Origin of the sequence: Micromonospora sp. NPDC048835 (assembly GCF_040649995.1) — a bacterium.
Classification (GTDB): domain Bacteria; phylum Actinomycetota; class Actinomycetes; order Mycobacteriales; family Micromonosporaceae; genus Micromonospora.
Genome location: NZ_JBEZGM010000039.1, coordinates 1 through 43547, shown reverse-complemented (window position 1 = coordinate 43547; position 43547 = coordinate 1). Strand labels below are relative to the sequence as shown.

The 43547-nt window shown below is 70.1% G+C and carries 51 protein-coding genes and 1 tRNA gene; 26 read left to right on the top strand and 26 right to left on the bottom strand.

Annotation, left to right across the window (positions count from 1 at the left end):
• Nucleotides 1-46: 46 nt before the first annotated feature.
• Nucleotides 47-601 carry a hypothetical protein gene (locus AB0C15_RS29760; protein WP_357357511.1) on the bottom strand — a complete coding sequence of 185 codons (555 nt, stop codon included), beginning with the start codon at nucleotides 599-601 and terminating at the stop codon, nucleotides 47-49.
• A 130-nt stretch (nucleotides 602-731) separates the two neighbouring features.
• On the opposite strand from AB0C15_RS29760, the gene AB0C15_RS29755 reads away from it, so the two are divergent.
• On the top strand, nucleotides 732-1262 hold the full coding sequence (locus tag AB0C15_RS29755) for a hypothetical protein (RefSeq protein ID WP_357357509.1): 531 nt from the start codon (nucleotides 732-734) through the stop codon (nucleotides 1260-1262).
• A gap of 513 nt (nucleotides 1263-1775) precedes the next feature.
• Here AB0C15_RS29755 and AB0C15_RS29750 read toward each other — a convergent pair.
• Nucleotides 1776-2243 carry an ArsI/CadI family heavy metal resistance metalloenzyme gene (locus AB0C15_RS29750; RefSeq protein WP_357357507.1) on the bottom strand — a complete coding sequence of 156 codons (468 nt, stop codon included), beginning with the start codon at nucleotides 2241-2243 and terminating at the stop codon, nucleotides 1776-1778.
• Nucleotides 2244-2320: 77 nt separating this feature from the next.
• On the opposite strand from AB0C15_RS29750, the gene AB0C15_RS29745 reads away from it, so the two are divergent.
• The 3 genes from AB0C15_RS29745 to AB0C15_RS29735 are packed head-to-tail and all read left to right on the top strand — an operon-like array spanning nucleotide 2321 to nucleotide 3688.
• Nucleotides 2321-2695, top strand: coding sequence for a metalloregulator ArsR/SmtB family transcription factor (locus tag AB0C15_RS29745; RefSeq protein ID WP_357357505.1), 375 nt, complete (start codon nucleotides 2321-2323; stop codon nucleotides 2693-2695).
• Nucleotides 2692-3378, top strand: a complete 687-nt coding sequence (locus AB0C15_RS29740; RefSeq protein WP_357357503.1) for an aquaporin — start codon at nucleotides 2692-2694, stop codon at nucleotides 3376-3378. Before AB0C15_RS29745 ends, AB0C15_RS29740 begins: the two co-directional genes overlap by 4 nt.
• A complete protein-coding gene (locus tag AB0C15_RS29735) occupies nucleotides 3287-3688 on the top strand; it encodes an arsenate reductase ArsC (RefSeq protein WP_357357501.1) in 402 nt (133 codons plus the stop codon). Before AB0C15_RS29740 ends, AB0C15_RS29735 begins: the two co-directional genes overlap by 92 nt.
• A 26-nt stretch (nucleotides 3689-3714) precedes the next feature.
• On the opposite strand, the gene AB0C15_RS29730 is transcribed toward AB0C15_RS29735, so the two are convergent.
• The 4 genes from AB0C15_RS29730 to AB0C15_RS29715 all read right to left on the bottom strand — a co-directional run bounded on the left by AB0C15_RS29730 (nucleotide 3715) and on the right by AB0C15_RS29715 (nucleotide 6467).
• The gene (locus AB0C15_RS29730; RefSeq protein WP_357357499.1) at nucleotides 3715-3888 is read right to left on the bottom strand and encodes a hypothetical protein; all 174 of its coding nucleotides are present in this window, start codon (nucleotides 3886-3888) and stop codon (nucleotides 3715-3717) included.
• A complete protein-coding gene (locus AB0C15_RS29725; protein ID WP_357357496.1) occupies nucleotides 3885-4103 on the bottom strand; it encodes a hypothetical protein in 219 nt (72 codons plus the stop codon). Before AB0C15_RS29725 ends, AB0C15_RS29730 begins: the two co-directional genes overlap by 4 nt.
• A gap of 597 nt (nucleotides 4104-4700) precedes the next feature.
• Nucleotides 4701-5897: a helix-turn-helix transcriptional regulator gene (locus AB0C15_RS29720; protein WP_357357494.1), complete on the bottom strand. Its 1197-nt coding sequence runs from the start codon at nucleotides 5895-5897 to the stop codon at nucleotides 4701-4703.
• Nucleotides 5898-6164: 267 nt separating this feature from the next.
• A complete protein-coding gene (locus AB0C15_RS29715; RefSeq protein ID WP_357357492.1) occupies nucleotides 6165-6467 on the bottom strand; it encodes a hypothetical protein in 303 nt (100 codons plus the stop codon).
• A 228-nt stretch (nucleotides 6468-6695) separates the two neighbouring features.
• On the opposite strand from AB0C15_RS29715, the gene AB0C15_RS29710 reads away from it, so the two are divergent.
• Genes AB0C15_RS29710 through AB0C15_RS29690 form a run of 5 tightly spaced genes read left to right on the top strand, consistent with a single transcriptional unit; the run spans nucleotide 6696 to nucleotide 9076 of the window.
• Nucleotides 6696-7088, top strand: a complete 393-nt coding sequence (locus tag AB0C15_RS29710; protein WP_357357491.1) for a YbaB/EbfC family nucleoid-associated protein — start codon at nucleotides 6696-6698, stop codon at nucleotides 7086-7088.
• Nucleotides 7088-7402 (top strand): hypothetical protein, encoded by a 315-nt coding sequence (locus tag AB0C15_RS29705; RefSeq protein WP_357357489.1) that lies wholly within the window; start codon nucleotides 7088-7090, stop codon nucleotides 7400-7402. The genes AB0C15_RS29710 and AB0C15_RS29705 overlap by 1 nt, the downstream gene beginning before the upstream one ends.
• A 19-nt stretch (nucleotides 7403-7421) precedes the next feature.
• Nucleotides 7422-8147 carry a hypothetical protein gene (locus AB0C15_RS29700; RefSeq protein WP_357357487.1) on the top strand — a complete coding sequence of 242 codons (726 nt, stop codon included), beginning with the start codon at nucleotides 7422-7424 and terminating at the stop codon, nucleotides 8145-8147.
• Nucleotides 8148-8157: 10 nt separating this feature from the next.
• Nucleotides 8158-8796, top strand: a complete 639-nt coding sequence (locus AB0C15_RS29695) for a hypothetical protein (RefSeq protein ID WP_357357485.1) — start codon at nucleotides 8158-8160, stop codon at nucleotides 8794-8796.
• A 22-nt stretch (nucleotides 8797-8818) separates the two neighbouring features.
• Entirely contained in the window at nucleotides 8819-9076 is a 258-nt protein-coding gene (locus AB0C15_RS29690) for a hypothetical protein (protein ID WP_357357483.1), read from the top strand.
• 172 nt (nucleotides 9077-9248) lie between these two features.
• Here the strand turns inward: AB0C15_RS29690 and AB0C15_RS29685 are convergent, their stop codons facing one another.
• Nucleotides 9249-9902, bottom strand: a complete 654-nt coding sequence (locus tag AB0C15_RS29685) for a class I SAM-dependent methyltransferase (protein ID WP_357357481.1) — start codon at nucleotides 9900-9902, stop codon at nucleotides 9249-9251.
• 655 nt (nucleotides 9903-10557) lie between these two features.
• Nucleotides 10558-11169 (bottom strand): nucleotidyltransferase domain-containing protein, encoded by a 612-nt coding sequence (locus AB0C15_RS29680; protein ID WP_357357479.1) that lies wholly within the window; start codon nucleotides 11167-11169, stop codon nucleotides 10558-10560.
• A 290-nt stretch (nucleotides 11170-11459) separates the two neighbouring features.
• Between AB0C15_RS29680 and AB0C15_RS29675 the strand changes: the two genes are divergently transcribed.
• The 6 genes from AB0C15_RS29675 to AB0C15_RS29650 are packed head-to-tail and all read left to right on the top strand — an operon-like array spanning nucleotide 11460 to nucleotide 16033.
• Nucleotides 11460-11591, top strand: a complete 132-nt coding sequence (locus tag AB0C15_RS29675) for a lasso RiPP family leader peptide-containing protein (RefSeq protein WP_357357477.1) — start codon at nucleotides 11460-11462, stop codon at nucleotides 11589-11591.
• A gap of 29 nt (nucleotides 11592-11620) precedes the next feature.
• Complete coding sequence (locus AB0C15_RS29670; protein ID WP_357357475.1) at nucleotides 11621-13549, top strand: asparagine synthase-related protein; 1929 nt, start codon at nucleotides 11621-11623, stop codon at nucleotides 13547-13549.
• Nucleotides 13546-13797, top strand: coding sequence for a lasso peptide biosynthesis PqqD family chaperone (locus tag AB0C15_RS29665; RefSeq protein WP_357357473.1), 252 nt, complete (start codon nucleotides 13546-13548; stop codon nucleotides 13795-13797). Before AB0C15_RS29670 ends, AB0C15_RS29665 begins: the two co-directional genes overlap by 4 nt.
• Complete coding sequence (locus AB0C15_RS29660) at nucleotides 13794-14225, top strand: lasso peptide biosynthesis B2 protein (RefSeq protein ID WP_357357471.1); 432 nt, start codon at nucleotides 13794-13796, stop codon at nucleotides 14223-14225. The genes AB0C15_RS29665 and AB0C15_RS29660 overlap by 4 nt, the downstream gene beginning before the upstream one ends.
• Complete coding sequence (locus AB0C15_RS29655; RefSeq protein WP_357357469.1) at nucleotides 14222-15175, top strand: ATP-binding cassette domain-containing protein; 954 nt, start codon at nucleotides 14222-14224, stop codon at nucleotides 15173-15175. The genes AB0C15_RS29660 and AB0C15_RS29655 overlap by 4 nt, the downstream gene beginning before the upstream one ends.
• 3 nt (nucleotides 15176-15178) lie before the next feature.
• On the top strand, nucleotides 15179-16033 hold the full coding sequence (locus tag AB0C15_RS29650) for an ABC transporter permease (protein WP_357357467.1): 855 nt from the start codon (nucleotides 15179-15181) through the stop codon (nucleotides 16031-16033).
• A gap of 4 nt (nucleotides 16034-16037) precedes the next feature.
• On the opposite strand, the gene AB0C15_RS29645 is transcribed toward AB0C15_RS29650, so the two are convergent.
• Nucleotides 16038-16829, bottom strand: coding sequence for an AfsR/SARP family transcriptional regulator (locus AB0C15_RS29645; RefSeq protein WP_357357465.1), 792 nt, complete (start codon nucleotides 16827-16829; stop codon nucleotides 16038-16040).
• Nucleotides 16830-17241: 412 nt separating this feature from the next.
• Here AB0C15_RS29645 and AB0C15_RS29640 point away from each other — a divergent pair, with 412 nt between their 5' ends.
• The gene (locus AB0C15_RS29640; RefSeq protein WP_357357463.1) at nucleotides 17242-17508 is read left to right on the top strand and encodes a hypothetical protein; all 267 of its coding nucleotides are present in this window, start codon (nucleotides 17242-17244) and stop codon (nucleotides 17506-17508) included.
• Nucleotides 17509-18052: 544 nt separating this feature from the next.
• On the opposite strand, the gene AB0C15_RS29635 is transcribed toward AB0C15_RS29640, so the two are convergent.
• Nucleotides 18053-18124: transfer RNA gene (locus AB0C15_RS29635), tRNA-Val, on the bottom strand.
• A 50-nt stretch (nucleotides 18125-18174) separates the two neighbouring features.
• Complete coding sequence (locus tag AB0C15_RS29630) at nucleotides 18175-18591, bottom strand: TIGR02611 family protein (RefSeq protein WP_357357517.1); 417 nt, start codon at nucleotides 18589-18591, stop codon at nucleotides 18175-18177.
• Nucleotides 18592-19149: 558 nt separating this feature from the next.
• On the opposite strand from AB0C15_RS29630, the gene AB0C15_RS29625 reads away from it, so the two are divergent.
• Nucleotides 19150-19581: an SsgA family sporulation/cell division regulator gene (locus AB0C15_RS29625; protein ID WP_053653619.1), complete on the top strand. Its 432-nt coding sequence runs from the start codon at nucleotides 19150-19152 to the stop codon at nucleotides 19579-19581.
• Between the two features lie 112 nt (nucleotides 19582-19693).
• On the opposite strand, the gene AB0C15_RS29620 is transcribed toward AB0C15_RS29625, so the two are convergent.
• Entirely contained in the window at nucleotides 19694-20470 is a 777-nt protein-coding gene (locus AB0C15_RS29620) for an SDR family oxidoreductase (protein WP_357357461.1), read from the bottom strand.
• Between the two features lie 202 nt (nucleotides 20471-20672).
• On the opposite strand from AB0C15_RS29620, the gene AB0C15_RS29615 reads away from it, so the two are divergent.
• A complete protein-coding gene (locus AB0C15_RS29615) occupies nucleotides 20673-21665 on the top strand; it encodes an AraC family transcriptional regulator (protein WP_357357459.1) in 993 nt (330 codons plus the stop codon).
• 7 nt (nucleotides 21666-21672) lie between these two features.
• Nucleotides 21673-22128 (top strand): Rrf2 family transcriptional regulator, encoded by a 456-nt coding sequence (locus AB0C15_RS29610; RefSeq protein ID WP_357357457.1) that lies wholly within the window; start codon nucleotides 21673-21675, stop codon nucleotides 22126-22128.
• Between the two features lie 12 nt (nucleotides 22129-22140).
• On the opposite strand, the gene AB0C15_RS29605 is transcribed toward AB0C15_RS29610, so the two are convergent.
• The 7 genes from AB0C15_RS29605 to AB0C15_RS29575 all read right to left on the bottom strand — a co-directional run bounded on the left by AB0C15_RS29605 (nucleotide 22141) and on the right by AB0C15_RS29575 (nucleotide 27593).
• Nucleotides 22141-22752, bottom strand: coding sequence for a malonic semialdehyde reductase (locus AB0C15_RS29605; protein ID WP_357357455.1), 612 nt, complete (start codon nucleotides 22750-22752; stop codon nucleotides 22141-22143).
• A complete protein-coding gene (locus AB0C15_RS29600) occupies nucleotides 22749-23309 on the bottom strand; it encodes a flavin reductase family protein (protein WP_357357453.1) in 561 nt (186 codons plus the stop codon). Before AB0C15_RS29600 ends, AB0C15_RS29605 begins: the two co-directional genes overlap by 4 nt.
• Entirely contained in the window at nucleotides 23306-24640 is a 1335-nt protein-coding gene (locus AB0C15_RS29595) for an LLM class flavin-dependent oxidoreductase (protein WP_357357451.1), read from the bottom strand. Before AB0C15_RS29595 ends, AB0C15_RS29600 begins: the two co-directional genes overlap by 4 nt.
• Nucleotides 24641-24651: 11 nt before the next feature.
• On the bottom strand, nucleotides 24652-25521 hold the full coding sequence (locus AB0C15_RS29590) for an ABC transporter permease (protein WP_357357449.1): 870 nt from the start codon (nucleotides 25519-25521) through the stop codon (nucleotides 24652-24654).
• Nucleotides 25511-26356 carry an ABC transporter ATP-binding protein gene (locus AB0C15_RS29585; RefSeq protein WP_357357447.1) on the bottom strand — a complete coding sequence of 282 codons (846 nt, stop codon included), beginning with the start codon at nucleotides 26354-26356 and terminating at the stop codon, nucleotides 25511-25513. The genes AB0C15_RS29590 and AB0C15_RS29585 overlap by 11 nt, the downstream gene beginning before the upstream one ends.
• Nucleotides 26353-27384, bottom strand: coding sequence for an ABC transporter substrate-binding protein (locus AB0C15_RS29580; protein WP_357357445.1), 1032 nt, complete (start codon nucleotides 27382-27384; stop codon nucleotides 26353-26355). Before AB0C15_RS29580 ends, AB0C15_RS29585 begins: the two co-directional genes overlap by 4 nt.
• A gap of 131 nt (nucleotides 27385-27515) precedes the next feature.
• A complete protein-coding gene (locus AB0C15_RS29575; protein WP_349881247.1) occupies nucleotides 27516-27593 on the bottom strand; it encodes a putative leader peptide in 78 nt (25 codons plus the stop codon).
• Between the two features lie 248 nt (nucleotides 27594-27841).
• Between AB0C15_RS29575 and AB0C15_RS29570 the strand changes: the two genes are divergently transcribed.
• Nucleotides 27842-28021, top strand: coding sequence for a DUF4236 domain-containing protein (locus tag AB0C15_RS29570; protein ID WP_030333600.1), 180 nt, complete (start codon nucleotides 27842-27844; stop codon nucleotides 28019-28021).
• A 67-nt stretch (nucleotides 28022-28088) separates the two neighbouring features.
• Here the strand turns inward: AB0C15_RS29570 and AB0C15_RS29565 are convergent, their stop codons facing one another.
• Complete coding sequence (locus tag AB0C15_RS29565; RefSeq protein WP_357357443.1) at nucleotides 28089-29003, bottom strand: hypothetical protein; 915 nt, start codon at nucleotides 29001-29003, stop codon at nucleotides 28089-28091.
• Between the two features lie 24 nt (nucleotides 29004-29027).
• Nucleotides 29028-29549, bottom strand: coding sequence for a VOC family protein (locus AB0C15_RS29560; protein WP_357357440.1), 522 nt, complete (start codon nucleotides 29547-29549; stop codon nucleotides 29028-29030).
• A gap of 49 nt (nucleotides 29550-29598) precedes the next feature.
• On the opposite strand from AB0C15_RS29560, the gene AB0C15_RS29555 reads away from it, so the two are divergent.
• Both AB0C15_RS29555 and AB0C15_RS29550 read left to right on the top strand, forming a co-directional pair.
• On the top strand, nucleotides 29599-30060 hold the full coding sequence (locus tag AB0C15_RS29555) for a MarR family transcriptional regulator (RefSeq protein ID WP_357357515.1): 462 nt from the start codon (nucleotides 29599-29601) through the stop codon (nucleotides 30058-30060).
• A 57-nt stretch (nucleotides 30061-30117) separates the two neighbouring features.
• The gene (locus AB0C15_RS29550; protein WP_357357438.1) at nucleotides 30118-31791 is read left to right on the top strand and encodes a tetratricopeptide repeat protein; all 1674 of its coding nucleotides are present in this window, start codon (nucleotides 30118-30120) and stop codon (nucleotides 31789-31791) included.
• Between the two features lie 642 nt (nucleotides 31792-32433).
• On the opposite strand, the gene AB0C15_RS29545 is transcribed toward AB0C15_RS29550, so the two are convergent.
• Nucleotides 32434-33846, bottom strand: coding sequence for an ATP-binding protein (locus AB0C15_RS29545; protein WP_357357513.1), 1413 nt, complete (start codon nucleotides 33844-33846; stop codon nucleotides 32434-32436).
• A 74-nt stretch (nucleotides 33847-33920) separates the two neighbouring features.
• Nucleotides 33921-34577 (bottom strand): response regulator transcription factor, encoded by a 657-nt coding sequence (locus AB0C15_RS29540; protein WP_357357436.1) that lies wholly within the window; start codon nucleotides 34575-34577, stop codon nucleotides 33921-33923.
• A 95-nt stretch (nucleotides 34578-34672) separates the two neighbouring features.
• Between AB0C15_RS29540 and AB0C15_RS29535 the strand changes: the two genes are divergently transcribed.
• Nucleotides 34673-35836: a hypothetical protein gene (locus tag AB0C15_RS29535; RefSeq protein ID WP_357357434.1), complete on the top strand. Its 1164-nt coding sequence runs from the start codon at nucleotides 34673-34675 to the stop codon at nucleotides 35834-35836.
• A 101-nt stretch (nucleotides 35837-35937) separates the two neighbouring features.
• Here AB0C15_RS29535 and AB0C15_RS29530 read toward each other — a convergent pair whose 3' ends face one another.
• Nucleotides 35938-36564: an SGNH/GDSL hydrolase family protein gene (locus AB0C15_RS29530; RefSeq protein WP_357357431.1), complete on the bottom strand. Its 627-nt coding sequence runs from the start codon at nucleotides 36562-36564 to the stop codon at nucleotides 35938-35940.
• 146 nt (nucleotides 36565-36710) lie between these two features.
• On the opposite strand from AB0C15_RS29530, the gene AB0C15_RS29525 reads away from it, so the two are divergent.
• Nucleotides 36711-39005, top strand: a complete 2295-nt coding sequence (locus tag AB0C15_RS29525; protein ID WP_357357429.1) for an ATP-binding domain-containing protein — start codon at nucleotides 36711-36713, stop codon at nucleotides 39003-39005.
• Nucleotides 39006-39099: 94 nt separating this feature from the next.
• Here the strand turns inward: AB0C15_RS29525 and AB0C15_RS29520 are convergent, their stop codons facing one another.
• Nucleotides 39100-39522, bottom strand: coding sequence for a hypothetical protein (locus tag AB0C15_RS29520; protein ID WP_357357427.1), 423 nt, complete (start codon nucleotides 39520-39522; stop codon nucleotides 39100-39102).
• 191 nt (nucleotides 39523-39713) lie between these two features.
• Between AB0C15_RS29520 and AB0C15_RS29515 the strand changes: the two genes are divergently transcribed.
• Together AB0C15_RS29515 and AB0C15_RS29510 are read left to right on the top strand one after the other, a co-directional pair.
• On the top strand, nucleotides 39714-41756 hold the full coding sequence (locus AB0C15_RS29515) for a glycerophosphodiester phosphodiesterase family protein (RefSeq protein ID WP_357357425.1): 2043 nt from the start codon (nucleotides 39714-39716) through the stop codon (nucleotides 41754-41756).
• A gap of 178 nt (nucleotides 41757-41934) precedes the next feature.
• Nucleotides 41935-42303, top strand: a complete 369-nt coding sequence (locus AB0C15_RS29510) for a hypothetical protein (protein ID WP_357357423.1) — start codon at nucleotides 41935-41937, stop codon at nucleotides 42301-42303.
• 67 nt (nucleotides 42304-42370) lie between these two features.
• Here the strand turns inward: AB0C15_RS29510 and AB0C15_RS29505 are convergent, their stop codons facing one another.
• Nucleotides 42371-43333 (bottom strand): sporulation protein, encoded by a 963-nt coding sequence (locus AB0C15_RS29505; protein WP_357357421.1) that lies wholly within the window; start codon nucleotides 43331-43333, stop codon nucleotides 42371-42373.
• Nucleotides 43334-43547 lie beyond the last annotated feature (214 nt).

The following is a 43547-nucleotide window of genomic DNA, read 5'->3' as shown; positions in this document are numbered from 1 at the left end:
TGCCCAGTCCTCCACGCTCAGCACCTCCCGATGCTTCCGGAAGGGGTCAAAATTCAACCGGAACCACGGGGTCAGTTTTCACGCGGCGTCGACAGGCCAGCCCGATCGCAGCAAAACTGCCGAGAGCCGTTTCGCGCGCACTGTAGAACCGGGGTGGATCGCCGATCGAGAGGGTCGGTGCTGGGCTGACCCCGGATGTCCGGCAGTTCACTGCGTACCTACCGGCCGGCCCGCTGGACAGAGTGAGAAGGCCGCGCCACCGTTCGTTGTCGACGTTGAGTTCAACGTCTTTTGAAAGCACGTGGACCTCCCGAGACTCAAGAACCTCCTGACCGTCCAGCGGTGACACATCACAATTGATGTCCGGGACGCCCTGCCCGGTCTCCTCGACCCACACCATCTTCTCGTCTGTCGGCGACAGGTGCACCGTGACCACCTGACCTGGTGTTAGCCGCTGTCCCAGGTCACCCCCGGAGCGGAGGACGAACAGCATCACTCCGGCCGCCGCCAACACACCGCCGACGGCAACCAGTGCCGCGATGACGAACCAGATGCGGCGCGGCCGTAGTTCCACCGGAGCGACGACCGGAGAGAGAGTCATGGCGACATGATTCAGGGTGACCATGCGCAGCGCCAGTACGCGGTTGACAGGGGTAGATTCCAATTACTACGACCGCATGTACTCGAGCACCGCGGACGCGTTCCCTCTCCGGTAGGTAGGGTCGTCGATCGTGAGCACTGATGGAGACGCAGGGCTCGCCGGCCTCCTTCAGCAAGTCGTGGCCGACTCGCTCACCTGGCTCGGCGAATATCCGCAGGATCGCGTCGACGCGAGGGCTTTGACCGCGTTCCGGCGAAGCCTGGACTGGTTATCTCAGCAGCTCCAGGTCCGGCAAGCGGGTCAGCTTGCGTCCGGCGGCAGGGAAGAGACGGCGCTGAAGGTCGCTGCGGAACTCTTCGTCGACTTGTCCTGGTGGTTGAGCACCTGTCCAGACGAAGAGGTGGAACTGGACGTGGCGGTGAGCGTGCTGGAGAACAGTGCGACGTTCACCTATGAGCTGTCCGGTGACCAGCGTCAACGGCTGGTCCAGGTTTTCGGCGAACTTGCTGCGGCCGAACGGCATGAGGGCCGTCGACATGCAATACGCCAGCTCCCATTCGCGATCGGTCTCGTCGACGGCGCGGAACCCGAGGGCGACATGCCGGTGGCTCGCGACTGGGTCCGGCCCGAGGACAGGGCGAACGACCAGGCGAAGATCTAGCAGGTAAGCACAGTCCGGGCAGAGGGTGGCGGCACGTCACCCAGACGCCCTCCTACCGATGCGGCCCGAATTCCGCCGGCGAGCGACCGCATCCGCCAGCAAGCCAGCCTCCCGGACCCACCGAGCGGGCCCAGCATGGTCTTCCCTGCCGCCCATGGTGGCCTGGCTTCGCACATCTTCAGAGGCAATCGAGGGCCTTGGTGATTCACTCGGCCACTGACGCCGTGGCTGCACTTCGCTGCTGCACTGGTGGCCTCAGACGAGGCGTTGGATCCGCACCTTCGGGTGCACGTTTCTCAGGTGTCCGTGCCGCGTGCGGCACGGCCAGGGGGCATCGCGGCCGCCGCAGCTCCAGATCGGCAGCACCGGGCCGTGCGTGGTCATGCGCGGCCTCCGAGCAGCGCCGCCGTCATCGACCGCGCCTGCCGGCTGCCGGCTGTCTTGTGCCCCCGGTTGTACGCCGGCACTGCGCGCCCGCCTCTCGGATCGAGAACGGGCGCGAGGGCGCAACGATCAGCAGCAGCTCGATGTGACTCCATTGGTGGCCGGCTGCTTCTCGGCGTCGGTCGGTTCGCCGCAGCGACACTCACCCTCGGTCGACTTGGTGAGGGTGTCGGCGTCGGCCTTGACGGTGTAGACCTCCCATGGCTCGTTTCCGGGGCCGCGCACCCACACCTTGTCCTGGAGGGCGTAGCAGCACTCGGTGTTGTTCTCTTCAAGCGTGATGAGACCCGAGTCGGTGAGGCGATTGGTCGCGGCGTTGACGTCGTCGGTGCTGGCGACCTCGACGCCGAGGTGGTCCATGAAGGTGGGCTGCTCGGCCTCGCCCTCCAGGAGGACGAGCTTCAACGGCGGGTTCTCAATGGCGAAGTTGGCGTAGCCGGGGCGTCGCTTCGCCGGCTCGACGCCGAACAACTTGGCGTAGAAGGCCACGGAGCCTTCGAGGTCGGATACGCGCAGGGCGAGCTGGACACGGGACACGGCCATCTCCTTGTCTAGATGCCTATCTAAGCAATACCTACGTTGCACCCTGTTTCGAAGTCTGTCAAGCTAGAAGAATGTCGAAACAAGAGCTCCCGGTGGTGGACCTCAACGCCGTGGCCTGCTGCTCGCCGCTCGCGGTCCGCCCCATGGACGCCGAGCAGGCCGCAGTGGTCGCACCGCTGTTCAAGGCCCTCGGGGACCCGATCCGGCTGCGGCTGATGTCGATGATCGCCTCCGTGCCGGAGATGTGCGTCTGCGACCTGACCCCGGCGTTCGACCTGTCCGGGCCGACCATCTCCCACCACCTCAGGGTGCTGCGCGAGGCGGGCCTGGTCGACTCGGAGCGGCGCGGCACCTGGGTCTGGTACCGGGTGAAGCCGGAGGCGTTCCGGCAACTCCGTGCGCTCCTGGACCTTTCCGCCGCCCCGGCCGCCAGCAGCACCGCGTGAGCCTTGGCCTGCCCCGGCGGGCCTCGGCGGAGTACGCCGGCACCGCGATCCTCGTCGCCGCCGTGGTCGGCTCCGGGATCGCCGCCGCCCGACTCTCCCCCACCGACGTCGGTCTCCAACTCCTGGAAAACGCGATCGCCACCGCTCTGGCCCTGGGTGCGCTGATCCTGACCTTCGGTCCGGTGTCCGGCGCGCACTTCAACCCGGTCGTGTCCGCGGTGGACTGGTGGTACGGCCGCCGTGCCGGCACCGGCCTGACCGGGCGGGACCTCGCCGCCTACAGCGCCGCCCAGACCGGCGGCGCGATCACCGGCGCGGTCCTGGCTGACCTGATGTTCGACCTGCCTGCCGTGGCCTGGTCCCGCACCGAACGGACCGGGGTAAACCTGTGGCTGGCCGAGGCGGTCGCCACCGCAGGACTGGTCGTCCTGATTTTCGCCCTCGCCCGCTCCGGCCGCACCGCCGTTTCATCGCCGCCCAGCTCGTCGGCGGTCTGGTCGCCGTCGCCGCCCTCGTCGCCTGGTACCCCCACGCCACCGACACCGCCGACGCCGTCGTCGTGCCCCACCGCACCCAGGAGACCGAAGCCCGATGAGCAGCAAACCCGCCGTCCTGTTCGTCTGCCTCCACAACGCCGGCCGCTCCCAGATGGCCGCCGGCTGGCTGCGCCACCTCGCCGGTGACACCGTCGAGGTCCGCTCCGCAGGCAGCGAACCCGCCGACCAGATCAACCCCGTCACCGTCGAAGCCATGCGCGAGGTCGGCATCGACATCACCGGCCAAACTCCCGCCAAGCTCACCTGGGACACCGCCGAAGCCAGCGACGTCATCATCACCATGGGCTGCGGCGACGCCTGCCCCGTCTTCCCCGGCAAACGCTACGAGGACTGGAAGCTCACCGACCCGGCCGGCCAACCCCTCGACGTCGTCCGCCAGGTACGCGACGACATCCGCGCCCGGGTCCAGAGGCTCGTCGGCACAATCCGCCCGTAGCTGGAACGGCTGCTCTACTGCTGGCGTCAGACGAGGCGCTGGATCCGCACCTTCGGGCGCTCGTTTCTCAGGTGTCCGTGCTTGTGCTGGCGGACCTGCTCGTCCCAGACCTCCTGGTCGTAGTCCGGGTCCGGCGGGATCGACTTGTGCGAGCCGTCGCTGTAGTGGAACTTCTCGTCACCGGGCCGCAGGATGCTCATCGGATCCAGCCGAGGAAGCGTCGATGCAGCGCACCCGCCGGCACCCAGGTCAGGTCCTCGGAGGCCCGCACCAACTGGGCACCCAGATAGAGAGCCAGAGAGATCGGAGCGTCGTCGAACTCGGCGCGTAGCTCGCGCTGCCGCGTGCGGCAGGGCCAGGGCGCATCACAGCCACCGCAGCTCCAAATCGGCAGCACCGGGCCATGCGTGGTCATGCGCGGCCTGCGAGCAGCGCCGCCGTCATCGACCGCGCCTGCCGGTTGGTCGCCCAGTCCGTCTCCCAACACGGGTACGGAGTTAACCGCGCCCACCACACCAGCTGCGAGGACCACACCGGCCGGTGCCGCCGCGCCAAGGTCAACGCGGTGGCCGCGATGCACCCGTCATACGACACGCGCCGGTTGCTCACCGTTGACCGGCCGGACGATCCGGCCTCGCGCCGGGTCACCGGAGGCCCTCCGGACGGCGTGCCCCGAACTGGTCCGCCGATTCGTGATGGCCCTGGCACCGCCGCAGTTGTCTCGCGTGGTCGAGTAGACGCTGCTGCGCCGCCGCCTGCTCAACGTCCTGGTACCGCTGCCCGGTCCCGGGCGGTGGCGGCGGCTGAGGCCGCCGAAACAGCCACCGCATCAACGCGCACAGCTCAGACCAGATCGCCACAGACTCGCCCCCTCGATCGAGCAACAGGGGCGGCGACGAGACTCCGTCCGGCTCTATCGGGTGTCAAGCAGGCACAGCCCGCCGCCGCCAGTGACCGGGACGCTACGAGCCGTCACCGGCTGCGGCAGGGAGAGTTTGTACCTCAGGGAGAGTTACCCGATCATGCCGATGGCCAGGGCCAACTCTCGGGCGTCCTCACCAACCGTGCCCGGCCGGTTCGACAATTCCATGGCAACAGTGCGGGCGTACGGGTTGTGTCGCACCGTGTCAACGCTCTCCCGTAGTGCCCGGCCGAGCAGGTGCACCGCCGCGACCTCCCCTCGGTCCAGCATGTGCGCCCGAGCCGCATCGATCAGCCCGGCAGCCCGCCGGGTCTGCGAGGGCAACGCCCGATAGTCGGTGGCGTCGGCCCGCCGCACCGCCTCACCCGTGCGACACAGGTCCGTCTCGATGGAGACCGCGTACGCCGCACACGCCGCCGATCCGAACATCAGCCACGGATGGACGTACCCGTCACCGAGCCGGCCCGCCGCCGAGTCGGCGGCATCCCACGCCCGCCACGCCCGACCAGCCCGGCCAGCCTTGCTGTGGCCCAACGCGATACCGAGTTGCACCTGACCCCATCGCGCCAACTGCTCACCACCCGCCGCCGGGTCAACCAGACCCGCAGCCTCGACCAGTACCTGCTCGGCGGCATCCACCTGATTCGCACCCCGATAGACGTGCGCGTAGTACCAGGCCGCCACCGCCATCGCCGCCGGGTCGTCCGCGTCTCGTGCGGCCGACATCGCCCGGTCGGCAGCAAGCCACACCAGCTCCGGCAACGGCTGGTGCGCCAGGTACAACTGCACCAGGTGATACACCCGCGCCAACTCCACCAACGCCAGCCGACGCTCACCGCCATCGAGCATCCGGACACTGCGCTGCGCATCCGCCAGCAACCCGGGAAGCACCGCCGCCACCGCCGTACGCTCGGTCGTCGACCGATGCCACAAGGCCCACGCCTGATCCACCAGATCGCGCAGCACGACAACCGGCGTCACCGCGCCCACCGGCACCGACGCCCGCTGCATCACCGCCGCGATTTTGCCCACCTCGGAATGCCCCGCCCTGGTCACCGACGCCACCGGCAACGACTGATCACCGGTCAGATCCGCCAGATCCGAAAGGTCGAGCACCTCGGCCAGCCGCAACAGCATCGGCAGGCGTGGCGGCAGTAGCCGGCCATTCTCCAACGCCTTGACCCACTCCGCGCTCCGCCCGACCAACCCGCCCAGAACGGGTCGAGTCTTCCCCGCACGCTCGCGATACATCCGCAGGCGCGCACCAAAGGCCGCAGGATCGCTCATCATCGTCTCCCAGGTAGCGGTCCGGGCAGCGGACCACCAGCCACTACACGGCAGACCACCACAATCGACGGTACCCCCGCCACCGCACCGATGCGCCCCAGCACAACGTCTTTCGGATAGCCGAAAGTGCCATGTGACGGCGATCCGTGACGCATCAAGTGAGCCCGACATCGCCGGCAGCCGACCTCGACGGATCACCGCCAGCGGGGCTCTGGCAGCCTGAGGTCAACTCGTCCGAGCCTCGATTAGGGCGATGCGGTGGCATGTTCAGCTTGCCCGGCGTGATCGGTCCCGAATCAAGCGCAGGAAGATGCGCAGCCCGATGGCCACAAGCACGACCACGGCTGGAATCGCCAGAAGAGTCCAGGGCCTCCCGAGCATGTTGACGGTCCCGAGAAGGGCCATGGCAAGACCCTCCCACAGCAACTCGCGCCCGCTGAGGACCTCTCTGGGAGGCGGCTGCCGGCCATAGCGTCGTTCCGACCGCAGGCGCCGTGCTGCTTGCAGCGTGAACAGCACGCCAAAACCGAGGCAGACCGGACCCGCGAGTAAGTCCAGCACGCTCGGCACGACACCTCCAAGGGTTTACTCGGTCGCCAGGGCGCAGCATCAGGACGTAAGATCGATCTTCTCAGCACCCTCGACTCTCCGCTGCCTGCAAGGCGATCACCAGCACCCACGTCGCCGCGATCCACAGTGACCGGATCACACCGGATTCGCTCGGCGATCCCGGTGTGGCGGGCCGCGGCTACACTGACGCCTCTGAATCCCCTGTTTGGCAACGGAGACGGAGGCGCGATGGTCAATCCGCTGTTGGACGCCGAGGATGCGCGGGAACGCCTGGAGGCCTGGCAGGCCAATGCCGTGCGCCGGGCCGCCGACACGCAGGCCGCCGCTGCCGGGTTGGGCGCGCTGCGGGCCACGGCCAGCGACGCCCACGGGATCGTCGAGGTCACCGTCGACTCCACGGGGGCGATGGCCGACGTCCGGCTCTCCGCGCGGGCGCAGCGCGTGAGCCTGGAGCAGACGCAGCAGGCGATCATGGGCGCCTATCGCAACGCGCGGGTCAAGCTCGCCGAGGCCGCCGCCGAGGTCGTGCGGGAGACGGTTGGCGCTGACTCGGCGACCGGCCGGGCCCTGCTGGCCGGATTCCGGACCGCCGACACCGAGGACGAAGAGGGGCGTTACTGATGCACGGGGGGTTCGAGGTCAACGTCGAGGCGCTACGCGCGCACGCCACGGCGATGTTGGCCATTCACGACCGCTTCGCCGCCGTCATGGCCGCGAGCAGCACCATTTTCCAGGCCGACGAGGCGTACGGGCAGCTCTGCCAGTTCTTACCGCCCATCCTGGAGGAACGCCACCGGGACCAGGACAAGGGCGTGGGGATGCTCGCCGAGAACATCGCGCTGCTCGCCGCGGGAATCAAGAAGAACGCCGACGCCTACGAGCGGACCGAGGGGTCGACCACCGACGGCTTCAACTCCTTCCACTCCGCGACCTGAGCTGGCCCGGCGCCCTCTCATGAGCAACCCACTTGTCGCCACGACCTCCGACATCGCTTCGACAAGCGCCGCGCACCGCGACGGCTGGACCGGCCTGCCGCTCGCCGACGACTACATGGGCATCAAGGACGCCATCGACTCCGGCAGCTGGATCGACGGCTCAGTCGCGGGCTTGGGTGCCGCTCTCGACGGGGCGTCCATCGTCATCGACCCGTTCAGCACGCTTCTGTCGATGGGCATCGAGTGGGCCATCGAGCAGGTCGAGCCACTGAAGCAGGCACTCGACTGGCTCGCCGGCGACCCCCAGACCATCGAGACGCACGCCTTGACCTGGGACAACATGGCCAACGAGTTGTTCTCCATCGGCGAGGACCTCAAGGCGCGGCTGGTCGGCGACCTCGATGGATGGCAGGGCGCGGCCGCCGACGCCTACCGCGACATCCTGACCATCAACATCGACGTCGCCGGGATCTTCGCGGGCACGGCCGCCGGCATGGGTGCCGCGACCCGCGGCGCTGGGGTCCTGGTGCAGACGGTGCGGGAGGTGGTGCGCGCCTTCATCGCCGACTGCATCGCCAAGGTCGTGGTGTGGCTGGCCGAGGTGGTCTTCTCTCTCGGCTTCGCCACACCGCTGGTTGCCACCCAGCTCGCGATGGCCGTCCTCCGCTGGACCGGCCGCATCTTCGGCTGGCTGATGGGCCTGATCAGCAGCATCTCCGCCCTTCGCGCACTCCTCGACGTCTAGGCGGCCCACGATGCGACAACTCATGGCGGCTCTGCGGACCACCGCCGTCCTGGTGGTCCTGCTCGCTGTGGCGGGCCTCCACAAGCACCCCTCGGGCCCCACCCCACCGCACGGCGGTGGCGACGATGGCCCCAAGCATCCCAAGTTCAACCCGGCAATGATGCCCAAGCGCGTGGCACCAGCCCTGCAGCACGGCATCGAGCGCGCCAAGGAGGGCCACCCAAAGAGCGCCGACACATCCGAGCCCGAGGTACCCAAGAGGACCAACCCCTGGGACGACCCCGAGTTCGCCGACGCCAGGTTCGACATGAAACGCTTCGGTGAGATGGGCGACGGGGCGATGGACAAGATCTGGGACGGCGACGGGAGGGGTAATGGCGACCACAAGCCCTCGTCCACCGAGCCCAACAAGACGCTCTTCCCGCCCGGCACCACCAGGGAGCAGGTCGAGGGTTGGTTCAAGAGCATCGCCGCCAACCCCGACAGCCGCCCTGAGGCGCGTCCCGGCGGCGACGGCTGGGAAGTCACCGGCACCCGCGACGGCATCACCTGCGTCGTTATCCTGGACAAGGACGGCAGCATCTCCGGTGGCCACCCCATCAGCGGCGAGGGCGTCAGAACCAACCCGCCGGCCAGGCGGCCGACCTAACCACCGCACCCACGGGAGACCCATGGAAGTCAACGATTACGTCCGGCTCAGCCCTCGGATCATCGACCAGGTCGCACCCAAGATCAGCCCGAAGTACCGGTCGATGGTCCTGAGGGCCAGAGGCGCCGGCGCCTGGGACCACGCGATCACGACGCTCGTCGGCGCCCTGTGGGAGGAGGCCGTTGTGATCACCACGGCGGAGAAGGACGCGTTGCGGCAGCTCGTGGAGTACCTCGGGGAACCTCTGACGCGCCTGGAGCAGATCCGGACCTCGGACTGACGGCCGGATGCACAACCGACGATGAGGTGGGCGCGTAGTCGGGACGAGCTGCCGGAACGGTCCACCATCATCCCCGGGCGTCCGGCAGCCCCGCCGCACCCAAAAGACCGAAAGCAGTGACTTGGCAACTCCGGGCACCGCCGTCGGGTCGCTTTGGGCCTGACCCAGACACTTACTCCGTAGGGCGTTGAAAGACGAGGCAGTAGTCGCCGCTGATCCCCGCTGGCTGCTGGTCCCAGCACAGAAACACCTCATGTCGAAGAGTGAGGTGACTGGAGACTGTCCGTGCCATATCCCACGCCAGCGGCGTGATCGCAGCCTGAGTTGCAAGATTGGCAACATTGATGACGACATGACCGCCTGGGCGGAGCACGTCCGCCACCTGTCGGAAGATGTCGCCCATCTCGTCGAGGTATCTTCCGTAGTCGCCGTCCAGCGTCTGGTAGGCGTTGAGTGGGTTCTGGGGATGGTCGACAGCGGTCATGTATGGGGGCGAGGTGAGGCACAGATCCACCGGCCCCTGCACGAGGTCCTTCAGACGTCGCGCATCCCCCGTGACCACCTGGGCAGGGTTGGCAAGTCTGCTACGGACGAAGCCCGCTCGCGAGTCCAGCATCTCGACGCCGATGGCTACTCGGCCCATGCGTTCGGCCACCACCAGCGTCGTTCCGTAGCCGGCAAACGGATCAAGCACCACGTCTGAGGGCGAGCTGTACTCGGCAACGATATCTTCCACAAGGGACTCGGTGAAGTGGACATCGTGATCTGATCCGGCAGGACGCTGGCCTACCAGATCAGCGATCTTGAGCTGTAGCCAAGGCTTCACTTGGTCATCTTCGGGCATGACAGCGCGGACATTGAAGGGACCTACGGCCGGCGGTGACGCTGGTGCTCCTTCAGCTCTCGCCAGCGTTGATGGCCGGCAGGTCGAGGTAGGCCAGCAGCCGCAGGACTCCGGCGAGGTGTTGCAGGTCGTGCCAGAGCACCGGCACGTCGTCTGCCGGACGGCGCACACCCGGCGAAGGTCTTGGACCTTCAGCACGTCCGTCACGTTCACCATCCTCCCGGCCACGCCACATGGACACATTGACCGCGGCTACTCAAGACAAGCAGAAAGGCCACCTCCCGAACCCGGGAAGCGGCCTCTGAACTGCCAGAACTGAGAGTGGGCGATGCTGGTATCGAACCAGCGACCTCTTCGGTGTGAAACAGGACGCCGCACCCACTCTGACCTGCGGAAACGTGGAGCCGCAGGCGGGGGTGGGTGCAGTTGAACGCCGTTCGCTGCCGTTGGGCGCGTTCAACGCCGTTCCGTGCAGCCGGTTGCTCCCCGTCTGCTCCCCTGGTCTCGTCCGGACAGGGCGACGTGTTCGTGGTTGGGGAGCTCACGCAGTCGGGTGTGCATCACCAGGTCGTGTAGGGCATTCACGGCTACGGACTGCGCGGCGAACGCCTCGTTCAGATCCGGCACGTACGTGTCACTACAGGTTCCTTTCCCGTACGGCCGTGAGCAGCCGATCCACGTCAACCCGGTCGGGCTGATCAGGCAACGCGGTGCTTGCGGTCGCCTCGGCGAGCTCAACAAGTAGGTCCGCCGCCCAGGCGGCGACTTCATCCCAGGACACCTCGCCGCGCCGAACCGCGAGCAGCCGATCACGCAGGTGACGAACGTCGACCAGCACCTCCCCGGTCCGCAGCACGAGCGCTCCGGCGACCAGCAGCCGGATCATGTGCATGGCCTGCTTGTGGTTCGTCTCGCCGGTGCGCTCACGACGGGCCGCCACTCGGTTGAGCTGATCCCTGGCGTAGTTGCCGTAGGTCTCAGCCACCCGCCTCGACAGGAACGCCTGCCGTGCGGCCAGCAACCATTCCCCGTCGACGGTGATTCTCTCGACCAGCGGAGTCCAGAGCACCTCCAGGACTGTCGGGTTGCCATGCAGGGCCAGGACGCAGAAGCGTTCGAACTCCCAGGAGAACTGCTCCACCGCCGGATCGTCGACGTGGGTGGGCGGCTTGTCGAGGTTCCAGAACGCCCGTGTGGGCGCCACATACACACCGGGAAACGGCAACTGGCTCCAGCGTGACCGACTCACATCCCCAAGCCGGCTCGTCGGAGAAGTCACTTCCCGGACCGCCGAGACCCAGGATAGAACTCTCCTCCCGAAGGTGTCTTGACACGATCGCTTAACCGGCGTACTCGAACGGTTCTGGCACCTACGCAGCCTTGACCGACCCCGGGTCCACGCATCTCACGGGTGGAGGCTGCGGCGAGTACCCCTCCAGCAGCCGATTAGAGATCCGTTAAAGGCCCATTCAAGGTGAGTTGCGCATCGTAGTCCTCGTGGTAACCGCCACGTTCGGAATCCTCAAGGAGGTGCGTGCAATGAGCACGGAGAAGCTGGAATACGAGCCGCCGGCCATCGCAGAGGTGGGCGACTTCGCGGAGCTGACCCGGATCACCTGCTGTGGAAAGTGGCTCGACAACCCGTTCGTCACGGCGTGGTTCGACCTCTGATCTCTTCCATGGCGTGAGTCGGAAACGGGGTGGCTGGTGCCTACACCGGCCACCCCGGCCCGCGTCTGTTCGAGCGCCATGCCCGGTCCACACGCCCTCCGTACAAGACGAGGCCAGGGAGCGCTGAGATGACTTTCGTGATCCTTCCGGATCATCCAGGAGCTGCGACGGCGCTTCCGCCCACCGGTGAAGGGCGTCCGTCGATACTGTCTCACCCGTCCGGCCGGCCGTTGATCGTCGGTACCTGGCCAGCGGACCAGATCGTTTCGGCGACCGTCGGAGACACGACGGTGGCCTTACTCGGAGTGACTGACACACGCGACGAGCAGCTGTCGGCTCAACTCCGATCCGTGCGTGCGATTGAGGATCTGGACGACCTCTCCCGCACGCTGCGCGGCTGTTTCCACCTGATCGCCTCGGTCGGCGGCCGGATCCGGGCGCAGGGCACCGTCTCCACCACGTGTCAGATCTTCCATGCGAGACTGGGCGGGCTGACCGTGGCAGGGGACGACGCGAGGGTACTGGCCGCGGTGACCGGCGCCGGCATCGACGAAGACGTGCTGGCGATGCAGATGCTCGGCCCGTACGGTCCGCCTTGGCCGCTTAATCTCACCTCGGTGTGGCGAGGGATACAGACCGTGCCCCCGGGTCATCACCTCGACCTCAACGCCGAAGGCTCGGTACGGGTACGCCGGTACTGGTCACCGCCTGAGGCGGAGCTGCCGCTGAGTATCGGCGCGCCGATCCTGCGGGCGGCCCTGACGGGTGCGGTACGTGCCCGCACCGGCCGGAGCGGCATAGTCAGCGCGGACCTGTCGGGCGGATTGGACTCCACGAGTCTGTGTTTCCTTGCCGCCCGGCAGTCCCCAGCCGCGCTGGTCACCACGCATCTCGCCAGCTCGGACCCGGGCAACGAGGATCGGACCTGGGCCGGCCGCAGCGCTGCGCAGCTCCCGGACGCGACGCACCTAGTGATGCCGATGGGATCCACCCCCGGTCTGTTCGCCGAGTCAGCGATGACCATCGACGAGGTCGGTGACGCCCCGTTGCAGTTCATGCGTCGGCCGATGATCGAATACCTCGCCGACCTGGTCTCGGCCCACGGCTCCACTCTGCATATGCAGGGCATCGGTTCCGACGAGCTGTTCCTGCCCGGCACCATGTGGCTGCCCGCACTCGCCCGTCGTCAACCGCTACAGGCGCTAACCCAGGTACGGGCAGTCAAGTCCATGCGTCGTTGGACGCTGGCCACAACGATCCGAGCTGCACTGTGGCACCGACCGTATCCGCGCTGGCTGAGCGAGGTGGCGGACGGTGTCCTGACACCGCGCGTCTGGGGGGCGGCATCCGACTGGGAGATCGCGCCGAAGTTGCCAGCCTGGGCCACCGCGGCTACCGCCGACACGGTATCTCGCCAGATCCGGCAGGCCGCCTCGGCGGCACCGGAGCCCCTCGCGCCGCTGCCGGTGCACCACGAGATGCTGCGACTGACCCAGGTCAACGGCCTTGCCGTGCGGTCTGCGATCCGGACGGGTGCCCGGCACGGAGTGTCGTTCCAGGCACCCTTCATCGACGACCGGTTGATCGAGGTGGCGATGTCGATCCGACTGGCCGACCGGATGCGACCTGACCAGGTTAAACCGGTGCTCGCGGCGGCGATGCGCGGGATCGTGCCCAACGCCCAGTTGGACCGGCGAAGCAAGGGGGACGCGAGCTCGGAGCTGTACGTCGGACTGCGGCAACATCGCCAGCGCCTGTTGGAGTTGTTCGACGACAGCCTTCTCGCGAAGCTCGGCTTGGTCGATCCCAGCGGCATCCGCGCGGTGCTTCGTGGCCTGCATGTCGACGCCAGGCCGATGCTGCCCTTCGAAGGAACCCTCGCCAACGAGCTGTGGCTCAGAGCGGTGTCGAACCCTGCGGCTGCGGCGAGCCCGGAATTCACCAGAGGTGTCTCATGAAACTGTCCTCCCATGTAACCATTGCCGAGACCGACAGCGGGGCGGTTCTGCTCGACGAGCGCGCCGGCCGCTACTGGCAGTTGAACGACACCGGCATTCTGGTAGTGCGTTGCCTACTCGCCGGGGGATCTGTCGAGACTGCGGTCGCCCTGCTACGGGAGCGTTTCCTGCACACGGATCAGGAGGCGGCGACCGATGTGGCCCGCCTCGTGACGATGCTGCGTCAGGCTGAGTTGGTGACGGCATGAGCGTCCGCGCCCTGACTCTCGAATCGGCCCAGAATCCGTCCTGGCCGTGGCGGCAACTGGCCAGATGCTGTGTCGGGATGGCGCGCCTGTTGACACGCCTACCGCCGCGGCGCCTGCGCCGTTTCCTGGAACTCGCGCGACACGGGAGCCGACCAGCAACCGTGACTGAGGCGCTCAGGGCACGCAGTGCCGTCGTCGCGACCAGCGTTCCCTGCGCAGGTCCTCGCTGTCTGCAGCGATCAGTGGCTACCGTCCTGCTCTGTCGGCTGCACGGCGCTTGGCCGGACTGGTGTACCGGGGTACGAACCCGCCCCTTCCAGGCGCATGCCTGGGTTGCGGTGGGCGGTGTACCGGTCGGCGAGAACCTCGACGAAGTTCGCTTCTTCCATGTCCTGATGACCGTGCCCACGAAGGGCGTCAGGCGATGACCGCTGAGCCTGCAATCTGGACCAGGGGCCTGGCCAAGCACTACGGCGAGACCGAAGCGGTCGGTGGCCTCGACCTGAGCGTCGGCGAGGGTGAGATCTTCGGTTTCCTCGGCCCGAATGGGGCAGGTAAGAGCACAACTGTTGAGATGCTCTGCACCCTGTTGCGGCCGACCGCCGGAGTGGCGGAGGTTGCCGGGTACGACGTGTGTGACGACCAGGACGAGGTGCGCCGCCGGATCGGTCTCGTCTTCCAGGAGTCGACGCTCGACGCCGACCTGACCGCCGCACAGAATCTGCGGCTCCACGCCGACCTTTACAGCATTCCCTACCGGGAAGGGCGGCGGCGAGTGCTCGCTGTGCTGGACATGCTGGGTCTGGCCACACGAAGCTCCGACCGGGTCCGCAACCTCTCCGGTGGCATGCGGCGACGTCTGCAGATCGGCCGCGTCCTGTTGCACGACCCACGGGTGATCTTCCTGGACGAACCCACCACCGGGCTCGACCCGCAGACCCGGGCTTCCATCTGGCGGTACCTGCACGAGTTGCGCGAGGAGCGGGGAGTCACTGTCTTTCTCACCACGCATCAACTCGAAGAAGCCGAGAACTGCGACCAATTGGCAATTATTGATGGCGGACGTCTGGTGGCCGAGGGGAGTCCGGCGGAGCTGAAGGCCGTTGTCGCCGCTGACCTCGTCGTATTGCGAACCGCGGATGACGAGGTTGCCGCCCGGGTGTTGAGTGAGCGCTACGACTTGCCCAGCGTTGTGGGCCCGGGAGGGCTACGACTTCGGGTGGCGGACGCGGCCCGGATGGTGCCCCGCCTGTGCACCGGACTCAGCGTTCCGGTCTATTCGGTGGCTGTGACGGCACCGACGCTGGACGACGCTTTCCTGCAACATACCGGACATGCCATCCGGGACACCGAAGACAGCCGAGCAGAGCGGGGATGAGCCATGGCCGAGCACGGTACTGTCACGCGCGCACACGCGGGGCCGACAGCAGACGAGATCAGTCTCGCCGAGACGATCGGCCGGGATCTGCGCACTGTTCGGGTCATGTGGCAACGCGAGCTGATCCGGCTTCTCCGGTCGCCCTACGGGATTCTGCTCAGCCTGCTCATGCCGCTGTTGTTCCTGGTGGTTCTCGGCACTGGAATGAACGCGACCGTGGCCGGTGGCGTGGATTTCCGCGCATATTTCCTTCCCGGCGTCATACTGATGGCCGTGCAGGGTCCGGCGGTGAACACCGGCATCTCCATCGTTTGGGACAGACGATCGGGATTCCTCCGCGAGATGCTCGTCGCACCGGTACGTCGATCCGCCTTGATGACTGGCATCTGCCTCGGCGGCGCGACCTCGGCCACCGCGTACGGGGCTGCCGTGCTCGCGACGGCGTTGCTGATCGGAATGACCTATCAGCCCGCTCGGCTGGTGCTGGTACTGATGGAAATGCTCGTCGTCACCCTGGCTTTCACGGCGCTCGGGGCGCTGGCGGCGGTTTCGGTACAGCGGATAGAGATGTTCCAGGCGGTGGTGGGTACGGCGATGATGCCGATGGTGTTTCTGTCGGGAGCGCTGTTCCCGGTGTCGGTGCTGCCTGGCCCCTTGAATGTGCTGGCGCTGCTCAACCCGATGACCTATGCGGTCGATGCGATACGCCGGACGCTCGATGATGCGACTGCCGGAGCCCTGCCCGGACCTCAGTGGGCAGGCTGGCAGCCGCCCGTCGCACTGGAGGTCACTCTGGTCGGCACGGTTGCCATGTTGGCCGTGGTGGGTGCGGCCCGCCGGTTCTCGCGGGTTACGTAGTGACTTACGGCCGACGGCGTCGTCCACTGGTCCGGATCTGCCAGCGTCGCCGCTCGGACCAGCGCCCTGCACCGTCCCCCCAGGCCAGGGGAGGGGAAGGCGGCGGCTCACCCGTCAGGATCCGACGGTGGACCTCGTCCAGTTCGGCACTTGGGCTCACGCCGAGTTCCGTGGCCAGCAGGTGCCGCGTGGCGCGATATCGTTGCAACGCGTCGGCTTGCCGGCCGGAACAGTGCAGGGCGAGCATCAGGTGTCCGGCTAGTCGTTCGTCGAGGGGATGCTCTGCGGTCAGGGAAAGCAGGTCGGGCAGGAGTTTGCCGGCCCGGCCTAACCGGAGCGCCACCTCGAAGTAGTCGAGCTGCGCAACCAGCAGCTCGTGGTGGAGGCAATCCCGTACGGTGTCGAGCCATGCGGTGTTCAAACCCGGCAGCGCGGTGCCGCCCCATAGCCCGAAAGCCTGCTCGTACGCCCGCACTGCCTGCGTTGGTCGTGCAGCGCGGGCACTTCGTACGAGTCTACGAAAACGATATATATCGATCAGTTCGGGTTTGGCGGAGAAACGGTAGCCGCCTGGTCGGCGTTCGATCGCCAAGGCGTCGCTCGTGCGAAGAGCCGCGCGCAGCCTCGACAGGTAGGTGTATACGACCGACCGGACCCGTTGTGGCGGACGGTCCGACCAGACGCGATCGATGAGCTGGTCGACCGGGACTGGGCGGCCGGCGTCGACCAGGAGCGCGGCCAACAATACCCGCTGCCGCGAGTGCCCGAGCTCCACCGGCCTGTCGTTCACGTACACGCAGAGCTCTCCGAGCAGGCGTACCTCTGTCATCCTGTCCCCCGGTTTCCTCGACGGGCGCATCCTGGCGGTCGGTGGTCGGGCCGCCGGGTGTCCACGCCAGACTGGTCGTCGGGCCGTGATCAAGGGAAGGGCGATTGGCTGTCCCGAACTGTCCCGTACAGGTACGCAGCGGGCCGAAATGGGCTTCGATCGAGGGTTGACCCAGGCCGCGGCGCATCTGGCTCGCGTCGCGTGCGGTGTCGACGGCACCCCTCGTACGACCACCCCGTGCTGCACGACGCATTCGGGGCCGGTTTAGCCCGGTGGCAGATCCAAAGCATCCGAACGATCCGGCACGGGCGCTTGGAACACGGGCTGACGTGCCGGCGCGAGGCTTACGCGGCGGCGGTGCCCTGGTCTGCAAGACGCCGTGACGGACCATGAACTGCTCGACATAATCCATGGCCCTCCGTGGATCGCCGACCTGCTTGCCCTCTTCGACTTCGAGGTCGCCCGTGCCGCCAACGGACCGATCGAGCCGGTGACCCTGCCCGGCGGCGAACCACTGGCGACCATCGCCGGCGACGGCTCCGGCGGCTCCTTTCTCCTGGTCGGTGCGAGCGCGGTACGGTCGGTGCTCTATGTCAGCTCAGAGGGCGAGGGGGCCTGGTCGCTACGAATCTTAGGGACGCGCTGACCCTCATCGTCGGCGTCTCCAGCCTGCACGACGCCACCGCGTTCCCCGTTGACGAGGACGACCGCCGGATCCGAGGCAGGAAACCGCAGGTCAGCAGCCTGCGGTTGAAAGATGCGTGCTGTTTAGGAAACCGATGCTCTAGCCCTGAGCGCTGGACGATCATCATTCGCGAGCACGGGCTGACCAACCAGGGTGCATGCACTACCCACTCCGGCCGCGGACCCACGATGGCGAACACGGCCGACACGATCTACGCCCACACCTGGACCGCAACTCCCGTCTAATGGCCGTACCTGGTGCTCACCTCTGTTCCAGACACCATGGACGGTTGAGGCTGCTGTTGTCGCAGCCCTCACGATGCTGCTGGAGCTGGCATCTGAACGAAGCGTCGAACGATCGGGGCATCGGACTGCCCTATCGCCGCCCGCAGGGCTGCCCAACCAGAGCCGCTGCTCCCAATCTGCTCCCAATGTAAGCGGCACATACGGCGAAGCTCGTTACCGACTAATTCGGTAACGAGCTTCTGACCTGCACAAACTGAGGGTGGGCGATGCTGGTATCGAACCAGCGACCTCTTCGGTGTGAACGAAGCGCTCTCCCACTGAGCTAATCGCCCTCAGCGCCACTGACTCTACCCGATCGTGGAACCGGACCGGAAATCCGGGGTCAGTGCGTCGCGAGGTAGTGCATCGCCGCGGCCACCACGTCGATGCCGAGGCTGTACTTGAGGGACAGCCAGACCACGGTGGCCACGAAGACCAGGCCGACCGAGCCGAGCACGACTCGCACCAGCAGCGACTGCCTGGTTACCCAACGTGTCCAACCGTGGACGTGGCGGCGGGTGAAGCCGAGCAGTCGCCGCGCCCAGTGGTATTCGACGGCCCAGATGCCCAAACCGGCGATCACCAGCAGCCAGCCCGGCCCGGGGAGCGGGATGAGGGCGATGCCGATGGTGACCACGAGCGCCCCGGCGATCGCGATGAAGATCTTGAGGGCGATCCGGCCGGTGGGGTTGGCGCGGATGAGGTCGAGGGTCAGCGAGATCCGCTCGCGCCAGCGGGGGCGGGCTGGCGGGTCCTGCACGGCGACTCCGCCACGACCGGCGCCGGCGTCACTGCCGCGATCAGCGCCGGCACCGCCACGACGACCGGCACCGTTGCGACGACCGGCACCGCCGCGACGACCGGCACCGCCGCGACGACCGGCACCGCCGCCGCCACTGGAACGACCGGCGTCGGACGCCGGCCGACCGGCCCGTTCGGGCTGCTCCATCGGCACTCCGTACCCCCGCTTTTCGGTTGCTCGGGCCGCTACTTTCGGCGGGCCGGGCGCCGCCGCCGGATCCACTGAGGATCGCTTCGCCACCATTTCACCCCCCAGTGTCGCTCGGGCCCGTCACTGCAACGGCCGACTGGACGTTACCGGAGTAAGTCGACGACTGAGCCACCCGATACCGGGCGGGATCACACACTGGGCAGAACCGGCAATCCTACATGAATGTTCACATTCACGCAGCGATTCCGACCCCCTTCCCACCACTGGGTGAAGTCAGCGTATGGCGGAGCGTAGCCAGAGGTAGCACCTGAGTATGGGAAAAGCGGGACACGCGCGTTCCGCAGCGGTGCCGGGGGGAGAACGTCCATGAGTGTCATCCGACCGACGACCGTAGAGGTCGAGACGTCGCTAAGGCTCGTCGCACCTGACGCCACCGCTCTGCCGGTGCGTGCCAGTCTGCGTTACGACCCTGCTGACCCGTATGCGGTCCATGTCCTGTTCCATGCCGAGTCGGCCGGGGGCGAGGCGGTGAGTTGGTCGTTCGCTCGCGAACTTCTGGTCACCGGCCTGGACGAGCCGGCCGGCATCGGGGATGTGCGGGTCTGGCCCTGGGCCACACCGCGCGGCGACTTCGTCGCGCTGGCCCTCTCGTCACCGGACGGCAACGCCCTCTTCGAGGTGCCGCGCAGTGTCCTGGTGCGTTTCCTTCGACGGACCTACGTCGTCGTCCCGCGCGGCCGTGAGGCCGAGCACCTGGACGTCGACACGGCGGTGACCCGGCTGCTCGCCGGTCGCTGACCGCCCGAAAAAAGCAACACCGGCCATCCTGGGGCCGCGCGGATCTGCCGAGTCCGCGCGGCTCCGGCACACCCGGGGGTACGCGGACAGCCCGGCCCGGGTCGGCCGCCGCTCAGCCGTGCGTGGTGATGCCGCCGTCGACCGGGATGACCGCGCCGGTGAGGTAGGCGCCGGCCCGGGACGAGAGGTAGATGGCCGTGCCGGCCATGTCCTCGGGGCGGCCGATGCGGCCCAGCGGCACCTGCTGCTCGATGGCGGCGCGGCTCGCCGGGTCGTCGAGCGCGAATGCCATCATCTTGCTGTCGAACGGGCCGGGCGCGATCGCGTTGACGGTGATCTGCTCACCGGCGAGTTGGTGGGCCAGGCTGCGGGTGAGCATGTGCACGGCCGACTTGGTGGCCGAGTACGCGTACACCTCCATCATCGGCACCCGGATGCCGTCGATGGACCCGATGTTGATCACGCGGGCCGGGTCGTCGGCGCTTGCGGCGGCGCGCAGCGCCGGCAGCAGCGCGGTGGTGAGCCGGAAGACGGCCTTGACGTTTACCGCCCAGAGCTTGTCGAACGCGGCCCCGGGATACTCCTCGAGTGGTGCGCCCCAGGTCGCGCCGGCGTTGTTGACCAGCACGTCGAGACTGTCGAAGCGCTCCCGTACGGCGGCGGCCAACGTCTCGGCACCGGCGTCGTCGCCGAGGTCGGCGGGGATAGCCTCGCAGCGACCCTCGGCGGAGAGGGTCGTGGCGACCGCCGCGCAGACGTCCGCCTTGCGCGACGAGATGATCACGTGTGCGCCGGCCCGGACGAAGCCCTGGGCGATCATCAGCCCGATCCCCCGCGAGCCGCCGGTGACCAGGACCGTCTTACCTTCGACCGAGAACAGCTGCGTCATGCCCATCCCATCGCGAGTCGGCGGGGGTCACCGGTCGGTCGGCTGGCCGGCGGAGGCCGGGCGGACCGCCGACCGGCGGCACTACCGCCGGGTAACGTAGCCCGGCCGCGGGGGCCGGGACAAGCCCGCGGCGCACCGCCGATTCCGCCACGGGCGTCGACCGGGATGCGGTGACCTGCGGTTCGGGCTACCGTCGCAGGCGATGGTCTCCACCGATCCCTCCCCCGCGCCATCGATCGGAACGGCGTCTCCCGTCACCGACGAGATAGCCACGTTCGCCCTGGCCGACCTCGCCGGTGACCCGGGCTGGCGTCGGCCGGTGATCGTCGAGCGGGAGCTGTTGATTCTCACCACGCGCCGGCACGGCGACGCGGAGCTCGACTTCCACCTGCTGCCGTGCCGCCCCGGCACGCTGCTGCGGGTCCGCCCCGGTCAGGTGCTGCGCTGCGCCGGCCCCCAGTTCGACGCCACGGTGGTCGCCTGGGAGCCCGGGGCCCTGGACGGCTTCGACGTCGACCTGACCAGGACCGCGACCTGGCGGCAGTTGGCAGGTGAGGACGAGGACGCGGTGATCAGCGAGGTCAGCCAGTTGGCGGTGGACTGTCAGCGGCACCCCGACGACCCCACCGCCCGCGCGCTGCTCCGGCACCAACTGGCAGTGCTGCTGCTGCGCCTCGCCCTGGCCCACACCGGCCGGCCGCCGTCCCGACCCGAGGACGAGACGTTCCACCGGTTCCGTCGCGAGGTGGAGCACGGCTATCCGCGCAGCCGACGGGTGGAGGACTATGCGGCCGAGCTCGGCTGCTCGGTGCGGACCCTGACCAGGGCCTGCCTGGCCATCACCGGCCGCAGCGCCAAGCAGGTCATCGACGAGCGGGTCGCGTTGCAGGCCAGCCGGCTGCTCGCCGCGACGGATCAGCCGATCGCCCAGATCGGCCGGCAGCTCGGCTTCTCCGAGCCCACGAACTTCGGCCGCTTCTTCACCCGCGAGGTCGGGGTCAGCCCCGGCGCGTTCCGGGCCGCCCGCGACCAGCCGGCCGCCGGTCGGGTGGTCCGACCTCGACCGCCGGCCGATTCGACGAGCGTCAACGGTGGCCGGTTCCGCCCCGGGGGCCTCGGCGAACCCGCGAACGGCGGGCACGCCACGAGACCCGGCCCGCCCACCGCGGGGCCGGGCGGCACCGGCCGGGCATGATGGCAGGGTGCAGATCTCCGCGCGCGGCGACTACGCGGTACGGGCGGCGTTGAGCCTCGCCACCGCGTACCCCTCGCTGCTGTCCACCCAGGTCATCGCCGCGGAGCAGGACATGCCCCGCAAGTTCCTGGAAGCGGTCCTGGCGGATCTGCGCCGGGCCGGCATCGTCCGCGCCCAACGCGGCGCCGAGGGCGGCTACACCCTCGCGCGCCCGCCCCGCGAGGTGACCGTCGGCGCGGTGCTGCGCGCCGTCGAGGGCCCACTGGCGGGGGTACGCGGGCTGCGCCCCGAGGAGACCCGGTACGAGGGTTCGGCGGAGAACCTGCCCGGCCTGTGGGTGGCGGTCCGTGCCGCCGTGCGGCGGGTCGTCGACGAGGTGAGCCTCGCCGAGATCGTCAGCGGTCGACTGCCCGCGCACGTCCGCAAGCTCACCGCGCTGCCCGACGCGTGGGAGCCCCGCTGACCCGGTGCCGGCTCACAGCGCCCACACCACCTCCTCGGTGTCGAGTCGGGGCAACCGCCGCTCCCAGGCGTCCGGGCCGGGGTGCCCCAGGTTGAGCAGCAGCAGCGCCTCGTGCCGCCCGTCCGGAAAGAACTCACGGGTCACCCCGGCCGCGTCGAACCCGGCCATCGGGCCGGCGGCCAGCCCGGCGGCGCGTACGCCGACGAGCAGGTAGCCGATCTGGAGGGTGGCGCTGAAGCGGGCCTGTTCGGCGCGGGCCGGACGGTCGGCCAACCAGTCGCGGGCCTGCGGCCGGTGCGGGTACAGCTCGGGCAGCCGCTCGTGGAAGTCCACGTCGGCGGCGAGCACCGCCACCAGTGGCGCGGTGGCCGTCTTCGCCCGGTTGCTCGACGAAACGTACGGCAGCAGCCGGGCGCGGGCCGCCGCCGAGCGGAGCAGCACCACCCGCAGCGGCTGGCCGTTGTACGCGGTCGGCCCGTACCGGATCAGGTCGTGGATCGCGGCGACCTGGGCGTCGGTGACCGGCTCGTCGGTGAACGTGTTGGCCGTGCGGGCCGCCCGGAACAGCAGGTCCTGGGCGGCCCGGTCCAACACGAGCAGGTCGGCCGTGGTCGGTGCCGTCACGGCCGGACGGCGGTGGTGTAGCCGCCCCGGTGGTGGACCAGCGGGGCGCCGTCGCCGCCGTCGCCGAGCGCCAGCGGCTCGGCGATCACCAGCGTGTGGTCGCCGGCCGGCACCCGGTGCACCACCCGGCAGAGCAGCCGGGCCAGCACCCCGCCGAGCAGCGGCACCCCGAACGGTCCGGACGTCCAGTCCGGGTACGCGGCGAACCTGTCGATGCCGCTCGTCGCGAAGACCGCGGCGGCCTCCCGCTGCCCGGCGCGGAGCAGGTGCACGGCGACGTGTTCGGCGCGGGCGAGCACCGGCCAGCTCGACGACGCCACCCCGAGGCAGAACGAGACGAGCGGAGGGTCCAGCGACACCGACGTGAACGAGGTCGCGGTGAAGCCCGCCCGGATGGGCGCGCCGATCCCACCCAGGCAGGCGGGGTCGGTGCCCCGGGCGACCGCGGTGACCACGGTGACGCTCGTGGCCTGCCGCCGCAGCAGGGCACGGAACAGGTCCGGGTTCACCGGTAGCAGCTCGGCGACGTCCGTCGCCGGCCGCTCCACGGTGGTCACGCCGACACCAGGGCCGACGCGGCGTACGCGCTTGCCGGTCGGGGCAGCCCGTAGTGCTCGCGCAGCGTCCGACCGGTGTATTCGGTGCGGAACAGGCCACGGGAGCGCAGCACCGGCACCACGTGGTCGACGAAGTCGGCGAGGCCGCCGGGCAGGTGCGGCGGCATGATGTTGAACCCGTCGGCGGTGCCCTGGGTGAACCACAGCTCGATCTGGTCGGCGACCTGCTCCGGCGTACCGGCCACGACCCGGTGCCCCCGACCGCCACCGAGCCGGCCGATCAACTGCCGGACGGTGAGCTGTTCCCGGCGGGCCAGGTCGGTGACGAGCTGGTAGCGGCTCTGGTGGGCCTGCACGGTGCCGGCGGACGGCAGCTCCGGCAGCGGCCCGTCCAACGGCAGGCCGGTCAGGTCGATGCCGAGCATGCCGGAGAGCTGGGCGAGGGCGTAGTCGGGGACGATCAGCTCCTCCAACTCGGCGGCGAGCGCCTGCGCCTCGGCCTCGGTGCCGCCGAGCACCGGCGCGATGCCGGGCAGGATCTTCACCAGGTCCGGGTCCCGGCCGGCGGCGGTGACCTGCCGGCGCAGCTCGGCGTAGAAGCTCTGCCCGTCGGCGAGGGTCTGCTGTGCGGTGAAGACCGCCTCGGCGTAGCGGGCGGCGAAGGCGATCCCGTCCGGTGACGAGCCGGCCTGCACCAGCAGCGGCCGGCCCTGCGGGCCGCGCGGAATGTTCAGCGGGCCCCGGATCTGGAACTCCGGGCCCCGGTGGGCCACCTCGTGCACCCGGTCGGTGTCGGCGAACACCCCGGCCGTGGTGTCGAAGACCAGTGCGTCGTCCTCCCAGCTGTCCCAGAGCTTGGTGGCCACGTCGACGAACTCGGCGGCCCGCCGGTACCTGTCGGCGTGCGCGGGGTGGCTGTCCCGGTTGAAGTTGACCGCCTCCCGCTCCTGGGCGGACGTGACGATGTTCCAGCCGGCCCGGCCGCCGCTGAGGTGGTCCAGTGAGGCGAACTTGCGGGCAACGTGGAACGGCTCGTTGTAGGTGGTGGAGACCGTTGCGATGAGGCCGATGTGTTCGGTCACCGCGGCCAGCGAGGCGAGCAGGGTCAGCGGCTCGAAGACGGCCTGGATGTTGTGCCGGGGGTTCGGCCCGACCGAGAGGCCGTCGGCGAGGAACAGCGAGTCGAGGGTGCCGCGTTCGGCGATCCGGGCCAGCTCCTGGAAGTGCCGTACGTCGGTGACCCGACGCGGGTCGGTGCGGGGGTGCCGCCAGGCGGCCTCGTGGTGGCCGACGCCCATCAGGAACGCGTTGAGGTGCAGGGTGCGGGTCATTGGTGTCCGTCCTATCCGGCAGAGACGTCGACGCGCCAGGTGGAGAAGCGACGTTCGAGGGCGACGAGGAGCTGGTTGACGACCAGCCCGATGGCGGAGATCGTGATGATCCCGGAGTACATGTCGGCGATCGCGAAGTTGTACTGCGCGTAGTTGATGAGGTAGCCGAGGCCGGCCTTCGCGCCGACCATCTCCGCCGCGACAAGCACCAGGATCGAGTACGCCCCGGCCAGTCGGACGCCGGTGAAGATGGTCGGTACGGCGGCCGGCAGGATCACCTTCTGGAACAGCCGCAGGTGGTTGAGCCCCATCGAACGCGCCGACCGGATCAGCAACGGGTCGACGCCCTTCACCCCGGCGATGGTGTTCAGCAGGATCGGCCAGGAGCACGCGTACAGCACCAGTGCGATCTTGGAGGTCTCCCCCAGACCGAGGATGAGCACGAACACCGGCAGCAGGGCCAGCGCCGCCGTGTTGCGGAATACCTCCAACAGCGGGCTGAGCAGCTCGGCGAGCGGCCGGTACCAGCCGATCAGCAGCCCGAGCGGGATGGCGGTGAGCACCGCCAGGCCGAGCCCGGCGAGCGACCGGGTGAGGCTCGCCCCCACGTGCTCGGCGAGCTGCCCGCTGCGCAGCAACTCCCACCAGGCGACGAGCACCTCCGACAGCGGGGGCAGGAACACCCGGTCCACCAGCCCGAGCCGGGGTGCGCCCTCCCAGACCGCGGCCAGCGCGAGAATCGCGACGCTGCGGTGCAGCACCTTCCCGCCGAGGCCGAGCAGTCGACCGGCGCGACCGGGAACATCACTGTCGACAGCCGCGCGGGGCACGGCCGGTGAGCCGGTGAGTCGGGTGGGGCGTTCGACGACGTCAACCAACACGGGCCTCCTCGGTGTGGCGGACGCCGGTGCCCTCAGCCGCCTGGGCGGCGCGCACCTCGTCACGCAGCAGGGTCCAGATCTGGTGCCGGTGGTGGCGGAACGCGTCGGTGGAGCGGACGTCCTCGACCGCGTCCCGGTCGCCGAGGTCGATGTCGATGACCCGCTTGAGCCGCCCGGGCCGGGACGTCAGCACCGCCACCCGCTGACCCAGGTAGACGGCCTCGTCGATGCCGTGGGTGATGAACACGACCGTCTTGCCGGTACGCGCCCAGATGCGCACCAGCTCGTCCTGCAACGAGTCACGGGTCTGCGCGTCCAGGGCGGCGAACGGCTCGTCCATCAGCAGCACGTCCGGGTCGTACGCGAGGCTGCGGGCGATGGCCACCCGCTGCTTCATCCCGCCGGACAGCTCGTGCGGGTAGCGGTCGGCGAACCCGCGCAGGCCGACAAGGTCGAGGTGGTGCTCGATCAGGGCAGCGCGCTCGGCCCGGGGCACCCCCTTGGCCTCCAGCCCGAACTCGACGTTGCCGGCGGCGGTACGCCACGGCAGCAGCGCGTACTGCTGGAAGACGATGCCCCGGTCCAGGCCGGGGCCGGTGACCGGACGACCGTCGACGAGCACCCGCCCCCCGGTTGGCTCGGTGAGCCCGCCGAGTAGGTCGAGCAGGGTGGACTTGCCGCAGCCGCTGGGGCCGACGACGACCAGGAACTCGCCGGGGCGTACCCCGAGGGTGACCTCGTCGAGCGCGGTGACCGCGCCGGCGCCGCCACGCCGACCGGCGCGGACCGGGAAGCTCTTGCTCACCCGCTCGAAGAGGATCTTGTCGGTGCTCACGCGCTCCCCCCGTCCACGAACGGGTTGAACCTGTTGGTGTAGACGTCGCCGGGCTTCGGACGCTCACCCTTCAGCTCGCCCTCGGCGGCGAGCCAGTCGATCCAGGTGCCGAACTCCTGCTCGCCGATCACGCCGCCGCGACCGGCGACGCCGCTGCTCTTCCAGTACGCGACAAGCGACGGGTCCTCGTTGCGGCCGCGCTTGCCGATGATGTCGCGCATCCGGGCGACCACGGTCTCGCGGGGTTGGCTGCGGGCCCACTCGATGGCCTTGCCGACGCCGGTGACGAACGCCCTGACGGTCTCCGGGTTGCGCTTGATGAAGTCGTCGCGGAAGACGTAGGTGCCGCCGCTGAACGCCCCGAGCAACTCGAAGTCGGTGAAGATGGTGCGGATCCCGCCGCCGGCGACCGCCTTGTCGCGGATCACCCCGCCCAGCACCGCGACGTCGATCTGCCGCTGCCGCAGCGACTGCTCGGTGTTGACCGGCGGCAGGGCGACCAGCTCGACCTGCTTGATCTCGGCGGGGGTGAGACCACCACGGGCGAGCCAGGTCTTGAGCACCGCCTCGGCGTGCGCGCCGAGGGTGTTCATGCCGACCTTCCTGCCGATCAGGTCGCGGGGGCCGCGGATCGGGCTGCCGTCGAGCACGTAGTAGCCCTGGAAGGTCTGCGCGTCCGAACCGTAGTAGCTGACCACGGCCGTGATCGGGGCGTTTGCGGCGGCGAGCTTGACGATGGCGCCGTTGAACGCGCCGCCGAAGTCGCTCTGCCCGGTGGCGGTCGCCTGGATGTCCTGCGGACCACCTGTGACGTTGCCGATCCAGTTGAGCTTGACGTCGCCGAGGTAGCCGAGGTCGGCGGCGAGTTCGGGGAGGGTGACCTGACCGACCGAGCCCTGGTAGCGCAGCTCGCCGGCCTGGGCGCCGTCGGCCGCGGCGTCACCGCCGCAACCGGCGGTGGCGGCGAGCACGACCAGAGCGGCAGCGGCGGCGAGGGTACGCGAGATGACACGACGGGGTGGGGACATGAGGAGTCTCCTGATCTGTCCACGATGGGAGCGAGGACGCCCGGATGAGGGCGTGGAGGCACGCTGCTCCGCGTTGAGCGGGCGGGCGGTGGGAGTGCGGCGCTGGAGCCGAGCCGGATGGACCGGTCAGCTCAACAGAGCGCGCTCGCGTGCCGGACCAGGTCGACGTGCACACGAGCGGTGAGGAGAAGCTCATCCCGCTGCGACATGACCCCATGCTGCCGGCGATCGGGACGGGCGGTCAACGGCCTTCCAGAAGATGAGACTTCTATCGCTGCCGATGTTACGAAGCACCCCGACCAGCGTTTACCGTGCCGCAACACCTATCTGATGAATAGAGATTGCCATGCCTGCCGGGCGACCGTCCAGGCCGGACAGCGAGAGGGTTTCAAAAGTTGCCGGTCCGGGAATGTTCGATCTCGACACGGCAGGGAACGGTGACGAGGGGAGACCTCCGATGGGCCTCATGTTTCGCAAGCGCAAGAAGTACGGTCCGATCATCCTGAACTTCACCGAGAACGGCTTCTCCTCGTGGAGCATCAAGATCGGCCGCTGGTCCTGGAACTCCAAGGCCCGCGCACACCGGGTCGACCTGCCGGGTCCACTGTCCTGGAAGCAGGACAAGTCCCGGTCGTAACCATCCCGGGAGTCGAGCGGGGTGCCGGTGATTCACCGGCACCCCGCTCGGCGTCTGCGGCGTGGGCTCAGCGCGCCAGGGTGATGGTTTCGTCGCCGGCCAGGCGGCCGGACTCGCGGTCGCGTCGCAGGACGCCGGCGTCGAGCAGGTCGGCAAGCGCCTGGTTGACGTGGGCGGCCCGGTAGACGGTCGCGGTGAGGGCGTGCCGGCGTAGCTCGGTGACCGGCCGCGACCCGCCCGCCCGCAGCTCGGCCAGCAACTCGTGGGCCAGCGGTTCCATGTCGGGGTCGTTCACCACGTCGACAGTGGTGCCGGTCGGGTCGAGTGGGTCGCCGTAGCGCACGGCGAACTCCGCGCCGACCGCCCAGAGCGCGTCGCGGACCGCCTCCAGACTCCGGTCGGAGCGGCTGCCGAACGCGACGACCCCGGCAGCCGGGCTCTCGGGCAGCACCGTCGCCACCTCGGCGACCAGGGGAAAGCCGGCGGAGACGAGCGCGGCTCGGGCGCTCTCACTGATGTGCAGCAGCAGCTCTCCGGTCCGGCCGTTGGTTGCGGCGGTGAGCAGCTTCGGCGTCACCGCGCCGGGCAGGTCCACGAAGGAGAACAGCGGCGCGCCGGCCGCCCCGGCGGCCTTCACCGCGACCGGCAGCCGGTAGGCGTCGCCGGGAAGCAGGTGCACGGTGACCTCGGCGGGCAGCTCAGCCTCGATCGGGCCGAGTCGGGCCGGCAGGTCGGTGCCGGCGTTGGGGCCGGGGTCGGCGTTGGCATCGGGGTCGGCCAGCACCAGCACCGTCACCTGCCGGCCGCGCACCTGGTCGCCGTGCGTGGCGACCAGGCGCAGCGCGGCCTCCGCGCTGCCCGCGTCCGCACCCGCGACGGCGATCGTCGCCCGGCGGGAGCGGTGCAGGGCCGCGGGCAGCCAGGTCGTCAACTGGCGGACCAGCAGCTCGCGGAGGAATTCGGTGGTCCGGTCGGTCGGCATCGGTCCGTTCTACCGTACGAGCGGTCAGGCCGGGACGGAGATCCCCACCCCACCCCGGGTCTGCCCGCCGTAGCGCCGCCGCTCGGCGTCCAGGTCGAGCCGACCGATCTGCTTGCGGGCGGCAAGCGCGGCGTCGTCGAGCAGGTCGGCCGGGATCAACCAGACCACCTCGAACTCCAGGCCGTCCGGGTCCTTGCCATAGAGGCTCTTGGTCGAGCCGTGGTCGGAGGTGCCGACCAGGGCGTCGGCCGCGGCGAGCCGCTCGGCGGTGACGGCCAGCTCGTCGAGCGTGTCCACCTCCCAGGCGAGGTGGTAGAGGCCGACGGTGGACCGGCCGGCGGTCGAGCGCCCCGCAGCCGCGCCGACCTCGAAGAGGCCGAGGTCGTGGTCGTTGGTGGAGTCGGGGGCCTGGAGGAAGGTGGCGCCCCGGAAGCCGTCCGGGGTCATCGCCACCTGGCGGAAGCCCAGCACGTCGCGGTAGAACGCGACGCTGCGGGCGAGGTCACTGACGTAGAGGACCGCGTGGTTGAGTCGATGAATACCCATGACCCGAGACTACCCCGGTTTAGTTGAGAGTTCAACCATCGGCGGTATGATGGGCGCCATGACCCGCTGGCTCGACCCCGACGAACAGCGCACCTGGCGCGCGTACCTCACCGCGACCCGGGCACTGATGGACACTCTCGACCGCGAGCTCCAGCGCGACGTGGGCATGCCGCACGCGTACTACGAGATCCTGGTCCGGCTCTCCGAGACCCCGGGTCGCCAACTGCGGATGAGCGAGCTGGCCGATGCCGCCGGGTCGTCACGCAGCCGGCTCTCGCACGCCGTTGCCCGGCTGGAGGCCGCCGGCTGGGTCCGCCGCGAGGAGTGCCCCACCGACCGGCGCGGGCAGATCGCGGTGCTCACCGACGAGGGTTTCGCCACCCTCGCGGCCGCCGCGCCCGGCCACGTCGAGGGGGTACGCCGCCACCTGTTCGACGCGTTGACCCCCGCTCAGGTCGACCAACTGCGCCGGATCAGCGAGACCCTGGCCGAGCACCTGACCGGATCCTGACCAATCGACACCGGCGCGGGTCTTGTACTTACCGTCGTCAAATGAGCACGATGGGGCGTGTCTTCCGGCTTCGGTGAGTTGACTGATCAAGCGCACCACCTCGTGTCCTCCGGCGATCTGGCCGGCGCACAGCAGTTGCTGTCCGACGCGCTCACCGACGCCGACCCCCGCCCGGCCAACGCCACCCCCGAACTGGCCGAGGCGGCGAGCCTCCAGGCGCGGGTGCTGATCGCCCTCGGTGAGCCGCACTCGGCCCGGGGGTGGGCCGCCTTCGCGTACGCGGCCACCACCCGCCTGCACGGCCGCGCCGACCCGCGCACGGTGGCCGCCGCGGCGACCCTGGCCGCGGTGCTGCACCGGGTGGGCAGCCACTCCCGGGCGGCACGCCTCTACCAGGAAGTCATCATCGAGCTGACCGCGCAGGACGGCCCGGAGTCGCTGCGGGTGCTCGCCGCACACGCCGACCTGGCCACGGTCGAGTACGCGCGCGGCCAGTGCACGGTGGCCCGCGACCGCCTTCAGGACGCCTGGGAGCTGCACCGCGAGGTGTACGGCGACGGGCACCCCAGCGGCATCAAGATGCTGGCGCGGCTCGGGGCGATGCAGCGTGACTGCGGGCAGTTCACCGAGGCGCACGACAACCTGGCGCTCGCCCGTGAGCTGTGCCGACAGCACCTGCCCGCCGACGACCCGCTGGCCGCCCAGGTGGCGGCCCTGGCCCGGGCCGCGGCGAACCCCGACCATGTCTGCGCGGACAACCCACCCACCGCCCGGGACACGCCGGTCGTTCCGGCCGCCCGGGTCCCACCGCAGGAAGACGGGCCGGCCGAATCGGGCTACCACCCGTCAGCAGCCGCCACCCACCACGCCGGGGCGGTCCCGAACCCCCGGCTGCCCTCCGACGAGGCGGTCGGGTCGACGGGCACCAGGTGGCCGACCGCACCTGCGGACGAGCCCTCGCCGCACCGCACCGACCCTCCGGTGCCCCCATCGGTGGTGGGGCTGGCCGGCGGCACACAGGAGCAGCCCGGGGTGTACCGGCTGTACCGACCTGCCGCTGCCGCCGACCCCGGCGTGCCGTCCGACCCGCACACGACGCCGGATCCATACGCGCAGCCCGCCCCGCACACCTCCCCGGACCCCGACGCGCCGGCGCCCCCGTCCGCACGGTCGGACCTGCATGGACCGGTCGAGCCGTACACGCCGTCGCGACTGCTGCCGGTGCCCGTGCACCGCGCGCCGCCGGAGCAGCGCAACCGGCTGGTGCCGGTGCTGGTAGCCGGCGTGGTCGTGGTGCTCCTCGGCGCGGCGGCGGTGATCGCCGGGGTGGCCCGGGTCGACGGCGACGACGAACCGACCCCACCACCGGCCAGCGCCTCCCCCACCGCCAGCGGCTCGGCAAGCGCCGCGCCCGCCCCGGGCGGCACGGCACCCACGTCGGCGGCCGCCGCGGCACCGCCCGGCACCCCACCCAGCGCGGTGACCCTGCGCGACACCCGGGACAGCATCGCGCTCAACTGGACCTACCCGGCCGGCAGCGAGGGCCCGGTGGTCATCGCCGGCGGCCGCACCGGCCAGGCGCACAACATCTTCGCGACGCTCCCCGCCGGCACCACCAGCTTCGTCATCTACGCACTCAACCGGACCAACGACTTCTGCTTCACCGTCGCCGTCGCCTGGTCCACGGACACCGTGGCCCGCTCCAAGCAGGTGTGCACCCGCCGCCGCTGACCCACCCGCCACCGACCCGCCGCCCGCCGACGTGCGCACGGCCGACGTGCGCACGGCCGACGTGCGCGCCGCCGACCTGCCAGCGTCGTTCACCAGCCACGCCCGCCGATCTGCCAGCCACACCCACCAACCACGCCCGCCGACCTCACTCAGCGTGGCACGGTCGGCTGGTGAACCACCGCGACCAGTCGCGACACACCGTCACCCAGACCGACCTCATCAAATGCCCCAGTCAGCCTTTGCTCTGCTTACCTATCTGCACCACCCTGCATGACCAGCCAAAACGTCGCGGGCGTCGCTCCGACGCGCGCCCGAGAGCATCACATCACGTAGCTGTCGCCTCCGCGGGTGCAGAGCAAAGGGTCATTGCTGGGCAAGTGGGGGCGGGACGCGGTCACGGACAGTCAACGGCTTGGGCGTCCTCCGCCGGCGCGGCCGGCGGCAGCAGCAGCAGGCGCACCGCAGCCCGGGCTGCTCCGGCGCATCGGTCAGGCCGATGCTGCCCGCCCGCCGCAGCAACTCCCAGACGATCGCCCACCTCAGACCGGCACCACCGTCGTCGCGGGCCCGGGCATCGCTCCGACGCGCGGCCGCGAGCATCACGTCACGTAACTGGCGCCTCCGCGGGTGCAGAGCAAAGGGTCATTCCTTTGCGGGTGGGGGTGGGTTGCGGTCACGGACCGTCAACGGATGGCCGTCCTCGACCGGCGCGGCCGGCAACAGCAGACACACCCGCAACCCGGGCTGCTCCGGCGCGTCGGTCAGACTGATGCTGCCGCCCGCGCGCCGCACCAACTCCCGGACGATCGCCAACCCCAGGCCGGCACCACCGTCGTCGCGAGCCCGGCCGTCGTCCAGCCGGGTGAACCTGTCGAAGACCCGTACCCGGTCCGCCACCGGGATCCCCGGGCCGTCGTCGGTCACCGTGACCAGGTGGTACGCCCCCGCGCCAGGTCCGTCCGGCGCCACGGCCACCGACGCCGCCTCGGCCGCGAGCACGACCCTGCCGTACGCGTGCCGCACCGCGTTGTCGACCAGATTGGCCAGCACGCGGCGCAACTCCTCGACGGTGCCGGTCGTCCAGAGCGGGCCCGCGCGGAGCTCGACCTGTACCGGCGGCGACGGGTAACGGGCGGCGACCTCGGTCAGCAGCGCGCCCAACTCCACCGGGCCGGTCCCCCGGCTCGGCGGGGTCTCGTCCAGGCGGGCCAGCAGCAGAAGGTCGTCGACGAGCCGGCTCAGCCGGTCGGTGTCGGCGAGCAGGTTGGCGGTCACCGCCGTCCAGTCTGTCCGGTCGGCGAGGCGCTGGGCCACCTCCAGCTCCGTCCGGATGTTTGTCAGCGGACTGCGCAACTCGTGTGCGGCGTCGGAGACGAACGCACGCTGCCGCAGGCGGGCGGACTCCAGCCGGTCCAGCATGCCGTTCAGGGTGAGCGCCAGACGGTGGATCTCGTCGGCCGACGCCGGCACCGGCAGCCGGCCGCCGCCGGCCCTCCCGGTGATCTCCTCGGCACCTCGACGTAACGCCTCGACCGGCCGCAGGGTCGCACCCACCACCCGCCAGGCCACTCCGGCCAACGCGGCCACCAGCAGCGGGAAGGCCACCAGCAGGATGGTCCGGACCACGTGGGTGCTGTGCCGCACGTCGGCCATCGAGCGGGCGACGAGCACGGTGAGCGGGTCGGCCGCGGTGCCGGCGGGTACGGCCACCACCCGGACCGGGCCGGCGAGCCCCACCCGCTCGGCCGGCACCTCCAGCCGCTGCCGACCGTCGCGGTCGAGTCGCTCCGGGCGGACCATCGGCACCAGGCGGTCGGCGTCGATCGAGGCCGCCCTGACCCGCCCCTGCGCGTCGACGACCTGCACCCGGACCTGGCCGCCGGCCACCGGCAGCGGGTCGGGCAGCGCGTCCTCGGCGGCGAGCAGGGTGACCGCGTCGGCGGTGCGGAACGCCTCGGTGTCGACGTTTCGCTGGAGCACGAAGCCGAGCGCGCCGAGCAGCACCACCCCGCCCAGGGCCAGCCCGACAGTGAGACCGACCACACCGATCGCCATGAGCCGCCCGCGCAGCCCGAGGACCGGTATCCGGCCGAGCCTGGCCCGGCGGGCGGGTTCCGGCCCGTCGGCGGTCACGTCGCCAGCCGGTAGCCGGCACCCCGGACCGTCTCCAGCCGGTCCCGGCCGAGCTTGCGGCGCAGATAGCCGACGTACACCTCGACGGCGTTCGGCGCGGTCTCCAGGCTCGCGTCCCAGACGTGGTCCAACAGCTCGACCTTGGAGATCACCTGACCCGGCCGGCGCATCAGGTAGTCCAGCAGCGCGAACTCCCGCGCGGTAAGCGTCACCTCGGCGTCCGCCCGGGTCACCCGTCGGCGGGCCGGGTCCAACCGCAGGTCACCGACCGCCAGCACGGTCGGGCGCTCCGGCGCGCCCCGACGCAGCAACGCCCGGAGCCGGGCCAGCAGCACCACGTACGAGAAGGGTTTGGTCAGGTAGTCGTCGGCGCCGCAGTCGAGGCCGTCGGCCTGGTCGTACTCGCCGTCCTTGGCGGAGAGCATCAGCACCGGCAACCAGTGCTGCTCCGCGCGCAGCCGCCGGACCAGCTCGTAACCGGAGAGCCCGGGCAGCATCACGTCGAGGATCATGGCGTCGTACCCGCCGTGCCGGGCCGCGTCCAGGCCGGCCGGGCCGGTCGCCGCCACGTCCACCGCGAAGCCCTCCGCCTGGAGACCACGTTGCAGGGCGGCCGCCAACCGGGCCTCGTCCTCCACCACCAGCACGCGCACAGCTCAAGGGTGCCACCCGGGTCAATCGGCGCGGTTCGGTGTCCTCAGCGCGTTCACAGCACCGAGGGGGCAGGATGGCCCCAGGAGGTGCCACCATGTCCGTCCTGAGAAGCCGTCCCGTCCTGCGGTGGCTGGTCCCGGCCACCGCGGCCGTCGCCGTCATCGGCGGCGGCGCGGCGATCGGCACGTTCGCCGCCGAGGCCGAACCGAGCCTGCCGCCCCGTACCGCCGCTCAGCTCCTCGTCGACCTGCAGACATCCCGGCTGGAGGGGTTGTCCGGGACCGTCGTGCAGCGCGCCGACCTCGGTCTTCCGCCCCTGGTCGGGTTGCTCCCCGGCAACGAACTGACCACCATGCTGACCGGCACGCACACCCTGCGGGTCTGGTATTCCGGGCCGGACCGGCAGCGGGTGGCGCTGCTGGACACCCTCGGTGAGCAGGACGTGATCCGCAACGGCCGGGACCTGTGGACCTGGCAGAGCCGCACCAACACCGCCACCCACCGCAGTCTGGGTGGCGACGCCGGGGCCTGGAAGCCCGCTCCGGACCCGGCCGCGAGCCTGCCGGCCACTCCGCAGCAGGCCGCCGACCTGGCGTTGGGCGCGATCGACCCGAGCACCGAGGTCAGCGTCGGCCGCTCGGCCACCGTCGCCGGCCGCGACTCGTACGAGCTGGTGCTCCAGCCGCGCGACGGCGACTCACTCGTGCACCAACTGCGGATCGCCATCGACGCCAGGCAGCACGTGCCGTTGCGTTTCGAGGTGCTCGCGAAGGGCAGTGACCAGCCGGCGTTCGAGGTGGCGTTCACCGAGGTCGACTACCGCCGCCCGGACGCCGACCAGTTCACGTTCAACCCGCCGCCCGGCGTGACGGTCACCGAGGAGAAGGCCGAGGTGCCGGCCGCCGGCAAGCCCGGTCACGCCGCGCCGAATGCCGCCGGCAAGCCCGGTCAGACCGCACCGGCGGGCGACCCGGAGACCCGCGTGGTGGGCTCCGGCTGGACGACCGTGCTGGTCGCCCGGCTGGACGGGCCGCTCGCCGACGGAAAGGCCCCCGCCAAGCCGGCGACGCCGGCCGCCGGCGCCGCACCGGACATGGACCTGTCGAAGCTGCTCGGCGGGCTGCCCGCCGTCAGTGGCGACTGGGGCAGCGGCCGGCTGCTCAGTGCCAAGCTGTTCAGTGTGCTGCTCACCGACGACGGCCGGGTGCTCGCCGGAGCCGTGACGCCGGAGCGGCTCTACCAGGCCGCGCGCGGCTGATCTCGGCGGTGTTCGCGCCGGGTCGACCACACGGTCGGCCCGGCGCTTCGCCGTGGGCGGGGCCGGGGGTCGGGAGGCGCGGAGGCCGGCAGACGCCGGGGTCAGGAGGCGCCGAGGGCGCTGAGGTACGCGTCGGCGAGGACCGCGTGACCTGGCAGGTGCGGGTGGACCCGGTCGTCGGCCCAGCGCGTCGACGGGCTCACCGCCAGCACCCGGTCGAACGCCGCCTGGTTGGCCACGTGCACCGCGTCGAACTCGGCGGCCAGCCCCGCCACGACCGCCGCGTACCTGTCGGTGTCAGCGCGCTGCGGGTCGGCGCGGTCCGCCTCGATGAGGAACGGGTCGCCGAGGATCAGTCGGCAGCCGGTGTCGGCGACGGCCCGCTTGAGCAGGTCGCGCAGGCTGCGTTCGTACTCCTCGATGCCGACGGCCTCGTCGCGCCGGTCACCGTAGTGCCGCCAGATGTCGTTGATGCCGATCAGCACGGCGAGCCAGTCGGGCCGCTCGGCGATGGCGTCGTCGTCCCAGCGGGCGGCCAGGTCGCGCACCGTGTCGCCGCCCACACCCCGGTTGACCCACTCCAGCTCCAGCTCGGGGTGCCGGGCGTCGACCAGGGCGCGCACGAGGCTCACGTATCCGCTGCCGTAGGGCGCGGCGACGTCGCGTCGACCACAATCGGTGATGCTGTCCCCGATGAAGACCACCCGTTGCCCGGCCCGCAGGATCATTCGCCGCCACCTCGCGATCACCGGCGCGCCGGACCGCCGGCTTGGTGAGAGCCAACCGAACGCGCTATCTTCAACAGTTCGAAGGGCACAAAAAAGAACGGCTGAAAGCCGTTCCTGCAAAGGATTCTAATCTTTAGGGAGACGGCTTGTCAAGGCACTCCGGCGGTTCCGGCGAATTGCCGCTCGACGACGAGATCGGTCGCGAGCAGGAGTACGTCTCGATGCTCTACAACCGGCTGGACGACCTGCGTGATCAGGCCGTCCATCGGCTCACCGCCGAACTGCACAACACCGGCGGCACCCTCCAGGACCGCTCGCAGCGCGACAGCTCGGTAGCGATGTACGCCGATCAGGTCGAACAGTTCTCCGCCGTGGAGAACGGGCTCTGCTTCGGCCGTCTGGACGGCGACGACGACTCCCGCCGCTACATCGGCCGGATCGGCATCTTCGACACCAGTGGCGACTACGACCCGCTGCTGATGGACTGGCGGGCCCCCGCCGCCCGCCCGTTCTACCTCGCCACCGCCGCCAACCCGCAGGGCGTACGCCGTCGCCGGCACCTGCGCACCCGGCAGAGGAAGGTGACCGGGCTCAACGACGAGGTGCTCGACATCGACACCGCCTCCCCCGGCGCCCACGAGGAGCTGACCGGTGAGGCGTCGCTGCTCGCCGCGCTCAACGCGGGTCGTACCGGCCGGATGCGCGACATCGTCGAGACCATCCAGGCCGAACAGGACGAGGTCATCCGGGCGGAACTCCCGGGCGTCATGGTGGTCCAGGGTGGCCCCGGCACCGGCAAGACCGCTGTCGCGTTGCACCGGGCGGCGTACCTGCTCTACACGCACCGCCGCGAACTCTCCAGCCGGGGCGTGCTGCTGGTCGGCCCGAACGCGACCTTCCTGCGCTACATCTCCCAGGTGCTGCCGACGCTTGCCGAGACCGGTGTGCTGCTGCGTACCCAGGGTGATCTTTTTCCCGGGGTGAGCGCCCAGCGGACCGAGCCGGCCGAGACCGCGGCGCTCAAGGGCCGGGCGGTGCTGGCCGAGGTGTTGGCGCTGGCCGTGCAGGACCGGCAGTGGGTGCCGGACGAGCCGCTGGAGATCGAGGTCGAGCGGGAGACGCTGACCCTCGACCCGGAGGTCGTGCGAGCCGCCCGGGACCGGGTGCGCCGCGCCGACCGACCGCACAACCTGGCCCGCGCGCTGTTCGACGTGGAGATCGTGCACGCGCTCGCCGAACAGGTGGCCGAGCGGATCGGCGCCGACCCGCTGGGTGGGGACAACCTCCTCGACGAGGCGGACCGGGCCGAGATCCGGCGGGAGTTGCGTGAGGAGCCGGAGATCCGGGCCGCCCTCGACCAGTTGTGGCCGGTGCTCACCCCGCAGCGGCTGCTCGCCGACCTGTACGCCGACCCGGACCGGATCGCCGCCGCCGCGCCGATGCTCACCGACGAGGAGCGGGCTCTGCTGCGGCGTGAGCGGGGCGGTTGGACGCCGGCCGACGTCCCGCTGCTGGACGAGGCCGCCGAACTGCTCGGCGAGGACGAACGCGCCGCCGCCGCCCGCCGCGACCGGATCCGGATGATGGAACGGGAGTACGCCGAGGGCGTGCTCGAGATCGCCAAGGGTTCCCGCTCGATCGACGTCGAGGACGAGGCCGAGGGCGGTGAGATCCTCGGCGTGACCGACCTGATCGACGCGGATCGGCTGCTGGAACGGCAGGAGGAGGCCGACCGGCTGACCACCGCGCAGCGGGCCGCCGCCGACCGCACCTGGGCGTTCGGCCACGTCATAGTGGACGAGGCGCAGGAGCTGTCCCCGATGGCCTGGCGCCTGCTGATGCGGCGCTGCCCGAGCCGCTCGATGACGATCGTCGGGGATGTGGCACAGACCGGCGCGCTCAGCGGCACGCCCTCCTGGGCGGACGCCCTCGCCCCGTACGTCGAGCGGCGGTGGCGGCTCACCGAGCTGACCGTCAGCTACCGCACTCCCGCCGAGATCATGGCGGTCGCCGCCGACGTGCTGGCCGAGATCGACCCGGCGCTGCGGCCGCCGCGCTCGGTGCGGGAGAGCGGCGTACCCCCGTGGGACCGGACGGTGCCCGACGGGCGGCTGGCGGCGGAACTGGTCGCCGAGGCCACCCGGGAGGCGGCCGGGCTGACCGAGGGCCGGCTCGGTGTGCTCGTCCCGGCCGGCCGGGTGGGCGAGTTGGGCGCTGCGGTGACCGCCGCCCTGCCGGAGGCCGCCGTCGGCGAGCATCCGGAGCTGGAGAGCCGGGTGGTGGTGCTGACCGTCGCGCAGGCCAAGGGGTTGGAGTTCGACTCGGTGCTGGTGGTCGACCCGGACCGGATGGTGGCCGAGTCACCCCGTGGGCGCAGTGACCTGTACGTGGCCCTGACCCGTGCCACCCAACGCCTGGGCGTCCTCCGCCCCGCGAGCTGACCCATCCTCTGAGTCGATCATGAGGTTGACGTGGACTGTGATCGTCCACAGCCACGTCAACCTCATGATCACGCCGCCTAGGGGCGGGTGTGCGTTAGTCGTTCGGGGATCGCTCCCTGATGGACTTTGCTGGGCCGGTTGCTGAGGTGGACTGGTCGCTGGTGCCGCCGCCCATCGGGGTGCTCAGACCACCTGTGGTGGCGTCGCCGGTCGTCGTCGGAGCGACCTTGCCCGGGTGACGCTCCGGCTGTCGGGCCACCCGGCGTACGCTCGCCGGCCCGGCGGTGCCGCCAGTGGTGGTCACCGCGCCCTGCCCGCCGACCGGCCCACCGTCGCGCAGCACCTGTGGGTCGATGCGTTCCTTCGCCGGGTCGAACGGGTCGTCGCGCTGGATCTGGCTCTCCACATCGGTGCGGGGCACCGTCACCTCGTCGAGGGCGCCCTTGCCGTACACGCCGCCGGCGATCCGATCCTCGGCCTCGCGGGCGGCGTCCTGCCGCATGTCGTCCTCACGCACGTCCATCACCTCGCAGAAGCTGTGGAACCGACTGCGTGCCCGACCACCGGCCGACCAAACCCGGGGCGACCGGGAGGTCGTCCACGGCGGTTCACCGTCGCGCCGCCCGCTGGCCGCCTGCCCGCAGCCCGAGATGTCCATGCTGTCCGGCGACCGGTGGGAGATGCCCGCCGGCAGGAGGGGATGACAGCGTGCGCACAGTACGCCGTACCGCCGTCGCGGCCCTGGTGGCCGCGACGGTGACGACCGGGCTCGCGGTGCCCGCCCAGGCGAAGCCGCGACCGGACCGGACATTCGACGTGCAGGCCCACCGGGGCGGCCTCGGGCTGCGGGTGGAGAACACCCTCGCCTCCTTCGGCAACGCCCTCCAGCTCGGGGTGAGCACTCTCGAACTGGACGTGCAGATCACCGAGGACGGTCAGGCCGTCGTCACCCACGACCGGAAGGTCACCGGCACCAAGTGCGTGGACACCGCCCCGGTGACGCCCGGTGACCCGGAGTTCCCGTACGTCGGGAAGTACATCAACACGCTCAGCCTGGCCCAGGTGCGCTCGCTCGACTGCGGTTCCAAGACGTTGTCGGACAAGCCCGGCCAACTCGCCGTCCCGGGTGCCCGGATGCCGCTGCTGCGTGAGGTCTTCGCGCTCGTCAACCGCTATGGGGCGAAGGACGTCACGCTCAACGTGGAGACCAAGGTCGAGGCCGGGGCACCCACCGAGACCGCGCCGCGCGAGCAGTTCGTCCGGGTCACCGCGGCGGAGATCCGCGCCGCCGGGCTGCTCAAGCAGGTCACCATCCAGAGCTTCGACTGGGGTGCGCTGATGCGCATGCGCCAGGTCGAACCGAAGCTGCCGCTCGTCGCCCTGACCAACTACGACTTCCTGCAGACCGGCAAGCCCGGCGCCTCGCCCTGGCTCGGCGGGCTGGACATCGACGACTTCGGCGGCGACCCGATCGAGGCGATCCGTAGCTTCGGTGCCGGCGCCTTCTCACCGGTGCACGGCATGCCGCAGAACGGCACGGTCACCGACCCGGGCTACCAGCCGTACGTCACCAGGGAGATGGTGGCCCAGGCGCACCGGTACGGGATCAAGGTGATCCCGTGGACTGTCGACGACGTGCCGACCATGAGCAAGCTCATCGACGACGGCGTGGACGGCATGATCACCGACTACCCGGACCGGTTGCGCGGTCTGCTGGCGCAGCGCGGCTACCGGCTGCCGAAGGCGTACGCGTCGCCGTTCGACATCCAGGCGCACCGGGGCGGTCGGGCCACCCGGCCGGAGAACACCCTGCCGGCGTTCGCGAACGCGCTCTCCAACCGGGCCATCTCCACGCTGGAGCTGGACACCAACGTGACCGCCGACGGAAAGCTCGTGGTGCTGCACGACCGCACCGTCAACGGGTCACACTGCGTGGACACCAAGCCGGTCCGCCGCGGTGACCCGAAGTTCCCGTACGTGGGCAAGCCGGTGCACGAGCTGACCCTGGCGCAGCTCAAGACCATCGACTGCGGCACGAAGACGCTGCCCGAGCTGCCCGCCCAGGTGCCCGCGCCGGGTGCCCGGATCCCGACCCTGGACGAGGTCTTCGCCCTGGTGAAGGCAAGCGGCCGAGCCGACATCGGGATGAACATCGAGACGAAGATCAGCCCGGTGGTGGACGACACCGAGCCGTACCGCAGCTTCACCCGCAAGCTTGTCGACGCGATCCAGCGCGCCGGATTCACCAAGCGGGCCACCATCCAGTCGTTCGACTGGCGGACCATCAGGTACGCGCAGCAGCTCGACCGGCGGATCGGCACTGTCGCGCTGGTCTGGCAGTACGGCCCGGCCGAGTGCGCGACCCTCGCCGACGAGTGCTCGTTGCAGGCGGTCTACGGCGACCCGGTGGTGAAGAGCCCGTGGACCGGCGGGCTGGACTGGTGGAAGTACCAGGACCTGGGCAAGCTGACCCGGGCCGCGGGCGCTGGCACGGTGTCCGCCAACTGGCAGGTGCACGATCCGAAGCAGGGCACCGTCGCCTCGGCCGACTGGTACCTACGGGAGAACCCGGCATACTTCCACGGACCGGACGTCCGGACCCTCCAGACGCGGGACAACCTGAAGGTGATCCCGTACACCGTCGATGACGCGGCGGTGATGCAGCGGGTCATCGACCTGGGCGTCGACGGCCTCATCACCGACGACCCGGACCTGTTGGTGCGCGTGGCCGTCCGCAACGGCCTGCGCTGACCCGACGCACACCCGATCGCCGGCCGGATTTTTCCGGCCGGCGATCGGTGTTACCTGCTCAGGGGCCTCGGGTAGTCGGGGGTTGTCCCCGCCACGAAAGCGAACCGTGCCGTGGCCGAAACGCGGTAGCGGGGCGAGGGAATGCAGGTACGACTCATCGCATCCTGAGGAGGACCAGATGAGCACGCAGGCTGCTTCCACCCGGCCGATGAACCGGCCCATGAACGACCCGCAGAACCCCGCCATGATGCGGGACACGCAGCAGATGCCGTCCATGCGGGACGGTCACCGAGACCCGATGCCGTCGCCGGGTACGGAGACCAAGCAGGCGTTCCTGACGACGGAATTCTGGGTCTACGCCGCCGCGGTCGCCCTCGTGGTGATCTCCGCGTTCTGGCGGGGCAGCGCCACCAACGGCCTGAACATCAACGACCCGAACCGGGCGTGGCTGTTCCTGACCATCCTGACCGGTGGCTACCTGGTCAGCCGTGGCCTGTCGAAGGCCGGCTCGGCACGCCGATCCGGCAAGGAGCGAAGCAGGCACTGACGCGTCACATGTGACAGTGGCCTCCGGGAGACTCTCCCGGAGGCCACTGTCGTCGCTTGTGGAACGGTTACTCGTCGCCGCCGAAGTCGCCGAAGTCACCCTCGAACGCGTCCTCGATCATCTCGCCGGCGATCATGCCGCCCGCGACGCCGAGGGCCGCGCCGGCCACCATGCCACCCATGCCCATGCCGCCCCGACCGTGGCCGTGCCCGTGACCCGGGCCGTAGCCGTGGCCGTACTGCGAGCGCAGGCTGCCGTAGCGGGAGGTGGTCTCGCGCAGCCAGCCGTCGACGACCTGCGCCCAGTCCACCCGGTCGGCGTCGGCGTGCGACACCTGGTAACGGCCGAACGCGTCGTGCCCGGCGCTGAGGAACCCGCCGCGCTTGTCGCACTCCAGGATGACCTCGACACCGCGCTGGCTGGTCACGAAGGTCAGCTCGACCTCGCGGATGGTGCTCGCGTACTGCGGTGCGGCGAAGAACTCGATCTCCTGGTAGAACGGCAGCGTCTGCTGCACGCCCCGGATGTGACCACGCTCCAGGTCGGCGTGCTTGAACCCGAACCCGAGCCGCTGGAACGCCTCCAGGATCCGCTCGTGCACCGGCAGCGGGTGCACCGCCACCTGGTCCAGGTCGCTCTTGTCGACCGCGCGGGCCACCGCAAGCTCGGTGCGCAGGCCCATCGTCATGCCGTGCAGGCGCTGCCCGTAGACATCGGTGATCGGGGTCTCCCACGGGATCGGGAGCTGGAACGGGATCGAGAGCTGCTGCTTCGGAGCGAGCTGGAGTGGGCCGCTGACCACCATGCGGTGGAACTCCATCGTGCCCGCGTACTCGGTGTCGTGTCCCTCGACCTCGACCCGGGTGACCAGGCCGATCACCACCTGCTCGATGGCTGCCTCAGCGTCGCCACCGACGAGGTTGACCTGCCCGTCGAGGGTCAGGCCGGGCCGGGTGTTGGGGTTGGTCAGCACGGTGTCCACGCTGGGACCGCCCACGCCGAACGCGCTCAACATCTTTTTGAAGACCATCGGAACTCCTGTGCGACAGCCGACCGATCCAGGATGGAGTCGGACGTTCACTCACCGCGCACCCTATCCAGCAGCCCTGTGAGATGGCTGTGAAGCGCGCCGCGCGACAGGCGTGTCTGGTGGGCGGCGGGCGGCCGGCGGCGGGCGGCCGGCGGCCGGCGGCCGGCGGCCGGCGGCCGGCGGCCGGCGGCCGGCGGCCGGCGGCGGCCGGCGG

What these genes read in the sequence shown, in the direction of transcription:
- AB0C15_RS29725 (WP_357357496.1), bottom strand. Translation starts at nt 4,103, where the DNA reads ATGACCACGCATGGCCCGGTGCTGCCGATTTGGAGCTGCGGTGGCTGT.
- AB0C15_RS29545 (WP_357357513.1), bottom strand. Translation starts at nt 33,846, where the DNA reads ATGGCGATCGGTGTGGTCGGTCTCACTGTCGGGCTGGCCCTGGGCGGG.
- AB0C15_RS29535 (WP_357357434.1), top strand. Translation starts at nt 34,673, where the DNA reads ATGTCCGTCCTGAGAAGCCGTCCCGTCCTGCGGTGGCTGGTCCCGGCC.
- AB0C15_RS29595 (WP_357357451.1), bottom strand. Translation starts at nt 24,640, where the DNA reads ATGACCCGCACCCTGCACCTCAACGCGTTCCTGATGGGCGTCGGCCAC.
- AB0C15_RS29690 (WP_357357483.1), top strand. Translation starts at nt 8,819, where the DNA reads ATGGAAGTCAACGATTACGTCCGGCTCAGCCCTCGGATCATCGACCAG.
- AB0C15_RS29665 (WP_357357473.1), top strand. Translation starts at nt 13,546, where the DNA reads ATGAAACTGTCCTCCCATGTAACCATTGCCGAGACCGACAGCGGGGCG.
- AB0C15_RS29655 (WP_357357469.1), top strand. Translation starts at nt 14,222, where the DNA reads ATGACCGCTGAGCCTGCAATCTGGACCAGGGGCCTGGCCAAGCACTAC.
- AB0C15_RS29570 (WP_030333600.1), top strand. Translation starts at nt 27,842, where the DNA reads ATGGGCCTCATGTTTCGCAAGCGCAAGAAGTACGGTCCGATCATCCTG.
- AB0C15_RS29565 (WP_357357443.1), bottom strand. Translation starts at nt 29,003, where the DNA reads ATGCCGACCGACCGGACCACCGAATTCCTCCGCGAGCTGCTGGTCCGC.
- AB0C15_RS29615 (WP_357357459.1), top strand. Translation starts at nt 20,673, where the DNA reads ATGGTCTCCACCGATCCCTCCCCCGCGCCATCGATCGGAACGGCGTCT.
- AB0C15_RS29700 (WP_357357487.1), top strand. Translation starts at nt 7,422, where the DNA reads ATGAGCAACCCACTTGTCGCCACGACCTCCGACATCGCTTCGACAAGC.
- AB0C15_RS29575 (WP_349881247.1), bottom strand. Translation starts at nt 27,593, where the DNA reads ATGTCGCAGCGGGATGAGCTTCTCCTCACCGCTCGTGTGCACGTCGAC.
- AB0C15_RS29620 (WP_357357461.1), bottom strand. Translation starts at nt 20,470, where the DNA reads ATGACGCAGCTGTTCTCGGTCGAAGGTAAGACGGTCCTGGTCACCGGC.
- AB0C15_RS29530 (WP_357357431.1), bottom strand. Translation starts at nt 36,564, where the DNA reads ATGATCCTGCGGGCCGGGCAACGGGTGGTCTTCATCGGGGACAGCATC.
- AB0C15_RS29730 (WP_357357499.1), bottom strand. Translation starts at nt 3,888, where the DNA reads ATGAGCATCCTGCGGCCCGGTGACGAGAAGTTCCACTACAGCGACGGC.
- AB0C15_RS29760 (WP_357357511.1), bottom strand. Translation starts at nt 601, where the DNA reads ATGACTCTCTCTCCGGTCGTCGCTCCGGTGGAACTACGGCCGCGCCGC.
- AB0C15_RS29675 (WP_357357477.1), top strand. Translation starts at nt 11,460, where the DNA reads ATGAGCACGGAGAAGCTGGAATACGAGCCGCCGGCCATCGCAGAGGTG.
- AB0C15_RS29710 (WP_357357491.1), top strand. Translation starts at nt 6,696, where the DNA reads ATGGTCAATCCGCTGTTGGACGCCGAGGATGCGCGGGAACGCCTGGAG.
- AB0C15_RS29745 (WP_357357505.1), top strand. Translation starts at nt 2,321, where the DNA reads ATGTCGAAACAAGAGCTCCCGGTGGTGGACCTCAACGCCGTGGCCTGC.
- AB0C15_RS29555 (WP_357357515.1), top strand. Translation starts at nt 29,599, where the DNA reads ATGGGCGCCATGACCCGCTGGCTCGACCCCGACGAACAGCGCACCTGG.
- AB0C15_RS29720 (WP_357357494.1), bottom strand. Translation starts at nt 5,897, where the DNA reads ATGAGCGATCCTGCGGCCTTTGGTGCGCGCCTGCGGATGTATCGCGAG.
- AB0C15_RS29625 (WP_053653619.1), top strand. Translation starts at nt 19,150, where the DNA reads ATGAGTGTCATCCGACCGACGACCGTAGAGGTCGAGACGTCGCTAAGG.
- AB0C15_RS29695 (WP_357357485.1), top strand. Translation starts at nt 8,158, where the DNA reads ATGCGACAACTCATGGCGGCTCTGCGGACCACCGCCGTCCTGGTGGTC.
- AB0C15_RS29560 (WP_357357440.1), bottom strand. Translation starts at nt 29,549, where the DNA reads ATGGGTATTCATCGACTCAACCACGCGGTCCTCTACGTCAGTGACCTC.
- AB0C15_RS29735 (WP_357357501.1), top strand. Translation starts at nt 3,287, where the DNA reads ATGAGCAGCAAACCCGCCGTCCTGTTCGTCTGCCTCCACAACGCCGGC.
- AB0C15_RS29510 (WP_357357423.1), top strand. Translation starts at nt 41,935, where the DNA reads ATGAGCACGCAGGCTGCTTCCACCCGGCCGATGAACCGGCCCATGAAC.
- AB0C15_RS29580 (WP_357357445.1), bottom strand. Translation starts at nt 27,384, where the DNA reads ATGTCCCCACCCCGTCGTGTCATCTCGCGTACCCTCGCCGCCGCTGCC.
- AB0C15_RS29650 (WP_357357467.1), top strand. Translation starts at nt 15,179, where the DNA reads ATGGCCGAGCACGGTACTGTCACGCGCGCACACGCGGGGCCGACAGCA.
- AB0C15_RS29705 (WP_357357489.1), top strand. Translation starts at nt 7,088, where the DNA reads ATGCACGGGGGGTTCGAGGTCAACGTCGAGGCGCTACGCGCGCACGCC.
- AB0C15_RS29660 (WP_357357471.1), top strand. Translation starts at nt 13,794, where the DNA reads ATGAGCGTCCGCGCCCTGACTCTCGAATCGGCCCAGAATCCGTCCTGG.
- AB0C15_RS29505 (WP_357357421.1), bottom strand. Translation starts at nt 43,333, where the DNA reads ATGGTCTTCAAAAAGATGTTGAGCGCGTTCGGCGTGGGCGGTCCCAGC.